53 protein-coding genes (2 of these 53 running past the window's edge) are annotated in these 56,554 nt (G+C 55.3%); 29 read left to right on the top strand and 24 right to left on the bottom strand.

Annotated features, from left to right (window positions below; translation table 11 throughout):
* Both ACR0CR_RS13220 and ACR0CR_RS13225 read left to right on the top strand, forming a co-directional pair.
* Positions 1-5: the final stretch of a hypothetical protein gene (locus ACR0CR_RS13220; protein ID WP_480599767.1), read on the top strand. The gene continues 256 nt to the left of window position 1, outside the view; the window shows 5 of its 261 coding nt (coding positions 257-261); its start codon lies off the left edge, out of view; its stop codon occupies positions 3-5.
* Between the two features lie 175 nt (positions 6-180).
* Complete coding sequence (locus ACR0CR_RS13225) at positions 181-1,122, top strand: hypothetical protein (RefSeq protein WP_480599769.1); 942 nt, start codon at positions 181-183, stop codon at positions 1,120-1,122.
* Positions 1,123-1,390: 268 nt separating this feature from the next.
* Here the strand turns inward: ACR0CR_RS13225 and ACR0CR_RS13230 are convergent, their stop codons facing one another.
* Complete coding sequence (locus ACR0CR_RS13230) at positions 1,391-1,834, bottom strand: hypothetical protein (protein ID WP_480599770.1); 444 nt, start codon at positions 1,832-1,834, stop codon at positions 1,391-1,393.
* A gap of 37 nt (positions 1,835-1,871) precedes the next feature.
* Complete coding sequence (locus ACR0CR_RS13235; protein WP_480599772.1) at positions 1,872-2,240, bottom strand: antibiotic biosynthesis monooxygenase family protein; 369 nt, start codon at positions 2,238-2,240, stop codon at positions 1,872-1,874.
* Positions 2,241-2,343: 103 nt separating this feature from the next.
* On the opposite strand from ACR0CR_RS13235, the gene ACR0CR_RS13240 reads away from it, so the two are divergent.
* Positions 2,344-2,814 carry a MarR family winged helix-turn-helix transcriptional regulator gene (locus ACR0CR_RS13240; protein WP_480599774.1) on the top strand — a complete coding sequence of 157 codons (471 nt, stop codon included), beginning with the start codon at positions 2,344-2,346 and terminating at the stop codon, positions 2,812-2,814.
* A 425-nt stretch (positions 2,815-3,239) separates the two neighbouring features.
* Here the strand turns inward: ACR0CR_RS13240 and ACR0CR_RS13245 are convergent, their stop codons facing one another.
* Genes ACR0CR_RS13245 through ACR0CR_RS13255 form a run of 3 tightly spaced genes read right to left on the bottom strand, consistent with a single transcriptional unit; the run spans position 3,240 to position 6,606 of the window.
* Complete coding sequence (locus ACR0CR_RS13245; RefSeq protein WP_480599775.1) at positions 3,240-4,139, bottom strand: plasmid partitioning protein RepB C-terminal domain-containing protein; 900 nt, start codon at positions 4,137-4,139, stop codon at positions 3,240-3,242.
* On the bottom strand, positions 4,136-5,035 hold the full coding sequence (locus ACR0CR_RS13250; RefSeq protein ID WP_480599777.1) for a plasmid partitioning protein RepB C-terminal domain-containing protein: 900 nt from the start codon (positions 5,033-5,035) through the stop codon (positions 4,136-4,138). Before ACR0CR_RS13250 ends, ACR0CR_RS13245 begins: the two co-directional genes overlap by 4 nt.
* Positions 5,035-6,606, bottom strand: a complete 1,572-nt coding sequence (locus tag ACR0CR_RS13255; protein WP_480599873.1) for a recombinase family protein — start codon at positions 6,604-6,606, stop codon at positions 5,035-5,037. Before ACR0CR_RS13255 ends, ACR0CR_RS13250 begins: the two co-directional genes overlap by 1 nt.
* A 72-nt stretch (positions 6,607-6,678) precedes the next feature.
* Between ACR0CR_RS13255 and ACR0CR_RS13260 the strand changes: the two genes are divergently transcribed.
* Positions 6,679-7,059 carry a hypothetical protein gene (locus tag ACR0CR_RS13260; RefSeq protein ID WP_480599779.1) on the top strand — a complete coding sequence of 127 codons (381 nt, stop codon included), beginning with the start codon at positions 6,679-6,681 and terminating at the stop codon, positions 7,057-7,059.
* Between the two features lie 621 nt (positions 7,060-7,680).
* Entirely contained in the window at positions 7,681-8,091 is a 411-nt protein-coding gene (locus ACR0CR_RS13265; RefSeq protein WP_480599780.1) for a hypothetical protein, read from the top strand.
* Positions 8,092-8,513: 422 nt separating this feature from the next.
* On the opposite strand, the gene ACR0CR_RS13270 is transcribed toward ACR0CR_RS13265, so the two are convergent.
* The 5 genes from ACR0CR_RS13270 to ACR0CR_RS13290 are packed head-to-tail and all read right to left on the bottom strand — an operon-like array spanning position 8,514 to position 12,959.
* Positions 8,514-9,251 carry an SDR family oxidoreductase gene (locus ACR0CR_RS13270; RefSeq protein WP_480599782.1) on the bottom strand — a complete coding sequence of 246 codons (738 nt, stop codon included), beginning with the start codon at positions 9,249-9,251 and terminating at the stop codon, positions 8,514-8,516.
* A 44-nt stretch (positions 9,252-9,295) separates the two neighbouring features.
* A complete protein-coding gene (locus ACR0CR_RS13275) occupies positions 9,296-10,525 on the bottom strand; it encodes an NADH:flavin oxidoreductase/NADH oxidase family protein (RefSeq protein WP_480599783.1) in 1,230 nt (409 codons plus the stop codon).
* 60 nt (positions 10,526-10,585) lie between these two features.
* Positions 10,586-12,049, bottom strand: coding sequence for a coniferyl aldehyde dehydrogenase (locus tag ACR0CR_RS13280; protein ID WP_480599785.1), 1,464 nt, complete (start codon positions 12,047-12,049; stop codon positions 10,586-10,588).
* Between the two features lie 18 nt (positions 12,050-12,067).
* Positions 12,068-12,496 (bottom strand): hypothetical protein, encoded by a 429-nt coding sequence (locus tag ACR0CR_RS13285; RefSeq protein WP_480599787.1) that lies wholly within the window; start codon positions 12,494-12,496, stop codon positions 12,068-12,070.
* Positions 12,497-12,509: 13 nt separating this feature from the next.
* A complete protein-coding gene (locus ACR0CR_RS13290; RefSeq protein ID WP_480599788.1) occupies positions 12,510-12,959 on the bottom strand; it encodes a hypothetical protein in 450 nt (149 codons plus the stop codon).
* Between the two features lie 102 nt (positions 12,960-13,061).
* On the opposite strand from ACR0CR_RS13290, the gene ACR0CR_RS13295 reads away from it, so the two are divergent.
* On the top strand, positions 13,062-14,105 hold the full coding sequence (locus ACR0CR_RS13295) for an AraC family transcriptional regulator (RefSeq protein WP_480599789.1): 1,044 nt from the start codon (positions 13,062-13,064) through the stop codon (positions 14,103-14,105).
* Between the two features lie 11 nt (positions 14,106-14,116).
* Here ACR0CR_RS13295 and ACR0CR_RS13300 read toward each other — a convergent pair whose 3' ends face one another.
* Positions 14,117-15,055 (bottom strand): LysR substrate-binding domain-containing protein, encoded by a 939-nt coding sequence (locus ACR0CR_RS13300; RefSeq protein ID WP_480599791.1) that lies wholly within the window; start codon positions 15,053-15,055, stop codon positions 14,117-14,119.
* A 108-nt stretch (positions 15,056-15,163) separates the two neighbouring features.
* Between ACR0CR_RS13300 and ACR0CR_RS13305 the strand changes: the two genes are divergently transcribed.
* The 6 genes from ACR0CR_RS13305 (at position 15,164) to ACR0CR_RS13330 (ending at position 22,108) form a co-directional block, all read left to right on the top strand.
* On the top strand, positions 15,164-15,880 hold the full coding sequence (locus ACR0CR_RS13305) for a sterol desaturase family protein (protein ID WP_480599792.1): 717 nt from the start codon (positions 15,164-15,166) through the stop codon (positions 15,878-15,880).
* Positions 15,881-15,960: 80 nt separating this feature from the next.
* On the top strand, positions 15,961-16,905 hold the full coding sequence (locus ACR0CR_RS13310) for an alpha/beta hydrolase (protein ID WP_480599794.1): 945 nt from the start codon (positions 15,961-15,963) through the stop codon (positions 16,903-16,905).
* A gap of 114 nt (positions 16,906-17,019) precedes the next feature.
* A complete protein-coding gene (locus tag ACR0CR_RS13315; protein ID WP_480599795.1) occupies positions 17,020-18,639 on the top strand; it encodes a GMC family oxidoreductase in 1,620 nt (539 codons plus the stop codon).
* A gap of 55 nt (positions 18,640-18,694) precedes the next feature.
* A complete protein-coding gene (locus ACR0CR_RS13320; RefSeq protein WP_480599797.1) occupies positions 18,695-20,617 on the top strand; it encodes an acyl-CoA synthetase in 1,923 nt (640 codons plus the stop codon).
* Between the two features lie 87 nt (positions 20,618-20,704).
* Positions 20,705-21,604, top strand: a complete 900-nt coding sequence (locus ACR0CR_RS13325) for a bile acid:sodium symporter family protein (RefSeq protein ID WP_480599799.1) — start codon at positions 20,705-20,707, stop codon at positions 21,602-21,604.
* A gap of 216 nt (positions 21,605-21,820) precedes the next feature.
* A complete protein-coding gene (locus ACR0CR_RS13330; RefSeq protein WP_480599875.1) occupies positions 21,821-22,108 on the top strand; it encodes a nitronate monooxygenase in 288 nt (95 codons plus the stop codon).
* Between the two features lie 457 nt (positions 22,109-22,565).
* Here the strand turns inward: ACR0CR_RS13330 and ACR0CR_RS13335 are convergent, their stop codons facing one another.
* Genes ACR0CR_RS13335 through ACR0CR_RS13345 form a run of 3 tightly spaced genes read right to left on the bottom strand, consistent with a single transcriptional unit; the run spans position 22,566 to position 25,190 of the window.
* Positions 22,566-23,894, bottom strand: coding sequence for an ATP-binding protein (locus ACR0CR_RS13335; RefSeq protein ID WP_480599801.1), 1,329 nt, complete (start codon positions 23,892-23,894; stop codon positions 22,566-22,568).
* Complete coding sequence (locus ACR0CR_RS13340) at positions 23,894-24,553, bottom strand: response regulator transcription factor (RefSeq protein WP_480599803.1); 660 nt, start codon at positions 24,551-24,553, stop codon at positions 23,894-23,896. Before ACR0CR_RS13340 ends, ACR0CR_RS13335 begins: the two co-directional genes overlap by 1 nt.
* A 37-nt stretch (positions 24,554-24,590) precedes the next feature.
* Positions 24,591-25,190 (bottom strand): PepSY domain-containing protein, encoded by a 600-nt coding sequence (locus ACR0CR_RS13345; protein ID WP_480599805.1) that lies wholly within the window; start codon positions 25,188-25,190, stop codon positions 24,591-24,593.
* 194 nt (positions 25,191-25,384) lie between these two features.
* Here ACR0CR_RS13345 and ACR0CR_RS13350 point away from each other — a divergent pair, with 194 nt between their 5' ends.
* Complete coding sequence (locus ACR0CR_RS13350) at positions 25,385-26,476, top strand: hypothetical protein (protein WP_480599807.1); 1,092 nt, start codon at positions 25,385-25,387, stop codon at positions 26,474-26,476.
* Positions 26,477-26,727: 251 nt separating this feature from the next.
* Here the strand turns inward: ACR0CR_RS13350 and ACR0CR_RS13355 are convergent, their stop codons facing one another.
* Both ACR0CR_RS13355 and ACR0CR_RS13360 read right to left on the bottom strand, forming a co-directional pair.
* Complete coding sequence (locus ACR0CR_RS13355) at positions 26,728-26,916, bottom strand: hypothetical protein (protein WP_480599809.1); 189 nt, start codon at positions 26,914-26,916, stop codon at positions 26,728-26,730.
* A 374-nt stretch (positions 26,917-27,290) separates the two neighbouring features.
* Complete coding sequence (locus ACR0CR_RS13360; RefSeq protein WP_480599810.1) at positions 27,291-27,893, bottom strand: TetR family transcriptional regulator C-terminal domain-containing protein; 603 nt, start codon at positions 27,891-27,893, stop codon at positions 27,291-27,293.
* Between the two features lie 230 nt (positions 27,894-28,123).
* Between ACR0CR_RS13360 and ACR0CR_RS13365 the strand changes: the two genes are divergently transcribed.
* The 7 genes from ACR0CR_RS13365 (at position 28,124) to ACR0CR_RS13395 (ending at position 36,928) form a co-directional block, all read left to right on the top strand.
* Positions 28,124-28,987, top strand: a complete 864-nt coding sequence (locus ACR0CR_RS13365) for an ABC transporter permease (RefSeq protein ID WP_480599812.1) — start codon at positions 28,124-28,126, stop codon at positions 28,985-28,987.
* Positions 28,984-29,778 (top strand): ABC transporter permease, encoded by a 795-nt coding sequence (locus tag ACR0CR_RS13370; protein ID WP_480599814.1) that lies wholly within the window; start codon positions 28,984-28,986, stop codon positions 29,776-29,778. Before ACR0CR_RS13365 ends, ACR0CR_RS13370 begins: the two co-directional genes overlap by 4 nt.
* A gap of 20 nt (positions 29,779-29,798) precedes the next feature.
* On the top strand, positions 29,799-30,914 hold the full coding sequence (locus ACR0CR_RS13375) for an ABC transporter ATP-binding protein (protein WP_480599816.1): 1,116 nt from the start codon (positions 29,799-29,801) through the stop codon (positions 30,912-30,914).
* A complete protein-coding gene (locus ACR0CR_RS13380; protein WP_480599818.1) occupies positions 30,911-31,966 on the top strand; it encodes an ABC transporter substrate-binding protein in 1,056 nt (351 codons plus the stop codon). The genes ACR0CR_RS13375 and ACR0CR_RS13380 overlap by 4 nt, the downstream gene beginning before the upstream one ends.
* Positions 31,967-32,059: 93 nt before the next feature.
* On the top strand, positions 32,060-34,126 hold the full coding sequence (locus tag ACR0CR_RS13385) for an oxidoreductase (RefSeq protein ID WP_480599820.1): 2,067 nt from the start codon (positions 32,060-32,062) through the stop codon (positions 34,124-34,126).
* 8 nt (positions 34,127-34,134) lie between these two features.
* Positions 34,135-35,334: an aromatic ring-hydroxylating oxygenase subunit alpha gene (locus ACR0CR_RS13390; protein ID WP_480599822.1), complete on the top strand. Its 1,200-nt coding sequence runs from the start codon at positions 34,135-34,137 to the stop codon at positions 35,332-35,334.
* 25 nt (positions 35,335-35,359) lie between these two features.
* The gene (locus tag ACR0CR_RS13395; RefSeq protein WP_480599824.1) at positions 35,360-36,928 is read left to right on the top strand and encodes a trimethylamine methyltransferase family protein; all 1,569 of its coding nucleotides are present in this window, start codon (positions 35,360-35,362) and stop codon (positions 36,926-36,928) included.
* 36 nt (positions 36,929-36,964) lie between these two features.
* Here the strand turns inward: ACR0CR_RS13395 and ACR0CR_RS13400 are convergent, their stop codons facing one another.
* Positions 36,965-38,359 (bottom strand): aminotransferase, encoded by a 1,395-nt coding sequence (locus ACR0CR_RS13400; RefSeq protein ID WP_480599826.1) that lies wholly within the window; start codon positions 38,357-38,359, stop codon positions 36,965-36,967.
* Between the two features lie 79 nt (positions 38,360-38,438).
* Between ACR0CR_RS13400 and ACR0CR_RS13405 the strand changes: the two genes are divergently transcribed.
* A complete protein-coding gene (locus tag ACR0CR_RS13405) occupies positions 38,439-39,134 on the top strand; it encodes a TetR/AcrR family transcriptional regulator (RefSeq protein WP_480599828.1) in 696 nt (231 codons plus the stop codon).
* Positions 39,135-39,190: 56 nt separating this feature from the next.
* On the opposite strand, the gene ACR0CR_RS13410 is transcribed toward ACR0CR_RS13405, so the two are convergent.
* The 4 genes from ACR0CR_RS13410 to ACR0CR_RS13425 form a co-directional block, all read right to left on the bottom strand.
* Positions 39,191-40,993, bottom strand: a complete 1,803-nt coding sequence (locus tag ACR0CR_RS13410) for a BCCT family transporter (protein WP_480599830.1) — start codon at positions 40,991-40,993, stop codon at positions 39,191-39,193.
* 361 nt (positions 40,994-41,354) lie between these two features.
* Positions 41,355-44,462 (bottom strand): efflux RND transporter permease subunit, encoded by a 3,108-nt coding sequence (locus tag ACR0CR_RS13415; RefSeq protein ID WP_480599832.1) that lies wholly within the window; start codon positions 44,460-44,462, stop codon positions 41,355-41,357.
* An 8-nt stretch (positions 44,463-44,470) separates the two neighbouring features.
* Complete coding sequence (locus tag ACR0CR_RS13420; RefSeq protein WP_480599834.1) at positions 44,471-45,574, bottom strand: efflux RND transporter periplasmic adaptor subunit; 1,104 nt, start codon at positions 45,572-45,574, stop codon at positions 44,471-44,473.
* A 165-nt stretch (positions 45,575-45,739) separates the two neighbouring features.
* Complete coding sequence (locus ACR0CR_RS13425) at positions 45,740-45,988, bottom strand: hypothetical protein (RefSeq protein ID WP_480599836.1); 249 nt, start codon at positions 45,986-45,988, stop codon at positions 45,740-45,742.
* Between the two features lie 516 nt (positions 45,989-46,504).
* Between ACR0CR_RS13425 and ACR0CR_RS13430 the strand changes: the two genes are divergently transcribed.
* Positions 46,505-47,752 carry a glycosyltransferase family 2 protein gene (locus ACR0CR_RS13430; protein ID WP_480599838.1) on the top strand — a complete coding sequence of 416 codons (1,248 nt, stop codon included), beginning with the start codon at positions 46,505-46,507 and terminating at the stop codon, positions 47,750-47,752.
* A 175-nt stretch (positions 47,753-47,927) separates the two neighbouring features.
* On the opposite strand, the gene ACR0CR_RS13435 is transcribed toward ACR0CR_RS13430, so the two are convergent.
* Positions 47,928-49,022, bottom strand: a complete 1,095-nt coding sequence (locus ACR0CR_RS13435) for a Gfo/Idh/MocA family protein (RefSeq protein WP_480599840.1) — start codon at positions 49,020-49,022, stop codon at positions 47,928-47,930.
* A 12-nt stretch (positions 49,023-49,034) separates the two neighbouring features.
* Complete coding sequence (locus tag ACR0CR_RS13440) at positions 49,035-49,745, bottom strand: GntR family transcriptional regulator (RefSeq protein WP_480599842.1); 711 nt, start codon at positions 49,743-49,745, stop codon at positions 49,035-49,037.
* A gap of 107 nt (positions 49,746-49,852) precedes the next feature.
* Here ACR0CR_RS13440 and ACR0CR_RS13445 point away from each other — a divergent pair, with 107 nt between their 5' ends.
* From ACR0CR_RS13445 to ACR0CR_RS13470, 6 genes are read left to right on the top strand one after another with little or no spacing between them, the layout of a single operon-like run.
* A complete protein-coding gene (locus tag ACR0CR_RS13445) occupies positions 49,853-51,007 on the top strand; it encodes an LLM class flavin-dependent oxidoreductase (RefSeq protein WP_480599844.1) in 1,155 nt (384 codons plus the stop codon).
* Complete coding sequence (locus tag ACR0CR_RS13450; protein ID WP_480599846.1) at positions 51,007-51,897, top strand: aldo/keto reductase; 891 nt, start codon at positions 51,007-51,009, stop codon at positions 51,895-51,897. The genes ACR0CR_RS13445 and ACR0CR_RS13450 overlap by 1 nt, the downstream gene beginning before the upstream one ends.
* A complete protein-coding gene (locus tag ACR0CR_RS13455; protein ID WP_480599877.1) occupies positions 51,897-52,412 on the top strand; it encodes a flavin reductase family protein in 516 nt (171 codons plus the stop codon). The genes ACR0CR_RS13450 and ACR0CR_RS13455 overlap by 1 nt, the downstream gene beginning before the upstream one ends.
* 54 nt (positions 52,413-52,466) lie before the next feature.
* Entirely contained in the window at positions 52,467-53,054 is a 588-nt protein-coding gene (locus tag ACR0CR_RS13460) for a TRAP transporter small permease (RefSeq protein WP_480599847.1), read from the top strand.
* Positions 53,055-54,344 (top strand): TRAP transporter large permease, encoded by a 1,290-nt coding sequence (locus tag ACR0CR_RS13465; RefSeq protein ID WP_480599849.1) that lies wholly within the window; start codon positions 53,055-53,057, stop codon positions 54,342-54,344.
* A 25-nt stretch (positions 54,345-54,369) separates the two neighbouring features.
* Positions 54,370-55,431 carry a TRAP transporter substrate-binding protein gene (locus tag ACR0CR_RS13470; RefSeq protein ID WP_480599851.1) on the top strand — a complete coding sequence of 354 codons (1,062 nt, stop codon included), beginning with the start codon at positions 54,370-54,372 and terminating at the stop codon, positions 55,429-55,431.
* A 31-nt stretch (positions 55,432-55,462) separates the two neighbouring features.
* Here the strand turns inward: ACR0CR_RS13470 and ACR0CR_RS13475 are convergent, their stop codons facing one another.
* A complete protein-coding gene (locus ACR0CR_RS13475) occupies positions 55,463-55,933 on the bottom strand; it encodes a tetratricopeptide repeat protein (RefSeq protein ID WP_480599853.1) in 471 nt (156 codons plus the stop codon).
* A gap of 42 nt (positions 55,934-55,975) precedes the next feature.
* On the opposite strand from ACR0CR_RS13475, the gene ACR0CR_RS13480 reads away from it, so the two are divergent.
* On the top strand, positions 55,976-56,554 hold the start of the coding sequence (locus tag ACR0CR_RS13480) for a cytochrome-c peroxidase (protein WP_480599855.1). The gene runs 663 nt beyond the window's last position; the window shows 579 of its 1,242 coding nt (coding positions 1-579); it begins with the start codon at positions 55,976-55,978; its stop codon lies beyond the right edge, outside the window.

Here is a 56,554-nt window from a genome sequence, read left to right on the forward strand (position 1 = left end):
GATAGCTGACCGGCGGTTTGGGTTTTGTGCAGTTGATGTTTCCATAGTCCCATTTTGCAAGGGCGCCAGTCAACAAGCCCTAGCACAAATAATCGGTGGTTTGGTTGCCCAGCAAGCCTGGCTCTGGTTTAGAAGGACAGATAGTCTTTGCCAAAATTGTTAGGTTCCAAAGGTTCAAATATGGCCCGTGTCTACATCCTTTTTTCTGACCACGACGCCCAATTCGGCGACGACCTTCAAGCGGTGCTCTCGGAACATAATCACAGAGTGCAATCTTCGATTTACAAAGAAACAGGCACAAACAACTTCCATGAGGATATATATCAATCAATTTCCCAAGTTGATGTGCTGGTAGTTGTAGCGCCAAAGGATTTTAGCGATTTAAGAGCCACCGAGAACGAATTTAAGAGAGTTAAAGACTATTTTTCTCAGCTTGGACTTCTAGAGATAGTAGAAATACGGCTTATCGAAAACGGTGACATCGAGATTGTTAGCAGTTTCGAGAGAAGAAGGTGCGAAGGCCACGATCTTGATGAAGTTGGAACAGTAATCGGAAATGCGCTCAGATTCAGAACTGATCGCCAGAGACAAAAAAGTGAGCTCAGGCAGGCCGTTGAGGCAAGTGCAGCGGAATTTATCGAAAAGAGCCAAAAGAACTTGAAGGAGCGGGAAACTCGCAATCGGAATTATGCTCACACGTGGTACGTTTTTGCCTGTGTTGTTCTTTTGGTGGGGGTAGCCCTGAGCCTATGGCGGCTTGGGGAAGTCAACAAAGCTCAGTCGAACGTCTACAGCCTGCTGGAAGTTGGTTTGCTCGGCCTAATTTCGATGGGTCTGATAATCGCCATTGCAAAATTCTCATTCACCTTGGGCAAGTCGTACATGGTGGAGTCGTTACGGAATGCCGACCGGAGCCATGCAATATCCTTCGGTGAGTTCTACCTCAAATCGTTTGGCGCAAACAGCGATTGGTCAGAACTCAAAGAAGCATTCCAGCACTGGAACATCGACAGTGGTTCAGTATTCTCGGAACAGCAATCTGCCGATTTTGACCCCAAGTTGATCGAAACGGCATCGGCGCTGGCAAAGGTAATGGTCGATAGTTCCAAGAAGGTGAAGTGACGATGGTTGTTGTCTGGCGGGAAAGGGTTCAGTACTAATTCCAATGAATGGCCGTCACTCAACCAGAGATCGCTTCACATAAAACCGCTTCAACGACGTTCGCGGTTTGTTATGGTTAGCACTTTCAAGCTTTGGTTGTTCTAAGCGACCAGTAGGCCGACATTGTGTTGGGTGAATCTTGATATCCTCTTGGCGCAACAATGCACCAATTCCTCGCCTTCGCTCGAATGTCGGCAATTTCGCTAACACTTGGATTAGAATCGAGCTTTCAGTGTAGGCGCTTAATTTTGCCGGTCATCCTTAAACCATCGCGAATGTTCAATCCCATCATCGCGAGGTTGGCTGCGCCAGCGATCAACTCAATCACCTGAACTGTGTAAAAGGTGCTGTCAAACTCGCCAGCAGCGGCTTTGCCAGCCAGAAACCAGGCGGCTGGTACGAGGATCAGCAAGCCGTTCAACGCAATGACAGGCATTCGGGTTTTCTTGGCTTTCGTCAGCGCATCTTTGCGTTTCCGGCCCATTGCCATGCCCGATCCGCCAGCAATCGCCATTGCCGGGATGAGGATGAACATGCCTTTCAAGATCAATGCCTTGACGGTCGCGACTGCCTCATAGCTCGCAAAGAGTTCGCTAGTGGCTGTTGATGTCCAGAAGAGGAGGATCATCACAAAGCCGATGCTGCCCGCGATGGCGTGAATCTTCGTTTTCATAGCGGTTCCCTCAAATTGGCTTTTGGAAAGGATTACGTCAGGCCGTACAGCAATTCGGCACCGCAACCTTCTCGAACAGATGGGGGACGGTCACAGCGCTCGAGGGATAGTGGCTGAGCTGCTGCTGAAACTCGGGGTTGGAAAACGCGACGCGAAAGTCCGCAACAGACTCCCAAACGGCGTAGTTCAGGTACATGCTGCCATCGCCAATGGCTGTATGCAGTTGAGTGCTGATGTAACCCGGCTGCTTCTTCATCCATTCGGCATCGCTCTTCCAAGCTTCAACCAAGGCGGCTTGGTCATTTGGATCGACTGTGAAGAGGTTGATAAGAACGACGGGTCCAGCGTCGATGTCCAATTGCCGTTCAATGGGAAACTCCGGGTCGAGGGGCTTGAAACTGACCATTTCGGCACTCCTTGCAAGCAACTTCTATTTGGTGTCATGTTGTCATATTTAGGAGGCATCAACCACAATGACAATACGTTGTCAAATAAAATGAGGAGTCGATATGCCCAACGAGCAAAGGACCGAAGAAGGAGAAGCCGTGACAGCCTTGATACTGGATGTGTTTCGGCTGAACGGTCGATTGCAGCTTGCCGGTGATCGCCTTGTATCAGAACTCGGTCTGACAAGTGCTCGATGGCAGATCCTTGGCGCCATCGCCTATTCTGATCGACCGGAATCCGTTGCCTGGCATGCACGGACGATGGGCGTTCATCGGCAGGGCGTACAACGGATCATCAATGAATTGAGCAAAGAAGGCATAGTGGAGTTTCAGCCGAACCCACACCACAAGCGGGCGCACTTGGTCGTCATGACTCGAAAGGGGCAGGAGTTGTACGAAGCCGCGATTGCGAGACAAATCCCATGGGTGAATGAACTGTCGGAGGGCCTGTCGCCAGATGAGATTGCCACTGCGCAAAATGTTATTGGTCGTCTCAAAACACGGCTCGAAGAAGCTTCAATACGACAAGAATAGAGTCCGACCCAAAGCTGATGCAAATACAGATCGCAGCATCAATTGAGACTGACTCATCGCAGTTGGTATCTGCATGCGCTATCAATGCTCGTTATCAAGCGCATTGATTTGCTGGAGCATTTTGACAAGCAGATTAAAGAACCACTGAACCAGATATCGCTTCACATTATGCCGCTTCAACGACGTTCGCAGTTCGTTATGGTGAGGCATTTCAGCCAAAAGTTGTCTGCGCGTGCCTCTGTATCGGGAGACACGCGCAGACCATCGAGAAACCTGCCGGGCGTCTGGCCCGGCATGATGGGCTCCGACGGGGTCGCCGTCCTCCCCATCGCCGCGCTTGATCCGCCCCACCGTGCGGCGTCTCCTGCGGTCCCCGCGCTTGATGGGTCCGGGTCCCCAAAACAATTCCAATCAGCCGTGAAGGTTCAGGATGTGAAGGCCTCGTTTTCCGTGATCTTTTCAAATGTGGGTAAGAATGCGTCATGGTGCAGCGAAAGGTAGCGTGTGATCTGCTCGCTGCGCATCAGTTTCGCGATGAACCCGCGTGTCAGGACCAGATCGAGATGATCCGCACCGTAGCTGTCTTCGACAAGGCGGACCTCGCGTTCCAGATTGGCAGACTCGCGCTCCATCAGCTCCAGCTGTTCGCGCGAAATGCCTTTGATCTTTTTCGGCGTTGCCGCTGACACCAACTGGCGCTCGGGTGTCGCGGCCAGAAGCGATCGGGCATAGTTGATCGTGAACTTATTCATGGCGACCATGAGATGCGCCGCTTCAATCTGGCGGATTGGCTTCATCTTTTTCAGAATCTGAAACCCGGTCAAAGCCACTTGTTTGTCTTTCAGCAGTTCCGCCGCCTCATCGCAGATACCATCCAAAAGCTGGCGTTTTTGCTTCAGGGTCTTGATGTTGACATTAAGCGCGCTCGCCAAACGGGACTCCGGTACGCCAAGAGAGAGGGCTCTCAGGATCATCTTGTGCTCTTGAATGGTAGCGAGACGAGAGATGCGTTTGTTGTAAGTGAAGGCTTCATCGTCCGTGGAGACAAGACATCGCGCATGTGTCTGACCCTGGTCTTTCAAAACCTCGAGGCGCAGATGCCCATCAAGCAAAGTAAATTGACCAGCGTTGTACGGGTCGCGGGACACAACAATAGGTTCAACAAGGCCAATTTCCTGAACTGATGCGGCGATCTGTTTGAACTTGATGCTGGCCTTCTTTTGCGGCGTGAGCACATAGAGCGGCGCGATGTTCTCGAATGAGAGTGTCACCAGCTCCTGTTCAAAAGCAGCTACAACCGTCCGTTCTTTCCTGGTCACTGTCATGCGGACACCTCCTCGGATTGCGCCAACCGGTCTGCAACCTGCTTCGGCAGATTGGTAAGCCCTTCGGCGCGAAGCAAAGTGACGAAGTTTTCGTCAGTCATCAGGGTCTTGAGCGCTTGTGTCAGAAAGAGCAGTTCGCTGCGCGTTGCACTTGCTTTTCTCAGCAACAATTTCTTTTTCTCGACATCGTTTTCATAGGTCTTGAGCAGACTTTCGACCGACAGGCTTTTACGCGGTCGTTCGCCAGTGGGCGCGCGGCCCTTGCCATGCTTCTGGCGCGCCTCAACCAGACGCTTGGCCGCCAGGAGTCTGCCGCCGCGCAGAAGCTTTTTCTCATAAGCTTGCCTCAGAACACGTTGCACGCCGACGTCATCCGCGTCTGCAATGTCAACGGCAACACTGACCGGAATCTTACCGCTCTCCACTGCACGCAGAAGGCGGTGTTCGTGACTTTCCAGAAGTTTAATGACGCCGTGGACATACTTCTTGGACAGCTGAGTCTTGGCGGCGACTTCAGTTTCAGAGTAACCCCTTTCCTTGAGGCGCCCAATGTCTCTGAGCAAGTCCAGCGAATGGTGATGCCTGCGCGCCAGGTTTTCCACCAGGCTCATAACAAGGCAATCTTCGCTGCTGGCATCTATGACGATCGCCGGTATTTCAGATTGGCCAAGAACCTTGAATGCCTCAAGACGGCCTTGGCCGCAGACCAATTCATATGCTGGACCACTTCCGTCCTCAATCTTACGCGCAGCAACCGTTATGGGCCTTTTCAACCCAAGCTCCGCGATGTTTGCGGTAATTTCGTCGAACACCTTTTTGTTCCTGAGCCTCGGGTTAACGACGGTAATTGCATCGACAGGAACAAGAACAGTGTGTCCGACCGGCGCATGGTCCATCACGCTGCCTCCAGTATTGGTGTGCGTGCGGCCATGTCGAAGAAATGAGCCAGGTTATCGAAGCGGAATGCATCAAGGGACAAACCGTTGTGTTCCGCCAAGCGCAGCTTTGATTTGGTCATGTCAAAGGTAGGCAGCAAGTAGTAGTCGAGCGGCGTTCTGTTTGACTGCCCCATCCTGACGACGATGGACAAGTCGGGGAGCTGACCGGTGTTCAAACGAATGTTCCAACGATACGCACCTGCGCCTGTCTGAAGACAGCGCGCAATGACAATTGAAACGGTGAACTCGTCATTGATGATGAGGGTATCTGTATCGGGGTCACGAGCGACATCTCCGCCAACGGCTTCGACTCCGGCGATGATGTCCCGGATGATGTCGGAGTGCAGGCTGCGCAAACGTCTGTTGATCTCAATGTACCGGTAATCTCTGTCAGGCTTGAAGCCGACGAGGCTGTAAGCGCGCAACAGGCTACCAAATCTGTTCTGATAGGCCCCGCTGGATGGAAGCTTTGGCGCTTCATTGATGACAAAGCCCGAGAGATACCCGTTTTCCTCCAAAACCTCCTTAAGCCGATCTAGCATTTCTTCGTCGGACAGCACATGCGAGCGGGCTGCAATAATTGCTCCGGCAGCGTCGAACAGGTTGGCGTCAACGATTGCTTCAAAGGCACCAACAGCGCGAACCCAATTTTCCGGATCGTTCCGAACATGGCGTTTCTTGAGTTTGAAGGAATTGCGGTTCCAGAGATTATTCCCGATGTATTTTTCGTTGGTCAGAATTTGACGCACAACCGCTGGTGACCAATCCCGATCCAGATCGGTTCGAATTCCGCGCTGGTTCAGGTCTGACGCAATCTCAGCTTCAGACCAACCGTCGTTCACAAACCTCAAGAAGATCTGGTTCACTATTGCGATTTCATCGGCAGGACCCGGAACAAGTGTTACCCGGTCGGTCTGAATACTCTTGTGTTCACCTCGCGAAAGAATGGCCTTGGTACGTCCTGCTTCATCAATCAGCATCCGCCGCAACCCGAACCCAGCTGCGCCGCCTTGTCGATAGCCCAACTCGATCAGCCGCTGCTGCCCCGCAAAGACCTTTTGCGAAAGCTCGCGACTGTATTCGCCTGCCATTGCCCGCTTTAAACCTTTGACGACGGTGGACATTGGGCTGCCATCATTCTCGAACTGTTCCGCGCAATACTCGACCGAAATGCCCGCCCGTTTGCAGATATACTCGTAGTAGGCGCTTTCATCCGCGTCCTGGAAGCGCCCCCAACGGCTGACATCGTAAACGAGAACAGTTCCGAATTCGGTCTGGCCAGTTTCGATGTCGTCGATCAATTGCGATAGGCCTGCACGGCCTTGAATTCTCAATCCGCTTTTGCCTGCATCAGAATAGGTTCGGATAATCTTGTAGCCGCGTTCATCGGCATAGCGCTGGATGGCGTCGGCCTGGTTTTCGGTCGAGTAGCGCTGATGCTCTGTCGACATGCGAACGTACTGTGCAGCGTTCCGGCGGTTTTCCCTGTCTGTCTTGTTCTTCGGCCAACTCAATGCTGCGGCTCCCACCACTCAAATTTGCAAACCTGTACGGGAACTCTGCGATTCCTTTCTCAATCCTAATGGGAGAGGTCCGGAAACATGTTTCATAAAAAGGGCAACACGTTTCATCGAAAGTGCGACGAGCGCGTTTCGGCGTCAGAATACAGGGAGGCGATCAGCGACGCTCTTTCTCAAGAACTGGGTGGGGCAGGGCGAGCTACAAAATCAACGATGCGGTGGACTGGAGCAAGTGAACGAACGGCTAAGAACTGGATATCTGGCTCATACGGACCAACAGGCGAAAACTTGATCGCATTGATGAAGCATTCAGACACAGTTTTCGCGGTTGTACTCGAATTGGCGGGACGGAGCGAAGCGATGTCGATAGCACGGCTAAAACTTGTCAGAGAAGAACTGGCCGGAATTTTGAGTAATTTAGATACGATTTGCGCCGATGAGGGCGATCAAAATCCAGAATAGACTCTTTCGGTTGCTCCAACGTGATGGAAAGCCTTTGAGTCGCAAATGGCAAAACCCGTGCGCCCATGAAAAATCGAATGACTCAAAACCAATGGCTTAGCTGTCGTTGAATGGCAAAACTATGTGTCGCCCGACAGCTCAAAACATTGAATAAATTCCCATCAGTGTTTTCCTGCCCCTGATCTGCCACTAAAATCAAATCGCTTGCCGGTTCTGCGGCCCGATACCCGATTGAGTCGGAATGTCGCACCCCACCCCACGGCCTCACCCGGACGCAGCGCAGTTTTGTTTATACCCCATGCTTACCAAGCGCGGGGTATTTGGACTTTTTGACTAGTGTGTCAGACGAAACGAGGGCAGATGTTCTGCGAGGCTATTTGGACGTGTGTAAGATAGCACGGCAAACAGGCAAAGGTGGCGAATTCTGCATCTTACTCAAATGAGGTATGGTTAAGAGCCGAAGTCTACCAATAGCTCTGGACGCAGTGCCCCGGCACGTCCGAACAGACTATTGCCAGACCGAAAATCCGCAGTCCTCGGAAACTAACGCTGAAACATGCCTTCAATTGAAAGCTATTCTTGGTCAATATCGATACCCATGAACGCTCGCGTGGGGACTAGATGATCAATTTGAAACCAACAATTTTACAGATTGAGAAACTCCTCGAAGAAAATACTGAAGCGAGTGTGACTTATGCCGCCCTTGAGTGCCGTCTGGCTATCGAAAGAATTTGCTATGAACGTCTCCGTTTAGCGCATGACTACATTTCACACGATGATCTGAAGAAATGGCAGTCGAGTGATATTGTGAAGACGCTCATTCAAGAGGTTGACGCCAATGCCGCCGAGACCTTTACGTTATCTATCGCGCGGGAACCCATGCCAGAAGGTTCCCCTCCGCCAACTCTCGAGGATTACAAGGCGATGGAGTGGCTTCCCGTCGGCACCCAAGTCGGCTTTGCACCCAACAAACTTAGAAAGCTATGGAACGGACTTACAAAACTCGCGCTGCATGTCAAAACCCCAACCTAGAAAGATGCGACCGTTAAACAATACGGCGACTTTCAAGCGATTGCGTCCAAGGTCAAACAGGCACTCGCGGAAATCAACCGAGTTTCCGAAGGCACATTGGCGCTCCACGAGACCCCCACATGATACCAAGTGCGGCCTCGCCAGCTTCCCAATGTCCCTGCGTTTCGTTCGAGGCTTGCGTAAGATGGTCTGGATGCGCGTAAACTGTCCCAAAGACGCTGACGTCAGACATTCAAAACAAAGAGAAAGGATCAAACAGAAGACCATTGAAACCCGGCGCCTGCTTCACCGCAAATCCGCCGCATAATCAAACCAGCCAGACTCTCTCTTAGCTTAGGCCGCCATCTGTCCCAAAATCCCTGACAACGGACACTACCGAAATCATAGATGAAGTCTACCTGAGCTGTTATGGCCCGCTCCAGTTACCAGGTTTCTTTCCAGGGGCGCAGGTCCAACTCGTGCGTCCATGCCGTCCGGGGCTGTTTGTGCAGCATCACGTAGTTCTGGGCGATGTGTTCGGGATTCAGGATACGGTCATCCTCGCGCAATTGATCCACATCGGGGAAGTTCTCGCGGATGAAGACGCTGTCAATGGCACCGTCGATGACCGTATGGGCAACATGAATGTTCTTGGGTCCCAGTTCGCGCGCCATGGATTGCGCAAGCGCGCGCAGCGCGTGCTTGGCGCCGGAAAAGGCCGAGAAACCGGCATTGCCGCGCATACTGGCCGAGGCTCCGGTGAAAATTATAGTCCCGCGTTCGCGCGGCAGCATTCGCGCGGCAACCTCGTGGCCCATCAGGAACCCGGCAAAGGCGGCCATCTCCCAAACCTTGCGATAAACGCGCGGTGTGGTTTCGGTGATACCAAAGCGCACATTGGCCCCGATGTTGAAGACGGCCACTTCGATTGGGCCGACCTCTTCTTCGATCTTTGCGACCAGGTTGTGCATCTCGGTCTCATCGCGTGCATCGGCGGGATAGGCGCGGGCCTGGTGGCCCTCCGCCCGGATGGATTCCGCAAGTGTTTCGAGGGCGGCCGCGTGGCGATCACGACGAACAACACAAGCAGTTAACCCATCGCGTGCGAATGCTCGGGCGATAGCAGAGCCGGTGTCATCTCCGGCTCCGATAATCAAGCAAGCTCCGTTTGGGTTCTGCATGTGCTGTCCTCCTGATCGGGTGTTCGTCCGCGGTTTTCGTCAGATCACGCGCGGACCTTTTTGACGGCCTTACCGTTTTTCCAAAACCGGTACATTACCCGCAGCGCCGGCCACACGCCGTCCGCCTTTGTCTGCACCTTCTTGCCCTGCGAGATGCGTTCGATCTGCATGGTGTACCAGCTGATCTCCATGATCGCCATGGCGTCGATCTTCTTGATGCCCGAGCGGATCGGCGCAACATGCGACACGTGCTTGGGGTTCTGCAGCACGTGGGTGCCGAACTTGGGATCAACGGCAAAGGGACGCGCCACACCGGCCATGTCCAACGCGCCGGTGGCCAGAGCTTCGCTCATGCCTTCGGAAGACCGGAAGCCGCCGGTCACGACCAGAGGGGTCGAGATCTGGCTTTTGACCTTTTCGGCATATTCAAGGAAATACGCCTCGCGCTTGAGGGTGCTTTCCTTTTTGACTTCCTGCTTGCCCTTGCGGTTCACGGGGTTTTCCCAGCTGCCGCCCGAGATTTCGATCAGGTCGATGCCCAGGCCGTCCAGACGCTTGGCCACTTCGATCGAGTCTTCCTCGGTGAAGCCGCCCTTCTGGAAGTCGGACGAGTTGATCTTGATGCCAACGTTGAAATCGTCGCCTGTGCGGGCGCGTACACGTTTGTAGACTTCTTCGACAAAGCGGAAACGGTTGTCAAAGCTGCCGCCCCATTTGTCTTCGCGGCGGTTGTGATGCGGCGACAGGAACTGGCCGATCAGATAGCCATGCGCGCCGTGCAACTGAACGCCGGTAAATCCTGCCTCTTCCAGACGGGCGGCGGCTTCGGCGAAACGGTTGATGATCTCTTCGATCTCGGCATCAGTCAACTCGCGCGGAGGGGCGAACATATCGTTCGGGATCGGCACGACCGATGGCGCAACCGGCGCGTCGTTGACCATTTTGGGCGACTGCTTGCCCGGGTGGTTCAACTGCGGCCAGATGTGGGTGTTGGTGCGCTTGCCGGTGGCGGCCCATTTGCGCAGCAGGTCCATGTTGGTGTCCAGCAGCGCGTCAACAACCAGCGGTTCGTTCATGTGCTTGCCGTCAACCATCATGTTGCCGGTGATCAGCAGGCTTGCGCCGCTATTGGCCCATGCCTCGTACAGCGATACATGAGCTGGTGTCACTTTACCGTCTGGTGTCGCCAGCGCTTCGTTCATCGAAGCTTTGCAGATCCGGTTGCGCAGAACCGTACCTGATTTCAGCGTCAGGGGATCCCCAAGCGTTGCCATTTGCGTGTTTCCTTGAGTCATTTCGGTCGGTTGAATTTTCTGAGCAGCAACCATTGGGTCTTACTCCTTGATTTTGCGGCGCTTGAAGCGCATCGCCTGAAGCTTTTTCAGGCTGTTGAACATGAAGTTGTCCCAGGGCGGGGCAACAAAGGCGGTGGCGTTGATCCGGCCCTTGCGGACCACGCCCTTGGCCTTCGAGAAATTGCGGAAGCCTTCTTCGCCGTGATAGTGCCCCATCCCCGACGGGCCGATGCCGCCGAACGGGATGTCATCGGCCATCACATGAGACATGGTGTCGTTGATGCAGGCACCACCCGCATGGGTGCGGGCCAGAATGTCGTTGGCGCGGGTCTTGTCCCAGTCGAAATAGTAGAAGGCCAGCGGACGCGGGCGATCGTTGACATAGACCACGGCCTCATCGATCGAGTCGTAAGGGATCACCGGCAGGATCGGGCCAAAGATCTCTTCGCGCAGCACCAGCATCTCATCGGTCGCGCCCAGGATCAGGGTCATCGGCATCTTGCGGGTGTCGTTGAAATGCTCACCTTTGGGGTTGATAGTGATCAGCTCGGCGCCTTTTTCCTCGGCGTCTTTCAGATACCCTTCAAGGCGGGTCTTCTGACGGTCGGTGATAATCGCCGTATAGTCCTGATTGTCGCGCAGGGTCGGATACGCTTTGCTCATCGACTCTGCAAAGGCGGTGCAGAAGGCGTTGACCTTGTCGCGCGGGCACAGGATGTAATCGGGCGACACGCAGACCTGACCGGCGTTGATGCCCTTGCCGAACGCGATCCGGCTGGCGGCTTCTTCGATCGGGAAGTCCTTGTGGATGATGACCGGTGACTTGCCGCCCAGTTCCAGCGTGACGGGCGTCAGGTTGTCGGCGGCGGCCTTCATTACGATCTTGCCGACCTGAGTCGAGCCGGTGAACACCAGATGGTCGAAGGGCAGCTTGGTGAACTCAGTCGCGACCTCGACGCCACCAGTGACAACGGTCACTTCGTCCTCAGAGAAGATGTCCGCGATGATCTCTTTCAACAGATCGCCCGAGGCCGGTGCGAATTCCGACGATTTCAGCATCGCGCGGTTGCCCGCAGCCAGCGCACCAACCAGCGGCGACAGGGCCAGAAAGATCGGAAAGTTCCAAGGCACCACGATACCGACCACGCCCACGGGCTGATACTGCACCTGAATGCTGGCGGGCATCAGGGTCAGCGGCGCGTGACGGCGCTGCGGCTTCATGAATTTGCGCAGGCGCTTGCGGTAGAAGGCAATGCCATCCAGCAGCGGCATGATCTCGGCCAGTTCGGTTTCAGCCGCCGATCGGTTCGAGAAATCCTTGCTGACAGCTGCGATGATACGCGCTTTGTTGTCGATCAGAGCGTTGTGCAGCTTGTCCAGACGCCGCACCCGAGCCGCCCGGTCAGGCATGGGATCAGCCAGATAGGCTTTTTTCTGCGCCAGAAGCAGAGCCTCGAGGTCAGGTGTTTCCGATGAAACGGGTGTCAGATGCGGTGCAGACATTGTCAAACCCTCCGGGATTCAAACGTAATCAGTGACGGGGCCGATCCCCATTGCGGCGTGCGTTGCGTTCTTGCGTTCCAACCAATCGGCTTCGTCGCCGGGGAAAGGCAGAACCATTCCGCCCTCGACCACCCAATTGGATTCGATGCCGATCAGCGTGACCAGAACCTTGCTTTTGTCCAACTGAGCGGCCTCGGAAATACGGGAATGCATTTGCTCGTTGAGTTTTTCATAGAGGCCAGCAGTCCGATCCCCGCCCATGCGAACGTTGCCGTTCACGCCCAGGGTCGTTCCGCGGCGCATGCTGTAGCCGGTCATGAAAACCACGTTCACGAACTCGGACGGCGCGCCGGTCAGGCCACAATGCACGTCAGTGATGACCTGCGCGATGTCAAAGCGGATCTGTTCGGGGAAGGGTTTTTTGGATGCAAGTGTATAAAGCGGCATTTCAATTCCTCCCCTATTGATTGAACTGCGTGATCAGCACGCCGTGGCGCATCTTCGAGATCATTGCGCGCGAGAACAGCTTGAACAGATAAGTGAAGCGTCCCCAGGGCGATAAACGCGTCAGGTTGCCCTTTAGAATATCCCCATAGCGGGACTGATCGAACGCGCCCACGGACACCTGATCAGGGTGCTGACCGGTGATCTTGCGCCAGCATCTGTCAACCTCCAGCATGAAGGCCTCACGGCGCTGCGTTTCGAACCCGTCCGGAACTTCCATCGAGACAGTCGATGAACGCGACCAGCGGCGATCCGTGATCGTGTGCTGCTTGGCGGCGACGTTCCAGATGATCGTCAGCTTGTCTTCGCAGACATGCTCGGCATAAAGCTTGCGCACGACTTCCTCGAGCGCTTTGATCTGCTCGAGTGAGATCTGACCTTCCTGAATGGCAATGAGTGATCGCATGATGTCCTCCTGACCCCTAATTTCGGGTTTTGGGGGGCGAAATGCGATGATGGCAGCGGACATCTTTTTGACATTATCGGCCACGGTTGTTAGCATCTGAAGATGCAAAATGAGTCCCAGAAACGGTCCCCAGGAAGCATCCGCATTCTGTGCGAAGAAGCGCCAAGTTATGGTGTGACTCCGGAACAGTGTCTGGAAGGAACCGGACTTGTGACGTTCGATCTTTATCAGAACGAAGCAACAGTAACTCTTGGGCAGGAAGTTTCAGCAATTGCCAACTTTATCAAATACGCACCGGGGCGTCCGGGCATGGGAATCGAGATCGGACGCAGATATCGTCCCGAAGTGTTTGGAATCTGGGGTTATGCAATACTAAGCAGTCCGACGCTTCGTGCGGGGATGAAAACAGCGATAGATTTTGCGAATTTGTCCTTTCTGATCGCCCGTTTGCGGCTGAATGAGCTAGTAGACCCACCGGTTTTGAACATGGATATCAGCGGCTTGCCGAAGTCGGTTGAGGGCTTTGTTCTGGAACGGCACCTTTCTGTCATCAACAACTTTACGTCGCAGTTTCTTCCAGAGTTTGCTTTGACCAAAGTAACGTTCGAAACAACACTGGTTGACCCCAAGATCGCCGAAGCAATCAAGTCCATGCTGGGTGTCAACGTCAGACTGGGATGCGACAGGAATGCCATTGTGCTGTCCAACAAGCTGTTGGATCTGCCGTTACCTCAGCACAACCCAGCCACGATGGAGAGTTGCCTGCGGCAGTGTCGGAGCCTGTTGAATTTAGAGGACTCTGATATTCCGGAAGTGACGGCTCAAGTCCGCGAAGCGACACTTCTTGAGATGAACAACGATCCAACAATCGTTTCGATAGCGTCAAAACTCGGAACCAGTGAACGCACGTTGCGCCGCCGCTTGGCTCAAGAGGGCACCAGTTTCAGAAAGATCCACACTGAGGCCAAACTGGCAATCGGGCACGAATTGCTCAGCACGGCTGGCCTGGATGTTTCAACCGTCGCTTGGAGAACCGGTTACTCGGAGCCATCCAGCTTTGTAAGGGCCTTTACTAAGAAATACGGGTACTCGCCGGGCAGTTTGAAACATTCGTCGCGCTATGGAGAAAACAAACTGACGGGCTAACTGTGGCAGCGCTAATTGTTGTTTTCGGCAAGCGTTGCCGCAGATCGCGCCAATAAATCCACAAGCCACCTGTGACCCGGATCAGTATTTCGGCTTTTGTGCCAGTACAGGTGCACCTCAATTTCAGGGTAGTCGAATGGAAGGTGATTCGAAGCCAGCGTGCCAGCATCGACCAAGGGCCTGGCCAGTCGGCTCGGAACGACAGCGATCAGGTCGGTTGCTGCAACAACATGAGGGATGGAAACAAAACTGGACATTTGCAAAGCGATGTTGCGAGTTGGTAGCGAATTTCCCAATAAAAATTCCAAAGGCGTAGTTCGCCGACTGTTCTGGCTGCGAACCATACCAAACCTTCGCACCAGCGAAACTTGCGCCAGCGTTTGAAACTCCTCCAGTGACACTCCTTCATTTGCGCATGGATGATCGGTGGCACAAATGAGCGTCAGCGACTCGCGCAACAGCAGCAACGAGTCAAAGTGTTCTTCAGGCATAGGAGTGTAATCTACCGCGTAACCCAATCTTCCGTCTTTAAGACGCACAGGGATTTCGTCCAGGTAATCAGGGTGAACCTTCCACTTTAAGTTGGGCGCCTGCTTCCGAGCTTCGTTCATCAATGCAGGTCCCCAGATGTGTTCTACTGCATGATTCATCGAAACATCGATGGTTCGGGAAAACTTCTCTGCAGAAAACTCCTGGTCTTCGAAACTGCTTCTAATCTGTACAAGCGCGGGGGCAATCTGAGCATGAAGATCATAAGCGCGTTGCGTCGGCTTTAAACCGCGCCCGGTACGTACAAACAATTCGTCATCAAATCCGAGTCTCAATCGTTTGAGAGCGTTGCTGACCGCAGGTTGACTCATGTTTAGACGCTCTGCCGCCTTGGACAAGTGCTGTTCCCGCATCAAAATATCGAAGATTGGCAGCAGATTCAGATCATGATTTCTTAGCATTAACGCTGTTATTCTCCAAATTGATAATATCCTTAAGTAATATAAATTAGAAGCTATATCAAATCTGCATATTCTGACTGGCAACTTTTGGTTAGGGAGGACCCAGTTATGAATGACGAGGCAAGAGAGAAGTTTCGGGCCAAATACCGCGCAGGCGTAAGCCCAAACTACAGCGGTCTGTTGCACCTGTCCGTTGTTGTGATCGGCGCCGGATCTTTGATCTGGTGGGGCGCGACCAGATTGGTGGACTTCAAACTTTACCAACTTTGGTTCGTTGTCGCGACCTATGTCGCCTATAATCTGGGTGAGTGGGCATCTCATAACTATTGGGGGCATCACAAAACAAAGTTGTTCAAGCTGTTCTATCAGCGTCACACAGGCGACCATCATACCTTCTTCGTGGATACGGACATGGAATATCAGATGGTGCTGGATTGGCGCGTCGTGATCTTCCCGATCTATCTGCTCGTTCTGACCACTGTGGCAATTTCAATCCCCGGAGGTCTTGTGTCCTACTTCATCTTTGGGGGCAACTACGGCTATCTGTTCTTCATCACGATGACATCGTGCTATCTGTTGTATGAAGTCCTGCATTTCAGCTACCACCTGCAGCGTGGTTCGGTCACCGAACGCATTTTCCGCCTGATCCCCGGCTGGACGTACCTGCGGCTGTTTCACACTGTGCATCACAATCGTGACCGGATGGTTGAGGGTAACTTCAACATCACTTTGCCTCTGTTCGACTGGATTTTCGGCACGCTTTATTTTGACGCGAATGACCAGCAAAAACCGTCAGGTGGCGGTGTGAACCCGCAGGCTCAGTAACTTAGCGGACATGGTCTTAGGCGGCGGGGTTTGCCTGCCGCCTAAGTGTTATTGACCGTTCGTAACACTCAGGAATTCCAATGCCAAAATCAGACCCACGCCCGTTTGGTCAGAAGGTGGCCATGTGGCTAATCAAAAGTCCAACGGGGCTCAAAATCTCCGCGCGCGGCAGAAAGAAAGCAGCGGAAAAACAGCTTGAAAACGCGGTCAACGAAACGGTCATGATCCCGCGTCGGGACGGAACCGGCGATGTTCGAGTACGGGTCTACAAGCCTGCCAATTGCGAGGGTCCGCTGCCAATTGTCGTGTTCTTCCATGGTGGTGGGTACGCCACAGGCTGGCCGGAACGCCATCATGCCCTGTATCAACGCCTGATGGCGTCGCGCCCCTGCATCATTGTAGCACCGGCGTTCCGGCTTTCGATTGAGGCCCCTTATCCAGCGGGGCATGACGATTGCTACGACACGCTACTCTGGGTACGTGATCATGCCGAGCAATTGGGTGGCGATGCGAACAACCTCATATTGGCCGGGAACAGTTCGGGCGGCGGGTTGGTCCTGTCGACCGCTCTGCGCGCGCGGGATGCGGGAGACGTAAAGATCGCGTTCATGATGCCCTTCTATCCGATGATCGATGACCGCGCATCCAATTGGACTAAGCTGCCAAGGAACAAGATCACGTGGACGCGCGAACACGGGGTATTGGCCTGGCACTTGTTGCTGCGGGAACTGCGAACGCAAAAGCGGTACGACATCCCGACCTACGCTGTTCCAGCGTTGGCTGACGATATCTCGGATTTGCCGCCTGCGCTTGGCTATGTCGGTGATCTGGACATCCTTAGGGCCGAGGCCGAAGCAATGGCCGGTCGGATGAAGCAGGCGGGTTGCCGCGTTACGTTCCGTACATTTGACGGTGTTTTTCACGCCATGGAAGACAGTGCCTCGCAAACGCCGCAAGCTCGCGAAGTCAACCGTTGGGTTTCCGCGGAATTCGCACGCATGGTGGATAGCTACTGCTCGGTGTGAGCGGCAAACCAAGGTCTTACAACAATCGAATGGCCGAAAGTGTCAAACAATTGACCGATGCGACGCTATTGCGAGGGGAGCGCTATAGCCATTTTGGTGGCAGGGAGGCATGCGATGCAGTTTGATTATGTGATAGTGGGTGGCGGCTCAGCGGGATGTGTACTGGCAAACCGTCTCACGGAAAATCCGGATGTTACTGTCTGCTTGTTGGAAGCAGGCGGCGGCGGGGACAGCATTTTGGTCCGCATGCCGGCGGCCGTGGTGGCCATGCTTCCGGGAAAGCCAGCCAAGATCAATAACTGGGTATTTGAAACCGTCGAGCAGCCGGGGCTGAACGGGCGCAAAGGCTATCAGCCGCGTGGCAAGGCCCTGGGCGGGTCCAGCGCGATCAACGCTATGCTCTACGTGCGTGGCCAGCGCGAGGATTACGACGAATGGGCCAATCTGGGCTGCGAAGGTTGGGATTGGGACAGCATTCTTCCCTATTTCAAGAAGTCGGAAAACAATGAGCATGGCGGCGACGATATGCACGGCGGCTCGGGACCGCTGCAGGTCTCGGACCAAAAGGAATCGCGCCCGATTACTCAGGATTTCATCGAAGCCGCAAAGCAGCTCCAAATCCGCGAGCGCAAGGATTTCAATACCGGCGACAATGAGGGCGTTGGATATTATCAGGTCACGCAGTTCCACGACAAAGCCAAGAACGGCGAGCGCTGTTCGGCTGCTGCTGCCTATCTTTTCCCGGTCATGGATCGTCCGAACCTGACCGTGATCACCAAAGCCCATGCCAAGGGTCTGACCTTTGACGGCAAGCGCGCGACAGGTGTGGTCTACAAGGAAAACGGCAAGGGCAAGGATATCGAGGTCAAAGCCTCGCGCGAGGTGTTGTTATGCGGTGGCGCGCTGAAGACCCCGCAGTTGTTGCAGCTGTCCGGTGTCGGCGACCCTGCGGATCTGGAACAGCACGGGATCGAAGTACGACACAACCTTCCGGGCGTTGGCAAGAACCTGCAAGACCACATGGATTTCACCCTGGCTTATAAATCTGCCGACACCGACAATTTCGGTATTGGCTTAGTTGGCGGCATGAAGCTGATGGGGCATATCAACCGCTGGCGCAAAACTGGCGTCTCGATGGCATCCACCTGCTTTGCAGAGGGCGCAGCGTTTCTGAAGACTTCTCCCGATCTGGATCGCCCAGACATCCAGCTGCATTTCACCATCGCCCTGGTCGATGATCACTCGCGGAAGTTGCATTATGGCTATGGCTTTAGCTGCCATGTCTGCAAGTTGCGCCCCGAAAGCCGCGGATGGGTAGCGCTGAACAGCGCCGATCCCTTTGCCATGCCTGCTATCGATCCGGCCTTCTTGGCCGATGACCGCGACCTTGAGACGATGATCAAGGGCGCAAAGCTGACGCGTGAAATTCTTCAGGCCCCTGCCTTGGAGAAATACCGCAAGAAAGAGATGTTCGGAACCGATACAGCCAAAACGGACGCCGATTGGGAAAACCACATCCGGTCGCGCGCCGATACGATCTATCACCCTGTTGGAACCTGCAAAATGGGTGTTGATGATATGGCCGTCGTTGACCCGCAACTCCGAGTGCGCGGGCTGGAGGGGCTGCGCGTTGTCGATGCCTCAATCATGCCGAACCTGATCTCGGGCAATACAAACGCGCCCACCATGATGATTGCCGAAAAAGCTGCCGACATGATCAAGGCAGCAAGCTAACCGAAACCGCAAACCTGCGCGCCACACGCGGCGCGCAGGAACAAGAGGAAAAATGATGAGCACTAATATTGTTCTGAAAAACATGGATGAGATTCTGGCGTTCGAACAGACTCCTCTGCAGGACCGCAACCTGCCCCAGAGCACGTATGAGGCGCTGCAGAAAGGCGCGGCGATTGACCCCGACGCTCCTGCGCTCAGCTTTTTCCTAAGTGCCGCGGCCATGCGGACGCCCTATACGCTGAGCCATGGGCAACTGCTGGGGCGGATCACCCAAACCGCCAACGCGCTGCGCCGGATGGGTCTGGGACGTGATGATGTGGCGGCCTTCATCCTGCCCAACATGCCCGAAACACATTTTGCCATCTGGGGCGGCAGTGCCGCCGGTGGCATTCTGGCGATCAACCCGCTGATGGAAGCGGATCAGATGGCCGATCTGCTGAAAAGCGCGGGCGTCAAGATCCTGATCACGCTGGAACAAACGCCCGGCGTCGATATTTGGGAAAAAGCCAGCGTTGCGGCCAAAGATGTGCCCTCGCTGAAGCATATCCTGCTGGTCAATTTTGCCACCTATATGAAAGGTGATGGCGTGTGGCCCGATGCGAAGCCGTTACCGCCGGTTTCGGTAACAATCGAAGGCCGCGATGACGTCACCCTGACCCGTCTGTTGGACGAGATCGCAGGCGAAAATGCTGAGGGTCTGGATTTCGAAGGCCCTGGCCCCGATGACACTTCAACCATGCTGTGCACAGGCGGTACCACTGGCCTGCCCAAGATCGTACGCCGCACGCATTTCGGCGAAGTCTACAACTCATGGTGCCCCAGCCTCTGTGTCGGTGCCGAGAATGTTGGCCCCGGCACCGCTGCGCTGTGTGGTCTGCCGCTGTTTCACACCAACGCCATGCTGGTGACAGGTCTGTTGCCATGGATGCATGGCGGCCACGTCGTGCTGGCCTCTCCCTCAGGCTATCGCGGCGATGGGGTGATCGCCGGGTTCTGGGACATGGTCGAACATTACGGCATCAGTTCCTATTCCGGCGTGCCCACCATCTACGGCGCGTTGCTGCAGGTTCCACACGCTGGCAAAGACCTCAGTTCTTTGCGCTTCGGTGCTTGCGGGGCCGCGCCGATGCCGGTGGAGTTGTTCAACACCTTCGTCAATGAGACCGGCGTCAAGATCATCGAAGCTTATGGCATGACCGAGGGCGTTCTGGCCTCGTCCATGAACCCGATCATCACGGACAATCCACGCATTGGTTCGATCGGCCTGCGTTTCCCTTATCAGGACATGAAGATCGGCATCCTGAACGACAATGACGAATTCGTTCGTTGGGCCGATGTCGATGAGGCCGGGGTGATCTTCATCACCGGGCCGAACGTGTTCGACGGCTATCTGATCGAAAGCCAGAACAAGGGCATCTGGCTGGAGCAGGACGGCAAGCGCTGGTTCAACACCGGTGATCTGGCCCGGTGCGATGCCGAAGGCTATTTCTGGATGACCGGCCGCAAGAAAGAGCTGATTATCCGCGGTGGCCACAACATCGACCCGAAGATCGTCGAAGAAGCGATGCACAAGCACCCCGCCGTTGCCATGGCTGCCGTGATCGGGCGTCCTAATGCAAAGGTCGGTGAAGTTCCGGTCATGTACTTCCAGAAATCCGCCGGCACCGATGTAGATGAGGCCGCACTGGCCGCCTTTGCACAGGAACATGTCTCGGAACGCGCTGCGGTCCCGAAAGATTTCGTAAGCGTCGACGCATTGCCGGTGACCGCCGTGGGAAAAATCCACAAAGTCACCCTGAACATGATGGAGATCGAGCGTACGATCCGTGAACTGGCCGAGCAGCATTCGGCCGAGATCGGATCGCTGGAGGTCGTCCAAGACTCCAGCCGCGGCATCGTCGCAAAGCTCGCTTTGAACAGCGGCGAAGACGCCATGCGTCACGCCTTGGGTCAGTTCACGTTCACTGTGGATATGTAACGCTCAATCATCAAAATCAGCGGGTCAACCAGGGCGTCGTGGGAGGCGAAAAAGGCGGGCCCGTTTTCCTAAAGAGGGAGGAAAACAATGGACTTCGCAATCAATGTGGTGGTGCCTGCGGCGCAGGCCTTCATCATGTTCTCACTGGGCCTTGGTCTGGAAATCGACGATTTCCGCCGAGTGTTCCGCCGCCGCACCGCTTTCGCCATCGGAGCTTTTTCGCAGATCGTTCTGCTGCCGGTTGCTGCGTTTTGCGTCATCATGACATTCAACCTGCCACCGGTCATGGCTGCCGGTCTTATGCTTCTCAGCTTCTGCCCAGGCGGTGTCAGCAGTAACGTTATCACCAAGCTGTCGCGTGGAGATCTGGCGCTTTCCGTGTCGATGACCGCAGTCACCAGTGTCATGGCCTTTATCACCGTGCCACCACTGGCCACATGGGCAATCTTGCACTTCATGGGCGAAAGCGCACCCGATTTCTCGTTCTTCGAGATTGCAATCTTTACGTTCCTTGTGACGACGTTGCCCGTGATCACCGGCATCATCGTGCGCCACTTCTTCAACAACATGGCGCGCCGGTTGGAACACCCGCTGCAGAACACAGCCGTCATCTTCTGGGCGCTTCTGATCCTGGCGCTGTTCGTGGCCAACCGCGACCTGATCATCACCTACATGCCGACCCTGGGCTATTCGACCATGACCTTGCCACTGGTCCTGATGCTGATCGGACTGGCATTCGGCAAAATCCTGGGCCTGAACAAGACTGAAGGTAAGACGGTCGGGATCGAAACCAGCGTGCAGAACTCGCCGTTGGGTATCACGCTGGCCATTGTGATCACCGGCACCAGCACGTCGCTGGGCGATGTCCCGATGGCGCTGCCTTCGGCGCTCTACTCGATCACCATGTACCTCGTAGTTTTGCCGTTCATGTTTTACTTCCGCTGGAGAAGTCGGGGAGATGCCCTCCAAAGCGTGGCTGCAGAGTAAGCTGCTGACCGACTATTAGGCTATGAACAAGCAAAACCTGATCACTAGAAGCCTGCCCTATATGGGCAGGTTTTTTTGACGCCGCGTTTCCAAAAAACGGGCTTCCAAAGGGTGCTCTCTGTGGTTCATGTAGAAGAGAGTTTACCAAACTAGAGGTTCTTGGAGCCTTGGTATGAAAACTGCAATCACTGAAATGATCGGCATCGAGCATCTGTCATTCAGGGCGGACTGCACTATGTGGGGTTTGCTGATTTGGCCGCTGTTGTGTCCAACGCGGGCGGGTTAGGTACAATCACCGATCTAACTCAGAAGACGCCAGCTGACCTTGCCAACGAAATCGCGCGCTGCAAAGTCACGACTGACAAGCCAATCGCGGTAAATGCCACTTTCCTGCCTACGGTCAATATTCTGGACTACGCGGCATGTGCGACGAAGGGCTCTCAACTGGCCCTAGCCGCAGCATCAACGAATGGCGGCTACCGGTATTGGGCCAGAAATGCTTGACGTTTGGGTCAGAATTGTATGACGGGATTTGTCCATTTGTTGAGGTTTTGGAAGTCGATTGCGTCGGGAATCAATGACGGTCCACTGTACTTGTTGAACGTCACACGAACCTGAACCAAGCGTCATAATTGGACCAGAAACCAGGTAGATCTTCGACCCAAGAAGGCGCCCAAAACTGTTACCAATTCAAAACCGCAATGAGACCCGGGGAGCTGACCAGTTGCCGGAGTTCGAACTTGTTCCCGTTTTTTTGGTATTCGGCTAGCCGTCACTCGCGGCCCAAAGCCGACATAGGCCAAGGCCAACGATAAGGTCAAGCGCGCCGCGCATGCCGACAAGCAAGTCAGAGGAGCGACTTGCGTTGATTGCCTTGTCACCCGCTGCCAGCCGAATATGCGACAACGTTCGCTCTGACCGCTGAATTTGAGCAGGAAATCACGTGGGAATATGGCGTTTTTCAAATGGCGATCAGGATCCTGCAGGCCAATCCACCAAGACGCTCCGAAGTCCCCAATTCCAGATTGCCACCGTAAGCGTTCAGCAGATCGACGGATATCGCCAGCCCCAAACCCGTGCCACCCACCGAGGTGTCAAGCCGTCCGCCAGACCGGAGGACCTTTCGTCTGGCGTCTTGCGGAATTCCGGGGCCGTCATCTTCGACGCTAATCTCGATCCCGTTTTCAAGGCGCCTTGCCGTGATGTTAAACGTTGAACGACACCACTTGAGGGCGTTGTCCAGTAGATTTCCGATCACTTCCTCAATGTCCTGCGGGTCCATCCGGACACGAAGACCGACCTCGCAGTTTGACGTCAGCGTTTTTCCGTTGCGTTGCGCCATTACGGAAAACAATCGGGATAACCGATCGACCGAGTTCGAGATATCCGTTCGTGAATGCGTCAGCTCTCCGGTGTTCGAGGCGCGCATGCGTGCGAGCGACCGGCTAAGCTGGGCATCCATCCGATTGAGAGCCTCTTCTGCGGGCGCGGTATCTGCTCCGGCTTCCAAAAGGTCAGAAAGCTCGTTTCTGAGAATGGCGGCTGGTGTTTTTAGTGCATGCGCCAGATCTGCGGCCTGCCTTCGCGAGCTTGAGACAATTTCGCGGTTCCGGTGCAGCAATTGGTTGAGGTCTTCTACAAGCGGAGAAACCTCATTCGGATAGTCGAGCGGATTCAGGTCGTCTCCTTGATCCCAGCGATGAAACACATCCGCGCGAAGTTTTCTGAGCGGACCAACGATAGCCGACATCAGCAGAAGCGAGCTGGCAACTCCGATCAAACCGACCAATCCAAAGACAGGAAGCAGGTTGTCTCGGGCTTCTCTGCGTTCGCGGATCAGGACGCGCCTGCTTTCGGCGACTGTCACGCCCCATTCGGTGCCATCCTCATAGGTGATTTTCTGAAAAACGCTGCGCACGGCCTCATTGTCTGGACCCGTGGTGTTCCAAACGGTTGCCTCATCACCGATCTGCGACGGCTCTGCAATTGTTTCATCGAAAAGCGAGGCAGAGGTAAAGGTGGCTCCGCCGCTGTCCGTTACCTGCCAATATCTGCCGGAATAGGGCGCACTATAGGCCGCGTCGAACATCAGGTCGCGCAGAACTTCCGGATCGTCTGTTGTCGCGCTGAGGCCAACAACCAGTTGGGTGTGCCGGTCGCGTAGCGCCCCGTCAAACTGTTCCAGTACCCGTGTGTTAATGTACGAGAAAACGACAAGCGTACCCACGCCCACCGACAACGTTGCCGAGGCAAGACCGCCAAGCAAGGCGCGCTGGCGCAGCGAAAGCATCAGGCGGTGTCAATCATGTAGCCGCGCCCCCGTACAGTCGTAATCAGATCGGGCCCCAGCTTTTTGCGTAGGCGCGTTACAAATACGGCAATAGTGTTGGAATCCCTGTCTCCGTCATATTCGTAGATGTGTTCGGACAGTTCGGTCCGCGAAACCATGCGACCGATATTGTGCGCCAGATAGGTCAGAACTGCGATCTCTTGCGCGGTCAGGTCGACAGGTATCCCTTTGACAGTGACCCTGCCGTTGCGCGTATCCAGCGCGACATCGTCCATTTCAATCACGGGATTCATCTGGCCGCTTTGACGCCGCAGAATTGCACGGACCCGCGCAGCGAGTTCCGGCATGTGAAATGGCTTGGTCATATAGTCATCCGCGCCTGCATCGAGGCCGTCGACTCGTTCGCTCCAACCATCTCGGGCGGTCAGGATAAGCACAGGTGTTTTGACGCCAGCGTTGCGCCATTCGCGCAGCACCGAAATCCCATCCCGTTCAGGCAAGCCGATGTCAAGGATGATCATGTCGTAGGGTTCGGTTGCACCCAGATGCAGGGCATCCGTGCCGTTTTGAGCCACGTCCACAACGCGCCCCTCGGCACTCAGTAGTTTTTTGACTTGCTCGCAGAGCTGGGGTTCGTCTTCAGCCAGAAGTATTCGCATATCGAGAGACTACTGTTAAATCGGTGTCGGCTTCACGCTATTTTTTGCCGCCGCCATTGCCACCGCCATTGCCACCGCTGTTGCCGCCGCCATTGCCACCGCCATTGCCGCCGCCATTGCCACCGCCATTGCCGCCGCCGTTGCCACCACCATTACCACCGCCATTACCACCGCTGTTGCCGCCACCGTTACCGTTGCCATTGCCATTGCCGTTGCCATTGCCGTTGCTTCGGCTTCCGCTGTTCCCAGGGCTGGCAGAGGCGCTCTGTCCGTTGTTGTTCTTGGCTTTAGATGCGGTGGAGCGTGCAGCAGCAGAAATCTCTCGCCCGACGCTGGATCCGTTCGAGACGACGGTTCCGGTTTGGGCATTCACGATAACACTGACGATCTTTCCGCCCGGCTTTTTGACCAGGATACGGTAGTAAATCCTGTCTGTTTGGAAGGCACGGGCGTCTACCGGCGTTCCGCCATAAGCTCTCTCCACGCCCTTGATGACGCGCTTTAGCCGGATCGCGCTTCCTGACAATGTCGCTTTGCGTAGTTCGGATTGTTTGAGTTCGCGTGCGTCAGCCGCGGCTTGCCCCCCGAACAAGACAGTCAGCAAAGCAGGAACCAACAAGAAGGATTTGGTTTGCATTGAACCCTCTCACACCTTCGACCGAGACTAGAAGGTTGGACATGAACCGATGATGAACAGGCAGTTATCGCTGCGTTCAAACGTCCTCAAGTTAAATACCGAAATGCCATTGGTGATTCAAAGTCGAATCGATCGGACAGATCACGGCGAAATATATCAGCGCGTCAAACACGCCAAGCCTTGAGGAACATGAAATGAAACAGACGGCCTGTGGACTGCTAAAGACCTCCGCTCTGGCAATCGCCTTGTTGGGTTCAACAGCCATAGTTGCGACTGTAACAACGCCTGATGTTGCCTATGCCAAGGGTGGCAACGGTAACGGCGGCGGCAACGGTAACGGCGGCGGCAACGGCAACGGTGGCGGCAACGGAAATGGCGGTGGCAATGGAAATGGCGCCAACGCAGATGGCGGAGATCGCAGCTCGGTCGGGAACAACGGTCGTGGAAAAAGCTCTGACAAAAGCCGCGGTGGTGCTGGGGCCGGAAAATCCGGGAAGGACAATTCAAAGTCGCAATCCGCCCGGTCTGGTCAGCGAAAAGGTGGCGGGTTCTCACTGAAGGACTTGTTCAGTGGCAAAGCAAAAACGCGTAACAGCGTATCTTCCGCTAAAGGTACTACGACGACGCGCAGCAAGCAAAAAACCAAAATTCAAAAAACCGTTCGTCAGACCGTTGCAGTGGAAGAGTCTAAGCGCCCCGCTGTACGGACCACAGGCAATCGTATTGCCGCACTGCTTGGCGCGCATCCGTCTGAATTGGGCGCATTGAATGCGGCCAATGCAAGCCCGACTGCTTTGGAAAACGCGGCGCCAAATTCGCGCGTTGGTAGAATTGCAGCCTTTCGGGACACAGTGCTGGCCGGGGAAACTTTGCGTGATGAACTGGAAGAACAACTTGCGGCTCTTGACGGGCTGAACCCGCCGGAGCGGACGGTGCAAGAAATCGAGGATGATCTGGCGGGCGCGCTTGACGCCGTTCAGGACAATCGAAATCAAGTCCAAGAACTTGAGCAGGCGTTGGAGGACGCGGGGGGAACAGATCCCGAGATCGAAGCGCAACTTGAAGAGGCCCAGTCCGCTTTGGAGGACTCTATCGCTGACGCCCAGGACCTGAATGACGAGCGGCAGGCTGCCGTTGACTACAATGAAGCCGTTGAGGGGGTCGAAGAGCTTACTGAACGTGTGGAAGAACAAGACTTGGCCGAGCGTCAAGCTTTAGAAGCCGCCGCCAACAAACCGGTCACCGACGCTGTCGAGGAACAAGTCAAATCGCTTCTGGGCTTGTAGACCAACTTTTCTGGAACTGCGACTGGTCCTTGCGCAGTGCTTACCACTCACGAATGGACTAGCGATCGGGCCAGCCACTTCACGAAATCTGAAGCGGCTGGCCCGTACTATTCGAAGTGGCAGAATTGAATCCGAGAATTGATGCGGCGCGACAAAAAGAAATCCCGCCCGAATGGGGCGGGACTCTGGTTGCAATTCCCTTGTTTGGGACGAATATCGAGAATTGCAGGGGGGGATCTGTTGATGTGCCTTCAGACGTTGTCGTGAGCCTCGGCCAGCCGCTTGTTTTTTATGATTTCGGTTAGTGTGTTTTCGATAGGAGGGAAGCGGCCGCTGCTCGATTTCTTCTCGGTTGGCAGATGCTCGTCGGTCATTTTTCCATAGACGCGCAACGCCGCCACCGAGCTACGATCTTCAGTTGCAAAGGCAGTCTTGATCATGCTGTCCCCCTTGTTCTCATCCAATCAACATTCTTATCGATTGGGTCGACTTGTTCACTATGCCGAAACCTGGTTGAACGCACCGAGAATGCACTGTTCACGTTCGGTTAATGTTGCTCTCAAAAAATGACCCAATGAGTCCTTTGGCGTTGTTATCGTGTCTTGATCGTCCACAGTAATGAGCGTCTTTTGCTGAACGGGCTGCCGGGATGAATGCTGAGTTGCGAGGACGAGTTTGGTGGCAGGCAGATCTCTGACCATCGCAAGCCATTGCCTATTCGAACGCATGACGGGGTCAAGGGGCGAAAAAACGCGACAGGAAGGAAAGCAACCTTGGCAACAGCTGCAACGCTGGTGACCGCTTAATCCGGTTCCTATCCAAATAACAAGGCACCGCTCAGGTCAAAGTGCTTTGGGAACATTGCACTCAGAAATCGAAAAACAATTCTCATTGCTTCGTCGCGATCAAATGAATCCGGGTGGAGTAGATAATCAGTCCACATGCCTTCCAGCAGTGCGAGCGTCCCGTGCGTAGCGTCCCGTGCCACCTGGTTAGAGTGTTCGATTTCGGATTCTTTCGCAATTCGGGCGAAAGCATTGAAAACCAGATTGCGAAGCTTGGCATCGCGGGTATCAGAAAACGCAGCGATTGCAGCTCTGTTTCGGGCCTCGCCTCGAAACGCGTACCAAATGGAAACGTTTTTTTTATTGAGAATGGCTTCGCTCAGGTCGCCCCGAACAATCATTTCAATATGTTCCTGCCCGGTTTGCCCGGTCGTGTCCAGCAAGTCATAGATGCGATTGTAATACTGTTGTGACGAATAACGGGCGGCTTCGTCAACCAAGTTGTCCTTGCCGCCAAAATGAAGGTGAATCATACCGCGGGACAACTCGGCGCGTTGAATGATTTCGCTGACCGAGGTTTCGGAAATCCCTTTTTCTGCGACCGAGTCGAGTACGGCCTCGATCAGGGACAAGCGATTTCGTTCGCGTATTTCTTGTCGTCTTCCAGTCATTTTGATCGGGCAGTTCGGTTTGATTTCAGCCTTTTGTGGTGCCTTTTACTGGTATTTGTGAAACCAGCCAGCCTTGATTGAGAAAATATCAGTTGACACAGCCAGTCTGAAAATTCCAGATTTAAATGGACGATTGTCCATTTTGTGATGAAGGTCGTCGCGCCACCGCAAGCGAAGTTCAACAGGGAAGCATGGCAGGAGTCATACGAAGTGAAACGGGCAAAGGCCTGGCACTGAGCGCGCCTGCGACGCTCTATGTAGGCCTGCTTGTGGCCGTACCTCTTTGTATTCTTGTCGCCTACAGCTTTTGGACCCAGACCTATGTCGAGATTGATCGAAACCTGACATGGGCGAACTACCAAGAGGCGTTCACCGACCCTTTGGTTCGGCACTTGATGATCCGGTCGGTGGCGATCGCGGGGGCAGTGACACTGGCAACAGTATGTCTGGCTTATCCGATGGCCTATTTCATCGCATTTCGAACCCAGAAAAAGACCCTCTGGCTATTGCTGATCACCATACCATTTTGGAGCAGCTACCTTCTGCGGGTGTTCAGTTGGAAGCTGATCCTGGGATTTAACGGTGTACTGAATTCGGCTTTGATCTCACTAGGGCTGATACAGGAGCCGCTGACATTTCTGCTTTATAACGAGTTTGCCGTAGTTCTTACGCTTGCCCATGCGTGGGCACCGTTTGCAATCCTGCCGATTTACGTGTCTCTGCAAAAGATTGATCGTAGCCTGCTGGAGGCCGCAACCGACCTTGGCTGCAGCAAGTTAGAACGGTTTGTGCGTGTGACACTGCCCCTTACGGTGCCGGGGATCATTGCGGCCTGCCTGATTATCTTCATCCCAACGGTGGGCGACTACGTCACCCCGGCCTTGGTCGGTGGATCGCAGGGCAAAATGGTGGCGAACTTGATCCAAGTGCAATTTGGTGCCGCTAATAACTGGCCGTTAGGTGCAACCTTGTCTCTGCTTGCCATGCTTTCGGTCGGCTGCGTGGCTATCCTGTTCGTGGTGGTCGTCACCGCATTAGGCCGGAGGATCAGATGACCAAGGCGTTTCGTATCCAGTGGTTGCTGGTTTACGCGGTTGCCTATCTGGTTTTTCTTTACTTGCCGGTTGCGTTGTTGCCGCTGTTTTCATTCAACGACGGAACAATTGTGGCCTTTCCTTTAAAGGGATTCACTTTGAAGTGGTACGCGCAATTGGGGCAGCAGGACACGCTGCTACAAGCTATGGTGAATTCGCTGATCGTTGGCAGCGTAACGGCGCTGATGGCAACATCACTGGGTTTGTTTGCGGCGCGCGCTTATGTTCGGTATCAGTTCACGGGGCGCGAGTTGTCCGAAGGGCTGGTCATGCTTCCGCTTGTCATTCCCGGCATCATCGTTGCCAGTTCGATGCTGGTTTTGTTCATCAGCATTGGTCTGAAACCATCGCTGACCACTGTGATCCTCGGGCATGTGTTCGTGGCGCTGCCTTTTTCCGTGTCGATCATGAAATCTGCATTTGACGATTTCGACCACTCTTTGGAGGAGGCCGCCTTCGACCTTGGTGAAAGCGTTGTGGGGACGTTTCGGCGCGTTACTCTGCCAATCATCGCACCGGGCATCATCGCCAGCCTTTTGGTCACGTTTACCGTGTCTTTTGACGAATTCGTCCTGGCCTTTTTCCTGTCTGGGAACAGCCCCACATTGCCGGTTTATATCTGGAGCCAGATCCGTTTCCCGGCAAAACTGCCCAACACGCTTGCGCTGGGGTCGCTGCTATTAATGTCTTCGGTCCTGCTGCTGTTGATAGCCGAATATTTCCGCCGCCGTTCCGTCCAATCGTCAGATTGAATCTAAAGGAAGCGAACAAGATGAGCGAACAGAACATCATCGAAATACTGGGCGTCGAAAAACGCTTTGTTTCCTTTGTGGCAGTTTCCGATCTGAACCTGGCCTTGAAAGAAGGTGAGTTTTTCTCGCTGCTTGGCCCTTCAGGCTGTGGAAAGACGACGGCCTTGCGCATCATTGCGGGTTTCCAGGATCACGAAGAAGGTGAGGTCCGGATCGATGGCAGAACGATGGGCGAGGTGCCTGCCAACAAGCGGCCTACCAACATGGTGTTCCAAAGCTATGCGATCTTTCCGCATCTGAATGTGGGCGACAACGTCGGCTTCGGCTTGCGCAAGACAAAGCTTTCGCGGAAGGAAATCAAGGAACGCATTGCCGAAGCGCTTGAGATGGTTGAGCTCGGCGGCCTGCAGGATCGCAAGGCCAATGAGTTGTCGGGCGGACAACGGCAACGCGTAGCGCTCGCTCGCGCGCTGGTGATGCGGCCCAAGGTGTTGTTGCTGGATGAGCCTCTGTCCGCCCTGGACAAGAACCTGCGTGAAGCGATGCAATTGGAAATGCGCCGCTTGCAGCAGAAGCTCGGAATTACTTTCGTCATGGTCACGCATGACCAGTACGAGGCCATGACCATGTCTGACCGGATCGGTGTCATGTTCGCGGGGCAGCTCAAGCAGGTGGACAGACCAGAGGTCCTGTATTCCCAACCGTGCAACCGGGAGGTGGCCTCTTTCATTGGCGGAATGAACTTTCTGAGTGCCGAAGTGACGGCTGAGGCCGCTGAATCGCTGGAAGTAAATATTCAGGGGTTTGGCCAGATGACAATCGGGGTCAACCCCAACGTTCAAGTGCATGACAAAAACTTGTTGGTTGGCGTTCGACCGGAGCAATTGGAGATCAGTGCGGAAAAACCTGATGGTCATGACGCTCTGGTGCAAGGCGAAGTGTCGGACGTCGCCTTTTATGGTGAAAGCGTCCACTATTATGTGCGCATTGACGGACTACACGAAAGCATCGCCGTCGCAGTGCCAAACCACTTTCACACAGTTGATCACAGCCGCGGCGATACCGTCTGGCTTGGCGTTCAAAGCGCATCGGTGATTGATCTGGGCAAACGAGAATCTTTGGGAGGAGACAAATGAGGAAAACAGCATCAATTACGGCAGCAGTCGTTGCCACTTTTACCGCCGGCCAAGTTCTAGCAAATGCCGCTGATCTGACCGTTTTTGATTGGTCCGGGTATGAGGATCAGGGGTTCTATGGCGACTATGTCGAAAAGTACGGCGGCGCGCCAAGCTACACCTATTTTGGCAGCGTGGAAGAAGCGTTCACCAAGCTTCAGTCTGGGTTTGAAGCCGATTTGGCACACCCCTGCACGGACGCTCTGAGAAAATGGGTGGCGGCGGACATGATCAAGCCGATCGACACCAGCAAGCTGGAGAATTGGGATAAGCTAATGCCCAAGATCAAAGAGGTCGATGGCATCACGATCGACGGGATAACCTACATGGTGCCGTTTGAATGGGGCAATACCGGCCTGATCTACCGTACCGATTTGATTTCAGCGGATGATGTTTCGCTGCAGTTGCTGATGGATCCCGCATATCAGGGTAAGGTTGCTATTCCGGATGCCGCCTCCAGCGCATTTGCCATGGCGGCACTGGCAACTGGTGCCTCCAGCTATACCGATATGAGCGACGAGGAATTCCAAAAAGCGGCAGACTACCTGCGTACGATTCATCCGAATGTGCGCTTTTATTGGTCTGACGCTGGCCAACTTGATCAGGCAATTGCCAGTGGCGAGGTCACGCTGGGTTGGGGCTGGAACCAATCGGAACTGAACCTGATCTGGAACGAAACGCCAGCGGTCATGATGCGTGATGTGGACAAAGGCATAGCCACGTGGGTCTGCGGCTACGTGCATCTGAAATCGGCCAAACAGTCGGATGAGCAAGTCTATGACATGCTGAACGCGCTCAGCTCTGCTGCCAGCGGCAAGTACATCATCGAAAGCTGGGGATACGCTCACGCCAACGAAGACGCTTTCGCTCAGGCGGACCCGGAACTGATTGAAACATATGGGTTCTCGGACGTGGACAGCTTTTTCGAAGGAAGCCTCTTCTTTGACGCGGTTAACCCTGAATTGGAGGCCAAGATGTTGAAGGAGTTCGAGCGTATCAAAGCTGGCTTCTAGACGAACCTTGAAGACACAGCCGGGAATGGTCGGGATGCAATAACCCTTCCATTCTCACGAAACTATTTCCGATCAATTGGAGGAAGCGCGGCAATGTCAGGCGCTGACGGATATTCTGTTCTCTTCGAACCGGTTCAAATTGGGCCAGTGAGGGCTCGAAACCGGTTTTATCAAGTGCCCCATTGCAATGGCATGGGGCACCTGCGGCCGCGAGCCGAAGCCGCCATGCGGGCAATGAAGGCCGAGGGGGGGTGGGCTGTCGTATCCAATCAAGAGACAGAGATTCACCCGACTTCTGACCTGTCTCCTTATGCCGAAAACCGGCTGTGGGACGAGCGGGATATCCCGGCGCTGCGCCTAATGACCGATGCGGTACACGGCAAGGGCTCATTGGCGGCAATAGAATTGGCGCATAACGGCCACCATGCGCAAAATCACCTGAGCCGGGCACCCTTGCTGGCCCCGTCTGAACTTGCCCTGCAAACCGCGTATCCCAAGCAGGCAAGGGCGATGGACAAGGCTGACATTCGCGACTTCCGCAGGTGGCACCGCGCAGCGGCGCGTCGCTCGCGCGAGGCGGGATTTGACATTGTCTATGTTTATGCCGGGCATCATATGACCCTGCCGCATCATTTTCTGCTGCCACAGTTCAATGACCGGTCGGATGAATACGGAGGTTCGTTGGAAAACAGGGTGCGCCTGACCCGTGAACTGCTGGAAGAAACCCGGGAAGAGGTTGGCGATGATTGCGCCATTGCCCTAAGGTTCGCGGTCGACGAAATGCTGGGATCAGACGGGATGCAAGCGCAGGAAGAAGGTCGGGCCGTAGTAGAATTGCTGGCCGAACTGCCAGATCTTTGGGATGTGAACGTCGCGGATTGGAGCAACGATTCTGCGACGACACGCTTTGAACCCCAAGACGGCTTTCAAACGTCTTACATCGAATTCGTCAAACAGGTGACGTCAAAGCCCGTTGTGGGTGTCGGGCGTCTGACTTCTCCGGATTTGATGGTGTCACTGGTCAAGAAAGGCATTCTGGATTTTGTTGGCGCGGCGCGACCATCCATTGCTGACCCCTTTCTGCCCAACAAAATAAAGGACGGTCGTATCGAAGCAATCCGCGAATGTATAGGCTGTAATATCTGTGTATCCTCCGATGCGCTGGGCGTTCCCATTCGGTGTACGCAGAACCCGACTATGGGCGAAGAGTGGCGTCGAAACTGGCACCCCGAGATCATTGAACATCGGGGAAAAGAGGAAGCCGCGCTTGTTGTAGGAAGCGGTCCTGCTGGGCTCGAATGCGCCATGCAACTGGCGCGCCGGGGCTACGAAGTCACACTGGCTGAAGCGCGGCAAGAGCTTGGCGGGCGGGTGTTGCAAGAAGCTGGCCTGACCGGACTTTCCGCCTGGAAGCGCGTGACAGATCACCGAATCCACGACTTGCAGCAACGCGGGAATGTGCAATTGTTCACCGACAGTCGTTTGTCGGCAAGTGAGGTTGTCGAGCTGGGTATCCCGAACGTCTTTGTTGCAACCGGCGCAAAATGGCGGCGAGACGGGCGCGGGAAATCCGCGTTTCGCGGTGTATCAATAGGTTCGGGTTCTCAGGTATTTACTCCGGATGACATCATGACCGGAACTGCACCGCACGATGGTCCGATTGTGGTCTACGATGATGATCAAGCCTATCTCGGGGGGGCTTTGGCGGATCATTTGGCTCGGGCCGGACGAAAGGTTGTCTTTGTGACACCAGCCTCAATAGTTTCGCCGTTTACCGAATTGACGTTGGAGCAGACTAAAGTGCAACGCAGTTTGCTGGAAAAAGGCGTGCAACTGAAACTGTCCCAGACCTTGGCCAACATCGTGCCCGGTCAGGCAACACTACAGTGCGTCTACACGGGGCGAGAGCAGTCCATTGAATGCCGCTCTGTCGTGCTGGTGACGCAGCGAATGAGACAAACCGCCCTCTATGATGAGTTGCGGGGTCTGGCCGACAGTCCGCTGAATACGTTGGAATTGGTCGGTGATGCCGCCAACCCCGGTTTGATCGCCGACGCCGTGTATTCCGGTCATATGGCGGCCCGGAATTTCGAACGTGACGCGGATGACATCGACTGTGACATTTTCCGAAGGGAAATCGTTTCCCTTGAATCTGTATGAGGTGCGCTATGCCGACAGATGACCTGCAACTAATGCACGACTTAATGAAGGTACAGCGGGAAGGGTTTGCCTTGCCGCGTCACTTCTATACGTCTCAGGCAGTATACGAGAACGATATCAGCACGTTCTGGAACCGCAACTGGATTTGGGTCGGTCACGTCAGTCAAGTTGCTGAACCAGGTGACTACTTCCTGTTCGATTATGGGCCCGAGTCCATCATTGTCGTTCGGGATCGCGAGGGCGCAGTGCGCGCGCATCTGAACGTGTGCCGTCACCGAGGATCGCGTGTTTGCGTTGAAAAGAAGGGAAAGGCGCGCAATTTCATCTGCCCCTATCACGCGTGGACTTTTGACCTGAATGGCAAGCTACGAAACGGTCGGTCGATGGGTCCGGATTTCGATCCGAGCCAATACGGGTTATTTCCGGCTCAGGTTAAGATCTTCCAAGGTCTGATTTTTGTCTGCGCAGCACAAGACGCCCCGCCGCTGGATGCTGCGTTAGAGAGGTTGGCGCCTCTTTCACAGCCGTTCGACTTTGTAAACCTGAAGGTTGCACACGAAGCCTCGTATCCGGTTCCCGCGAACTGGAAACTGGCCTTGGAGAATTATCTGGAATGCTATCACTGCGCCCCGTCTCACAAGGACTATTCCCGCAGTCACTCGTTGAAAGATCCGGCCCAAGTTCTGGAATTCAGCGGAGCACTTCATGAACGTATGGAAAAAGTCGGAATTCCCTTGGTTGAGTTGGACCAGACCGGAGAAAACGCGACCGCGCCGGGTACAGATGTCTACTGGCGGCGCTACCCGCTGTTTCCGGGTTACCTGACCGGCAGTGAAGATGGCAAACCCTTGGCCCCGCCTTTGGGTAAACTGAAAGGCCACGATGGCGGCGCCACCGATCTGGGGATCGGGACGCTGAACTATTTCCTCGTGTATGCAGATCACTTGGTTGGGTATCGGTTCGTCCCGCGCGCCTTGCAGGAAACGGATATTCAGATCGCCTGGTATGTGCGCGGCGATGCGCAGGAAGGTCGTGACTATGATAAGGACGCGTTGACTTGGCTTTGGCATGTCACGTCGCTCGATGACGAACGGATCATCCGTCACAATCAGGAGGGCGTGAACTCTCACCATTTTGTGCCGGGGCCGTTGTCCCAGATGGAGTGGAGTCTTCCAGGCTTCTATCGCAATTACTTCAGCATGATCTGACAGGCGCAGAATTCGGAGAAATACGATGGCAGAGTTAACGCAACGCAGATCAAGACGGCGCGGGGGCGGACGTGAAGCGCGCGCAGCCGTGCGTACCGGCAACTCCGCCTCGAAGGCGATCTGGCCAGGCATCCCGGGTGGGCGATATAGACCGCTGTCAGACGCCGATATGGCACGCATTCACGAGGCCGCGCTTCGCATTTTGGAGCGGACGGGGGTGGGGGACGCCACCCAAGAAGTTCTCGATCTTGTTCTCCCTAGAGGGGCAACAGTGAACGGGCATGGCAGACTGTGTTTTCCTCGCGCTTTGATGGAAGATCTTTTGGCTAAAGCTGCAAGTGAGTTCTATGTCCACGCGCGCGGCTCGCGAGCCGGCAAGGACGACATGCACTGCACCAAAGACAAGGTGTATTATGCAAACTCCGGCACGGCAGTAACCACATTCGATGCGGAAACGCGCAGTTACCGACCTTCGACGCTTAAGGACATTTACGATTTTACCCGTTTGGTCGACCGGCTCGACAATATCCATATGACCGGCGACACGGTTCTGGCGACGGATGTCCCTCAGGATTATGAGCATGACATGAGCATGCTTTACGCCATTCTGGCGGGTAGCGAAAAGCCATCTTGTCTGACGTTCCGTACCCGAGAACATATTAAGGACGCGATCCATCTGTTCGATCTGGCGTCGGGTGGGGAAGGGAAGTTCCTCGAGAAACCATCGGTCATCTTTGGAGGCTGCCCCATCGTTTCACCGCTAAGATTCGGGCGGGAGAATCTGGAAATCCTGATAGATACAGCGAAAATGGGGCTGGTGTGTGATCTGGCCGTTCCACCACAGGCTGGCGCCACGTCTCCTGCACCGTTGGCCGGGACACTGGCGCAAGCTGTCGCCGAGACTTTGTCATGTGTCGCGATCGCAAACCTGATCAACCCGGGCACTCCGGTTGTGTTTGCGGCATGGCCGTTCATCACCGACTTGCGCACCGGTTCGTTTACAGGCGGCAGCGGTGAGCAAGCTTTGATATCAGCCGCGGCCATCCAGATGGGTAATTTCTACAACCTGCCGACCAGCGTCGGGTGCGGAATGACAGACTCCAAGATCCCCGACGCGCAGTATGGTTTGGAAAAAGCGCTGACCTTTGCGTTGGCGGCCCACGCCGGTGCCAACCGGCTCTGCGAATTTGGCGGGATGGTAGGCAGTCTGATGGGCTGTAGTTTTGAGTCAATGGTCATCGACAACGAAGCAGCGGGCATGATCTCGCGAACCCTTCGCGGCATTGAGGTGAGCGACGACTCGCTTTCAGTTGACGTCATCCATGAATGTGCAATCGACCCGGGTCATTTCCTCGGAAACGCACAAACCTTGCAATTTATGGAAACCGAGTATGTGTACCCAACCCTGTTGGACCGGGAACTGACGGATACCTGGGAGAAAGCCGGTCGCCAGGACATGTTCGAACGAAGCCGGTCTGTTGTGGACGACATTCTGTCCAATCACTATCCGAACTACTTTGGCAGCAAGGCGGACGAAGAGGTTCGGTCCAAGTTCCCGATCAAATTACCCCGTGAGGCGATGCGCGCAGGGTAAGCGCTGCTGATGGTGGTGCAGGCTTCGCGGTTGTGCCTATGGTCTGAAAACGCCTTGGCGCGTCAGGTCGTCAGTTGCCAGCCGGATTCCTTTTTCAAGGATGTCGAACATCTCGTTCAACTCGCCCTCCGTGATGATCAGTGGAGGGGAGAAGACACACATGTTGATGATTGGCCGCAAGATCAGCCCGTTTTCCTGGCAATGGTGATCAATCATCGCACCAACGGACTTATCCAAATCCAACAGATTGCAGGCATCGGCGTCCGCGATGCACTCAACGCAACCAACCAGCCCCATACCACGGGCATCGCCGACCAGTGGCAAGTCGGCCAGAGCCTGCAGGCGCTCTTCAAACAACGGAGTGATCGCGCGGACATGTTCCAGAATGCCGTCGCGCTCTATGATTTCGATGGTCTTCAAGCCAGCCGCTGCACTCACTGGATGGCCCGAATAGGTGAAGCCGTTTGAAAAAGTGGCGTTCTGCCCGTTGTCTCCGCTGACATCTGCAATCAGCCGATCAGAGATGATGCAGGCCCCCATAGGTACATACCCAGACGTCATGCCTTTGGCGCATGTGATGATATCAGGTTGAATTCCAAAGACGTCTTCGGATGCAAACCAATGCCCGAGCCGCCCAAATCCGGTTACGACCTCGTCTGAAATATACAGGACATCGTATGTCCGGCAGATTTCCAGACACCGCTTATGATACCCGTGCGGAGGCACAATAACGCCACCAGAGCACAAGATCGGTTCGGCGATGAAAGCCGCGACCTTGTCTGGTCCGGTCTGCAGGATCGTGTTTTCAAGATCCGCTATTTTTTCATCCAAGAAGTCGCCGACCGTCTGACCTGAACGACGTGTATACGGGTTCACATTCGGTAAGAAGCGCGTCAGGTGGCTTGCGTGATCCAACCACCCCCTGTCACGTTCCTTTCCAGACACCGAAGCGGCCAGATACGTCGAGCCGTGGTAAGCTTTTTGGCGTGAGATCACGATTTTCTTTTCAGGTTTTCCCATCAAGTTATTGCGGAACTGCACAAACCGCAGCGCACTGTCCACGGCCGTTGAACCGCCAGTTGTGAAGAACATATGGTTCAGGTCACCTGGTGTTCTCTTGGCTATCTCATATGACAACCGGGCCGGAGCCGAGCTTGCATTATTGAAAGGCGAAAAATACGCCATCTCTTTCGCCTGCTGGGCCATTGCATCAGCGATCTCGGCGTTTCCATAACCCAATTGTACGCACCACATTCCGGCAGGCCCGTCTATCAGGCGCTTTCCGTCTTCTGTCACCACATGAACGCCAGATCCACTTTCGGCAAAGGTCCGTTCATTTTTGCCCAGACATGCCATGCCTTCCCACGGATGCAGGAAGTGCTGGTTGTCCCAATTGCGTATGGATTGAAAGTCGGAGTTCGAAAAGGTCATAGAGCACCGTGATGTAACACACATCACAAAATGAACGTACATTCATTCACTGTCAATCCTTGAACTTCCGCTCTGAAAGATGCGAAATGACCGGGAAAATGCGCCCCAGCGAAGGACAGTCAAAATTACTCTCGATTCCGATCCGCCAGCCAATGCCCGGGAACTCAGCAGGTTGCAGAACCGAAATCAGCTTATCCAGGCGGCTGCAAATGCTATCCATAAGTTCGGAATTCGTGGAACGACCACGGCAAGAATTCAAGAGTTGTCGGGATTGTCGCGAGGCATGATGAATCTGCACTTTGGTTCCAAGGAAATGCTGCTGCTTGCGGTAGCTGAGGAACTGTCAGCCCGCTATGCAGGGCAGTGGAAGGCAATATCGAACGATCCAGAGTTGAGCCCTGCCGAAAAGCTGATTTCCATCGTAAAAGCGGATTTTGACCCATTTGTCCTCAATGCGAGGGACGTGGCGATATGGTTTTCGTTTAGGGCCGAAGCGCTCTCGAACCCAAGAATATTTCCCTTCATCGACTCACGAGACAAAAGTTTCCGAGCGGTGATTTTGGAACTGCTGGAGCAAATAAAGAGCGACGGTGAATACAAGGACGTAGACGCCAAACTTGCGGCAGACGCGTTGATTGCATTGCTGGAAGGGCTCTGGACTGACTTCCATTTGCACTCAGATAACTTCAATCCCGGCGAGGCTTTGAAGGTCTGTTTGTATGTTCTGCGGTCAATGTTTCCGGATCATTTCGGCCACCAGTTGATTCACAGGTGAACGCAACCGGAAGCGACAGGGAATAACCTCGGGCCGTCACGAGCCGTGGCCCCCTACTATTGGGTTTCCTGGTTCAAACGACGCAAATCGTTAATCATTGCTTTGGCCAAAGAGATGCACATAAGCAATAAAACGACGCTGAACGGGAGCGCACCGATGATCATCGAATTGGTCAATGCCTCCAACCCGCCGCCGCCCGCGATCAGCAGGGTGCCAATGACAAGCGTCAGCAGAGCGCCCCAGATGATGCGATGAACCAAGCCGGTGTCTTCGGACCCACCGGACATGATCGTGTTCATTACAAGGATGCCAGAGTCGGCGGATGTAACAAGGAATGTCATGGTTAGAATTACACACATGACACTTACCACCGCGAGCAAATGACCCGAAAGCATTTCCCCCAAAGTAACGAACAGCGTTGCAGTTGTTGATGCGGCCAGGATGGAACCATTGGCCTCGCCATTCAATTCCAGATCGATGGCGGCCCCACCGAGTATGGCCATCCAGGCGAAACAAACGAGGGAAGGGGCTACGACCGCTCCAAGAATAAACTCACGCACGGTTCGCCCTCTGGAGATACGAGCTAGGAAAAGGCCGACAAAAGGCGAAAATGCGATCCACCATGCCCAATAGAAAGTAGTCCATCCGGCCTGCCATCCGAACAATCTACCTGGTGTTCCGGCGTCATAAGCTGCAGTCTTGGTTGCGTCGGAAAGACCGGCGGTATTGTTGCTCAAACCCTCAAGAAAGGTTGCCTTGGTTCCCCACGGATCGGTCGCGCCCGCGAAGAGCTCTGCGACGAAAGGGGCCGCCTCTGCAGGCAATACGGATGCAAACTCGACTTCGGAAATCGGTCGAAACGCTTGGAAACTCAGGGGGACAAAGTTCTTAATATAGTCAACCAGCGCCGTAGCATAGGTCGTCGCCGCAAATGCGAATGAGCCATAGACAATGAATACCGCCAGCAAAACGAGTGAAAAAAGAAGATTGATATTTGACAAATATTTGACGCCACGCCCTACGCCAGAGACGGCTGAAAGTGTCGACATCATCATGACAACCACCAACGCTGTGATCAGGCCAGCGGTCGATGGAACCATCGCGGTTGCCCCATTCTCCACAAGCCAGCTCGCACCGGTAATCAGAAACGCCCCATCCACCAGTTGAGAAACGCCATAACCGATTGTTACCGCCACGCCGAGTATCGTCGCCACGACGCCGAGAATATCGATTACATGGCCTGCCACACCGTTTGAGTATTCACCAAGCACCGGGGTCAGCGCCGTGCGGATTGTCAGCGGCATGCCTCTGGTGAAAGCGTAGTAGGCAAGGCTGAGGCCGGTGACTACATAAATTGCCCAAGCGTGAAATCCGGTGTGCAAAAACGTATACCGGTAGGCGCCTTCAATTGCGTCATCGCTTTTGGGTGTAACTTTCCCTGAGACAGTCAATGGGTTGGTTTCCCACAGGCCAAGTGGTTCAGCGGTTGCATAGACCATGAGACCCACGCCCAAACCCGCCCCAAACATCATTGAAAACCAAGAAAAGTTCGAAAACTCGGGCATCTCACCTTCCGCACCAAGCCGCATTCGACCGGTTGCGGGGATGAGCGCGACCAGAATAAGGAAGAATACAAACAAGCCAACCGAAAGGTTGTAGAAGGTGTTGAATTCGGCCAACAAACCTGACTTCAATGATCGCAATGTATCGTTTGCGGACAATGGCCACACCAGCGCCCAAAGCACCAGCAGCGAAACCGAAATCTTGCTCACAAGAGCAATGGGCAGGTTATATCCTTTATAAAACCCAGCTCGTTGTGTTTCTATTTTGAGGTCTGTGAAGGGGTCCTCAAGCGTCATGTTATCCCGGTCTTACATAGATTGACTGCTCTGCACGCCGCGCTGCTGCCCGCTAGCTTTCGCAAGAACGTCTGCGATGTCTTTAACATCCAAAGAATAGACCTGAACTGCAACGTTTTTCCACTGCGCTGATTTTGAGGCGTAGAAATAACAAATAAAGTTTCGCAATGTTGGTTGGCCGGGTTTTGCACGGAACAAAATCGGAGTTTGAGTTCTTCCAGAACACACTCGATGCCCACGAGTTGACAGGCGTCAAAAAGTGGCGCGCCGTCGGTATCCTGAATAGCCCCACCGGAGTGGTCCAAATATGATGAGGGCCAGAGCAATTTTGGCAGACCAGTATTCTATAGTTCAAAAGCGGCTATTGGAAACGCAGATACTCCCTAAGCGATTGAAACGCTGCGTACAGCACCGGGATCATCAAAAGGCCCAAGGTGCTGTCGACGATCATACCAACAAGCACCGGATACCCGATAGACACACGCGCAGCGGCCCCGGCACCGCTGGACAACACCAAAGGCAATACGCCGACAATAAAGCACAGCCCCGTCATTGTGACTGGGCGAAACCGAATTTCTGCCGCCTTTAGGGCGGCATCGCGGATGCTTGCCCCGGATTGTCTTTGCTGATTGGCGAACTCGACAACCATGATGGCCTTCTTCGCTGCTAGGCCGATCAGCAACACCATGCCGATCTGAGCAAAGATGTTGCTGGTGAGGAAAGGAAAACACCAAATGGGAATGAGGGCGCCGAGCAGAGCAAAGACGGCTGAGGTAATGATCGAAAGCGGCAAGATCCAGCTTTCATACAGGACCGCCAGAAACAGATAGGCCAAAATCAGAGCGGACAGCATGATGTAAGGCACCATAACCTGAGATTTAACTTCCTGCTGCGTCACGCCTGACCATTCGATCCGAAAGCCATCGGGCAGTGTTTTGTCCGCGATCTCTTGCATGGCTTTGATGCCCGCGCCGGAACTGGCACCTTCGGCCAATTGCGCACTGACCGATGCAGCCGTGAACAGATTGTACCGAGGGATCGAATCCGGGGCGAGCACCGGCTCGCTGCTCAGAAAGTTTCTCAACGGCAACGACTCACCTGAACTGTTTTTGACGTAGATGCTGTCAACGTCATTCAGTGTTTGCCGGAATTGTGCATCGGCCGAGATCACGACCCAGTAGACCCGCTCGGACAGGATAAAATTGTCGACAAAGAAAGTGCTTAAATTGGCCTGAAGCGCCGTAAAGATGTCCGAGACGCTCACGCCAAGCGCTTCCGCGCGATCCCGGTCGACTGATAGGCGATACTGCGGGGTCTGACCCGAGAAGCTGCCATGCGCGCGGACGAACTCTGGTGCCGCGTTCAGGGCCGTGACGAAGGCATTCATCACTGAATCCAATTGCGCCCCATCGCCTTTTTCAAGATCCAAAAGTTCGACCGAAATACCACCCGTCGACCCGAGACCATGGATAGTAGGGAACGGAAACACATAGCTTTCTGCCTGGGGCAAAGTCGCCAGCTTTTGGTCCAGATCCCGCATGATCGCATCCCAATGCAGTTCGGGGCTTTCGCGTTCATCCCAGGGCTTCAGCGTGACAATCGCCATTCCGGCGTTTGAACGGCTGCCTGCCAGCATACTGGCGCCGGAAACAGTGGTTACGGTATCCACTCCGCGGGTCTTTTCGATCGTCTCACCTGCCTTGGACATGAACGCCTGTGTGCGCTGAAGCGATGCCCCATCAGGCAGCGTCATAGCCGCGAGCAAGACGCCGTTGTCCTCTTGTGGAATCAAACCGGTTGGTACGCTTTTGAAGAGATACACGGTGGCTCCAACACAGGCGGCGAAAACAAGTAGCGAGACTGCGATGTACCGCAACATCAGCGACACAAGCCGCATATACTGCCGTCTGATCCATGCGACAGCTGCGGGCACAAAACCCAAAGGACCAATCGGTTTCATACCAGATTTTAGAACCATGGCGCAAAGCACCGGAGCCAAGGTCAGCGCATTCACGGCAGACAGCACGAATGCAAAAATGATCGTCGCTGCGAACTGGTAGTAGATCGTTCCGGTCACGCCAGGAAAAAAGCACACCGGCACAAAGACTGCCGCCAGCACAAAGGTTGTCGCGATGATCGGTCGGTTGACCTGTGACATCGCTTTGAGCGTGGCCGAGCGCGGGTCGAGGCCTTCTTCGTTCAGAATACGTTCCGCGTTCTCGATAATGATGATCGCGTCATCGACCACAAGCGTGATCGCAAGCACCAATGCAAACAGGGTGATCATGTTGGCGCTGAACCCAATCGCATAGATCAGCGCGACAGCGCCCAATAGCGAAACCGGAATCGCAATTGCGGGCACAACAGTCGCTCGGAAACTGGCCAGAAACAGGAACGTTACCGCGATCACCAATCCGGCGGTAAGTGCCAAGGTTTTCAGGATGTCTTCGATAGAAACACGAACAGCGTCTGTCACGTCATAGGTGATCTCATACGCGACACCTTGGGGAAACTTCTTTGAAAGTTCACTCAAAAGGGTATGGATGCTGTCTGAAATCTCCAAAGCGTTGGCGGTGCTTTCCTGATGCACGGCAATGGCCGCTGTGTCCTTTCCGTTCAATTGCGACGACCCGGCATAAGTCGCCGAGCCAAGCTCAATCCGTGCCACATCTTCCAGTCGGGTGACCGATCCGTCATCGCCTGTGGATAGTATGATCCGCCCGAATTCTTCGGCATCCCGCAACAGGCCCTCGGCCCGCAGTTTGAACTGAAAATCTGTACGGGCGTCGCCAAATGGTGGGCCTCCGACTTGTCCGGCAGCAGCGACGACGTTTTGGCTTTCTATCGCATCGGCAATCTCTGACGCGGTTATATTCAGCGCGGCCATGCGAACCGGGTTGATCCAGATCCGCATGCTGTATTCCAACTGGCCGAACTGTGAGACCGCACCAACCCCTTGCAAACGCTGTAGGGGATCATGCAGGAAGTCAGCCGCATAATTGCTGAGAAACAACTCGTCTCGTGACCCGTCAGGCGAGGTAAGGTTGATCACAAGGATCATGTTGCCGGATTGTTTGGTAACCTCGATCCCTTGTTGTTGGACAACCGATGGCAGTGCCGCGCTGGCAAGGGCTATGCGGTTTTGCACCTCAACCGCTGCAACATTTGGGTCCGTCCCCAAGTCGAAAGAAACACTCAGGTCATAGCTGCCGTCATTCGCGCTTTTGGACTTCATGTATATCATGCCGTTGATCCCGTTCACGCGTTCCTCGATGGGCGTGGCAACGGATTCCTGGATGACTTGCGCATCAGCGCCGGGATATTTTGCCGACACATAGATCTGCGGAGGCGTGATGTTCGGATATTCCGAGATCGGCATCAGCCTTACACACACTGCACCAAAAAGAACCATCAAGATCGCGATAACGGCGGCGAAATGCGGTCGGTTGATGAAATAGTGAGAGATCAAGCCAAGCCCTAACTCTGGCTGTCGACCGGATTAACGACCAACCCGTCATGAATTTTCTGCAGCCCCTGCACCACGACCCGGTCACCTTCCTTCAGCCCGGAATTGACCTGAGTTCGGGTGGCAGTCTGAGTGCCTATTTCGATGTCCGTACGGTGAACCGTGTTTTTGTCATCAACGGAGAAGACGAAATAGCCCTGCTTGTCGAATTGCACCGCATTGCGTGGCACAGTCAAAACCTTGGGGTCATCCGAGCCGCTGAGAGCGACGACAACAAACTGACCGGGAATGAGAATGCCATCCGGATTGGCGAATGTGGCCCTTAGCTCGATTGTGTCAGTGTCCTGACTGACGCTGTCACCTACATAAATGACGTTGCCTTCGGTTCCGTAGATTTCACCATCGGCCAAAGTAATCTGTGTCGCCAGCTTAACGCCTTGGGCGGAAATAGACCCGTTTCGACGTTCGCGCAGCAAAACGGGCTCGCTAACAAAAAAGCTGACCAGAATGGGGTCAATGCTGGTGACCGTCGCCAGAACACCACCGTCAGAGTCGACGATGTTGCCCGCATCGACCGAGGACAATCCGATCCGACCGTCCAGGGGACTGGCGATTTCCGTGTTATCCAGATCTATCTGCGCGATCTTCAGAACGGCCTTAGCCTCATCGACCGAGGCCTGGCCTTCGTCAAAAGTCGCCTTAGCAGTGTCCAGAACGGATTGGGGAACGTCGCCCTTGTCAAACAGTGTCTGCTGCCGACCGAGCTCAGTCTTGGCGCTTTGCGCGCTGGCCTGGGCGCTTTTCAACGCGGCCTGAGCGCGTTCGACACTTGCCGCATATTTCCGTTTCTCGATGCGGAACAGCACGTCGCCTTTTTTGACATAGCCGCCTTCGGTAAAGTTGACCTCTTGCAGAACACCTTCCACGCGGGCCTCAAGGGCGACGCTTTGATCGGCGACCACGCGGCCAACAAGCTCTTCCCGCTTTTGCACCTCTTGCATTGTTGCCGGAGCGACAACCACACTGGGTTTATTTGACTCATCAGACTGCGCGGCCACGGTTCCCGCCAAACCAATGGCGAACAGAGTGCAGAGAAACCGGGGCGCTGTCTTCATTCTGTGTTCGCTTATCCGCAATTGCCTGGGTGCAAGAGCACTATTCATGGCTCTTATTGGCATCGCAACGTAAAATTTGGTTTGGCTTGTCGGCCGGAGTGGACGCAGTCGTTCGAGGCGCAACGCTTAGGGAAATCCGCCCATCCGCCCTGTATGCACGCCACGTCAGGACCAGCTGTCGATAAATATGACCACGTTACCCAACGATGGAATCTCATCACCTTGGATCACATCATAGCTGTACGAGCTCGTTCCGCCATTGATCTCCGACGCCGAGATTTCGATGATCAGCACATGAGATTTGCCATCGGCATCACCGGGCAAGGCCGCGTTTGGCGGACCAATTCCGATTTTGAGACGATCAAATGGGGACAGCCGGTTTTGCGTTCCACGCTCTTGCCACAGAGGTACCAAGATGAGAGAGATCAGAGTCTGTGGACTGAGGTTATGTTTGGCGGTGGTCGCCCGGAAATTCCGGGCAGGGCAGTGCCATGGGCGCGACAGATTCTGGAAACAAATTGAAGGTGCCGGGCAGTTGCAGACATTGGGCGTACAGCCTCTTTCAATGGCACCGTGAATTCCTGAGACCACCCAACCAACATAAATCAACGGTAAAACGACTGCGACACCAATACGCCTGCTGGCCTGCCACGTTCGGCGATCAGCGCAGGCTCTCATTCATGTCTCGAAATCGACCATTTTGCGCCGCGGGCGGCCGGTCTACACCAGACAAAGTTTGCTGCTGAGAACGATGTTAAAGCATTGAATCTATTTTTCTAAATTCTAGGTGATTAGTGTCCCGGACCCCATGAGCCATCCAAACGCGCTATGACCCACCAATCGTCAGAAAGCGGTCACGATTTGGACACTATTTTCCGCTTTATCTGGCATTGTTGAATTTCATATCCGCTATTGGGAGCGTTGGGGACTATGGTGACAGGCAATAACTCGGTCGCGATCGTGATGCCCTGTCTGAATGAGGCTGCGACGATTTCGTCCTGTGTTACAAGGGCTCAAACAGCCTTGCGGATATTGGCCGACCGGTATCAATGCGCCGGCGAGGTCATCGTTGCCGATAACGGCAGCACGGATGGTAGCCAGGCCCTTGCCGAAAAGGCCGGAGCCCGTGTGGTGAACGTGTCCGAACGCGGCTACGGGGCTGCATTGATCGGCGGATTCGCAGCCAGTGATGCTACATTTCTGGTAATGGGGGACAGCGATTGTTCCTACGATTTCGTCGAGGCGGTTCCGATGGTCGAACGCCTGATGGAGGGCGCCGACCTGTGTATGGGAAACAGGTTCCGCGGTGAGATCAAGTCGGGTGCGATGCCTTGGAAAAATCGGTACATCGGCAATCCCGCCTTGTCCGGCATCCTCCGTATCCTGTTTCGCACCGGCATCGGTGATGCCCATTGCGGCATTCGCGCCATCAGACGAGAGGCGTTGGATGGGCTCAATCTGTCCTCGACCGGGATGGAATTCGCGTCCGAAATGTTGCTGAAATCCGTATTGCGGAAACTGAATATCGTTGAAGTGCCGGTGACCCTTTCACCGGATGGACGCGGCCGGGCACCGCATCTGAATCCGTGGCGGGATGGGCTGAGGCATCTGACCTACATGTTCCTGCTCAGCCCGACATGGTTGTTTCTTGTGCCCGCGCTGTTGCTCTTCGTAGCCGGTTTTGCCATTACCGCATTGCTGCAGGTTGGTGGGGATCAGGAATTGGTCTGGATCGGCGGGATCAGAATTGGCGATCACTGGGCTGTCGCAGCCAGTGCGGCCATGGTTCTGGCATCCCAAACCGTTGTACTCTGGCTTGCCGCGTTGATGTGCAGCTATCGCGACGGGCTGCGGACGCCGACCGAGCGCGCCCGTCACTTGCTAGGCTATTCACGCCTGCAGTATTGGATACTTGCTGGTCTGCTTCTGACGGTAGGAGGCCTAAGCTGGGCCGCCTGGGTTACCACGGGCTGGATCGCATCGGATTTTGCTGCATTGAACGAAATGCGTACATTGATTGCCGCTTTCACCATGGTCGTGATTGGGGTCCAGACGTTCTTCTCGGGCTTCCTGCTCTCCATGATCGCAGGCAACCGGTCACGCCACGCGGCGGTCTTGCCCAAACTCGAAGGCAAGCCCGTTGATGCGGATCTGCCGGCGCTGAACCAACCGGTGTGATCAGTCCCGCGTCAGCGGCTGTTTGTTAGCGGTTGGCTGTTGTCATTCATCGCTGAATCAGGGCTCAACATCGGTTGATCGAACCCAAGAGTGACGTGATCGCCCCTGAGGTTCAGGAGATTGGGTGAATGGCCCTGAGTGGTAGGTTCGGGTTCAGACTGTTGGGGCTGCCCGGCTATAACTCGATCACTCTTTGCTCTTTCGCCGACATCTGCGCCGCCAAGCCCATCCGAACGGCCCATACGCCATCACTTAGCGAAACATCCGGCGTGTCGCGATGTCCGCGCAGCAGGTCCAGAAAGCCTTGATGCTGAAAATAGGTCGAGCCGTTGTGATCTCCGGCCGCCAGCAATTGAGGATCAACCGGAATATCGCGGGTGACCGGCCCCTTGGGATCACGCGGGCTGATTGCCAGTTGCGGGACCGGTGCGGCACCCAGATGCGCGGGCCAAAAGCGTCCTGGTCCGGGGATCATTGCCTCGATCTTGGCCTTGGGGCCGATGGCGCTGATCTCTTCCTGATACCGCGAGCCTTCGGCGAACATGCATAATTCCAGCATCGCACGCGCGCCGGACGCGAATTCTGCGATGACATAGCCATTGTCCAAAATGTCCGGCGTCTCGCCATCATATGTCTCATCCAGATGATTGACCGACTGACTGCCGATTGCAGTCATGCGCACGGGGTCGGACTTTAGGATAAGCCGCATCAGGTCAAAGAAATGGCAGCATTTCTCGACGAAGGTGCCGCCGGTTTGGCTGTTGAAGCGGTTCCAGTTGCCGACTTTCTCCAAGAATGGAAAACGGTGTTCGCGAATGGAAAGCATCTTGATGCCGCCGGTCGTTTCTTGCGCCTCTGCGATAAGGGCGGCGATAGGCGGCATATAGCGGTATTCCATCGCGACCCAGATCGGATGCGGATAGGTCTTTTCCAGTTCAACAAGCCGCTCGGCGTCGGCCGGATCGGTAAACAGCGGTTTCTCGACCAGCAAGGGCAGGGGCCTGGTTGCTGCGATTTCCATCACCTGTTCAACGTGCAGATGGTTGGGGCTGGCGATCACGATGCAATCCAGATCTTCCACCGCCAGAAGGGCCTGAATGCTGGGCACAACCTCGGCCTCCGGCGCAATCTCGGCGGCCTTTTTAGCCATCCCCGGGTCGGGCTCAACGATGGCGGCAACGCGCGTGCCATCCAGCAGTGCGATGTTGTGCAGGTGCTCTTGCCCCATCATACCGCATCCGATCAGCCCGTAGTTGATGGTCCGGGTCATGCGTTCTTCCTTTTACTTCAGACGTTGGACATAGGTCGCCCGATCCGGGTCGAACCAGGTTTTTGAAAACTCAACCGGTTCTGGTCCTTCCGACCAGCTGAACCGTTCGATATAGCCAGCCGTTTCCCCGGCGGGTTTTGTGAACCCATCGGGCGTCCAAGCAGGCAGGGCGCGAACCGAAACGCGATCCTCGGCGCGTGTGATCCAGAACCCCAACTGCTGCTGGTAGTAGCGATATAGCGAGTCGGACAGCAGCGCCTGATGTATCTTTCCAGCCGATTCGTCCAACCAGATTTCCTCGACCGCGATGATTGTGTCATTCAAATAGCGCATCCGACGGACACGCGAGCCTTGGGTCGATGTTCCAAAATCGGGCAGGTCGTCAGGCTTGCCAAGCTGGTCAACAGACAGGATATCCGCGCGCGGCAGCCCGCCACCTTCGGGCAGTTCCAACCGAAACATCGCGTAGACGCTGTTCTGCGTGCCGGTTTCGCGGATGTAGTTGCCCGAACCCTGAATACGCTCAAGCATGCCTTTTTTCTCAAGCTCTGCGAGCGATTTTCGCAGTGTCCCAACCGAGACATTGAGGTTGGCAGCCATGTCCCGTTCGGGTGGCAGCCTCTCACCATCAATCAACCGCCCGGCGGCAATGTCGCGGATCAGAAGTTCCGCGATCTGAACATAGATCGGAAGGGCGTTTGGGTTGCGGTGGGTCGTCGTCATCCGGAGGCGCTTCACTGAATCGCGGAAAAAATTGATACACTATTGATCTACATCAAAGCGATTGCTACGCAAGAGGAAAGTCAAAAGATGCACGGAGAACGAATCAAATGACCATCGTCCCCATCACATCCCCCGATCTGGATGCGGCCGAGGTTTCGTGGTTCGCGGCGCTGTGCTCGGACGACTATCAGTTTCTGGGCGTGCCAGATGGCGACCTGCGGTCGAGCTGGGATCACTGTTCCGGGATCGTGAAAGAGGCCGAAGCGCAGGGGTTCCGCAACATCCTCTGCCCCTCTTCCTATCAGGTCGGTCAAGACACGCTGAGTTTTGTCGCTGGCTGCGCGCCGATCACCGACAAGATTAACCTGCTGGCCGCAGTGCGCTGCGGTGAGATGCAGCCGATCATGCTGGCCCGCACCATCGCGACGCTCGATCACATGTTGAAGGGGCGGCTGACAGTGAACATCATCTCCTCCGACTTCCCCGGAGAGAAAGACGACAGCGCGTTCCGCTATCAACGCTCGCGCGAGGTGGTGGAGATTCTGAAGCAAGCGTGGACGCAGGACGAAATCAACCACGCGGGCGAGGTTTATAACTTCTCGGGTCTAACCACTGATCCAGCCAAGCCTTATCAGACCGGCGGACCGTTGCTGTATTTCGGAGGCTATTCTCCGTCAGCGCTGGACCTGTGTGGCGAGCATTGCGACGTCTACCTGATGTGGCCGGAGACTAAGGATCAACTGGCCGAGCGGATGAAAGCCGTTCATGCGGTGGCCGAAAATTACAACCGCACGCTGGATTACGGCCTTCGTGTGCACATGATCGTTCGCGATACTGAAGCCGAGGCGCAGGAATACGCAGATTACATCGTCTCGAAACTTGACGACGAATATGGCCGTGCAATTCGCGAGCGGGCGCTGGACTCGACCTCTTTGGGCGTCGCGCACCAAGCCAAAAACCGCGATCTGGCGGATGAGTATGGATACGTGGAACCGGGCCTCTGGACGGGCGTAGGTCGCGCGCGGTCGGGATGCGGGGCGGCATTGGTCGGTTCGACCGATCAAGTCATGACCAAGATCGAGGAATATCAAAAGATGGGCATCCGCGCCTTCATCTTCTCGGGCTACCCTCACATGGATGAGGCCAAGCATTTTGGTACCCGCGTCATGCCAAACCTGAAAACCTGCTCGCTGCCCGAAGAATACGGTCGCGTGCCTGCAGATACCCCGGCAACGCCGCTGGGCAACGGAGTTCGTCGTTAATGCAACGTGTGAAACTATCTGACACGCTGGAGCTCAGCCGCCTTGTCTACGGCATGTGGCGGATCGGGGATGACGACGACACATCGGTCGGGCATGTCGAAGCCAAGATTCAGGCCTGTCTGGATCAGGGCATCACAAGTTTCGATCAGGCTGACATCTACGGTGACTACGGCGCCGAAGCGATCATGGGCGCGGCCCTTCGCGCTAATCCAGCTTTGCGGCATCAGATGGAGATCGTGACTAAATGCGACATCGTCGCACCGATCGGGCGGTATGCCGAGGCGCGCGGTAAATACTACGATACGTCACGCGCGCACATTCTGAAATCCGTCGATACGTCCCTGTCTGAAATGGCGATCAACCACATCGACCTTTTGCTGATCCATCGCCCGGATCCGTTCATGGACCACAATGAGACCGGGTCTGCCTTGGATGAGGTCGTTGCAAGCGGCAAAGTGCGCGCGGTTGGCGTGTCGAACTTCCGGCCCTGGGATTGGGAGTTGCTGCAATCTGCAATGAAAACCCCTCTGGTCACCAACCAGATCGAGGTTTCTCTGAGCGAGATCGGCCCCTTCAGCAATGGCGATCTGGCCTTTCACCAACGGCATGGCCACCGCGTGATGGCTTGGTCGCCACTGGGCGGTGGCTCGGTGATGGCGACGGACTCGAAAATTGGGGCCATTGCGGATGAAATCGCCGCGGATTGCGGTGTCGACCGCGCCGCCGTGGCCATCGCGTTTTTGCTGGCCCACCCGGCAGGCATCCTGCCGGTGATTGGTACAAACAATCTGGGGCGCATCCGCAGCATTTCCGACGCCCTGAACGTCAAGCTGGATCGAGAAACCTGGTTCCGCCTATATACGGCGGCGCTGGGACATGAGGTGCCATGATGAACGCAATCTCTCGTGATTTAACCCGCACTTTCATTCCGCACAAAGATGACACGCGCACCTTACGCGACGCCTTTGGCCGCTTTGCAACCGGTGTAACCATTGTCACTTGTGACAGCGACGATGGCCCGATCTGCATCACCGCCAACAGTTTTTCGTCACTGTCGCTGGACCCAGCCCTTGTGATGTGGGCCGGAGATCGCAACTCGCGCCGTTTCCCATATTTTCACAAAGCGCGGCACTTCAGCGTTCATGTCTTGTCATCTGACCAGGCCGAACTCTGTTTTGGCTGTTCCCAGAATGCCCATGCTCTGCAGGAGATCGCGCATGAGCGGTGTGAGAACGGCACGCCGCTGCTGCCGGATTGTCTGGCGCGGTTTGAATGCGAACAACATGCGTATCACGACGCAGGAGATCACGTTATCGTGGTCGGAAAAGTCTTGAAGGTCAGCATGGCGGACGGAGACGCGCTGACCTTCTATGCCGGGAAACTCGGCCAATTCGCGCAGCACTAAGCGCGATTTGACGACCGCGGGGCCAAACCTGCGGCTGAGCAAGGGAGGATCCGCATGAGCGGACTGGCAACGGTGCTTGCGCCGATTGCATTCGTGAACGAAACCGTGCTGCGTTTTGGCCGCGCGGTTGGCGTCGTTGCGATTGCATTGATGGTAATCGCAATCCTGATTCAGGTGTTCTTCCGATATGTTCTCGGTAATGCCCTTCCTTGGCCGGATGAGGCTGCGCGGTTTTGCATGCTCTGGATGACGGGCTTGATGGCACCGACGGCGTTCCGTCGCGGTGGGTTCGTGGCCATCGACATGGTCCCCATGATGCTGCCGAAGGCGCTGGGCCAATTGTTGATGCTGTTTCTACTGTTCGTTTCGTTGGCCGTCCTGCTTGTCGCGGTGAACATCGGCTGGTCCGAGGTCACCGGATTTGGCGGCAAGTTCGCAACAGCGGCTTTGTATATTCCGACCTCCTTTGGTTTTGATGAATGGTACCGCGTTCCGCGTAGCTGGATGATGGCCTCGCTGCTGGTTGGGGTCGTTTTGCTGATCTCTGTCAATGTTGAACTAATCCTGCGCTCTATCGTCAAACTACTTGGCGGCGGTGATCTTCTACCGGAAATCGCAGATGCACCGGTGGGGGCTGAATAGATGCTGATTTGGTTCCTGCCCACATTCCTTGTGTTCCTGATGATCGGCCTGCCGGTCTTTTTCGCGCTGCTGGCCGCGCCCGGTATTTTGCTGTGGCTGAACGGGCAAACGAACGACATCACACTGCTGTACCGGAACGTCTACAACGGCATGGACAGCTTTCCGCTGATGGCAATCCCCTTCTTCATGCTGGCCGGAGAGTTGATGAATCGCGGCGGCATCACAATCCGTCTGGTCGAGTTCTCTCAGGCGCTGATGGGCCATTTCCGCGGCGGTCTGGCCCATGTGAACGTGTTGAGCTCCATCCTGTTTGCCGGGCTCTCGGGGTCAGCGGTTGCCGACACGTCGGCGCTGGGTTCTATGCTGATCCCGGCGATGGAAAAACAGGGCTATACCCGCAAATTCGCCGCAGCGATCACGGCGGCCAGCTCGGTGATCGGGCCGATCATTCCGCCATCGGGCATTATGATCATTTACGCCTATGTGATGGGCGAAAGCGTGGCCGCGCTGTTCCTTGCAGGTATCGTTCCGGGTGTCATGGTCGGCGTCGGCCTGATGCTGATGATCAAGTTCATGGCCGACAAATACGACTTCCCCGTCGCCAGTCGAAAGTACACATGGGGCGAGCGTCGTCAGGCCAGCCTGAAAGCGTTCTTTCCGCTGCTGACACCCGTCATCATTTTGGGCGGTATTCTGGGCGGCATCTTCACCCCGACCGAAGCCGCCGCCGTCGCAGTGGGCTATGCCTTCATCATCGGCTTTTTCGTTCTGCGCACGCTGACGATCAAAGAAGTGCCCGAGATTCTCAGCAACGCCGGTCTGACCTCGGCCGTGGTTCTTTTGCTGGTGGGCGCGGCGATGGCGTTCAAGACGGTGGTCAGCCTCAGCCACGCGCCAGAACAACTGGCATCGCTGATCCTCAGCCTGTCGGAAAACCCGCTGATCCTGCTGTTCCTGATCAACCTGCTGCTGTTCGTCGTTGGCATGTTCCTGGACGCAGGCCCCGCGATCATCATTCTTGGCCCGATCCTTGGCCCGATCTTCACCAGCCTCGGCGTGGACCCGATCCACTTTGCCATTATCATGAGCGTCAATCTGACTGTCGGTCTGGCAACGCCGCCGATGGGGCTGGTCCTTTTCGTGGCCGCCGCAGTTTCGCGCGAAAAGGTCGAAACCATTGCCAAGGCGATCCTGCCGTTCCTGGCTGTCGAAATCATAGTGATCTTCCTGATCACCTATGTCCCCGCACTATCCATGACGATCCCGAGGATAACGGGATTTGCAAACTGAACTGAGTATCACAGGGAGGAAACGAATGCTCAGAAGATTTATGAAAACCGCTGCGGTGGCCACCTCGTTGGTGGCCGCGTCCGCTCTGGCTGCAACGGCTGCTGATTACACTTTGCGCGCCACAGCGAACTCGAACGAAAACGACGAGGACTATGACGGTCTGATCGTCTTCAAAAACTATGTCGAGGCCGCCTCGAACGGCGCCATCGAGGTCGAGCTGTTCATCGGCACGCAGCTGTGTTCGAACGGGGCCGAGTGTCTGCAAGGCGTGGCCGACGGCACCATCGACATCTATATCTCTACCTCCGGTGGCGCGTCGGGCATCTTCCCTTATGTGCAGGTTCTGGACCTGCCTTATCTGATGGCGGATGACCGTATTGCCGAGCATGTCCTGTCGGGCGACTTCACCCGCAAGGTCCGTGACATGGCGCTGGAAGATTCCGGCGGCGCAATCCGTCTGATGACCATCGGCAACACCGGCGGCTGGCGCAACTTTGCCAACACGCAGCGCCGGATTGCCGAGCCTGCCGATATGGAAGGTCTGAAAATCCGCACCGTGGTTGCCGACCTGCCGCAGGAACTGGTTAAGGCGCTTGGAGCCTCTCCGACCCCGATCCCGTGGCCCGAGCTGTTCACAAGCTTCCAGACCGGCGTGGTTGAGGGCTCAAAGAACGGCATCACCGACATCATGGGCATGAAATTCCCGGATGCGGGTCTGCAATATGTCACTCTGGACGGCCACGCCTATATGGGGGCGCTGTGGTGGATGAACAACGCCAAGTTCCAGGAGATGCCCGAGGACATGCGCCGCGTGGTTGTCGACGGGTTCTATGCGCTGCAGCAGGCGACCTTTGCCTCGCCCAAGCGCAAGTCGATCCAGGCCTACGAAGATTTCGTCGCCGGTGGCGGTGATCTCTATGTGCCTACTCCAGAACAGAAAGCCGCGTTCAAGGAGGCCGCGACCCCTGTCTATGAGTGGTTCCAGACCAATGTGGGCCGTGGGGACGAGGTGTTCACCGCGCTGACCGAGGCCGTCGCTGCGGCCGAGGCAGACGTGAATACGTCGCGCGATGCAGACCTGAACTAAGCGAACGGGGTCGGGCCTTGGGGCCCGGCCCTTAGCGAAACGGGTACATCCACCCTTTGTAGTCATTGACCAGAACATGCGCCCTTTCGATCTGCTCCGGCGACATTTTCTTGACCACTTCTTCCAGGCTGATCGCCGCGTCGGGGTCGCCGCCGATGGCGCTGAGCGTGTACCACATATAGGCCCGTACCAGATCGGGCGCGGGCATGCCCAAGCCCAGCTCATAATACCAGCCGACGCCGGATTGCGCGCCCGGATGCCCTTTCATCGAGGCGCGCAGATACCAGTCAAACGCGCGTTCATAATCCTGCTCGACGCCCAGCCCAAGGCCGTACATCACACCGATCAACTCCTCGGCTTCGGCATTGCCGGACCGCGCCGCGGGCAACAGTTCTTCGCGCGCCGCTTCGAACTCTCCGGCCTCCATCATGTCGCGCGCCTGTTCCAGTTCGGCCAGCGCCGGTGTGGCAAGGCAACAAAGGGCAAATACAAGCTGGCGCATTGGGTTTTCTTCCTTTTCGTCGGAGCGGCGACGGCACAGGAGTTGCCGCGTCCGCTGACCGATGATGACTTCATTCCCTTTGATATGGAACAGGCCGCCGTCGGTCATCAACTGTTTTACGACCCGATCCTGTCGGGCAATCAGAACATCTCCTGCGCCCATTGCCACCACCCCGATTTCGGCACCTCTGACGGGTTGTCACTTGGCATCGGCGAGGGTGGGCAAGGGCTTGGGCCGGAGCGAACGCCGGGGGTTGGTGCCAACAAGATCCGCAAACGCATCCCCCGCAATTCGCCCGGGCTTTGGAATCTGGGCGCGCGGGACATCCACACGGTTTTTCACGACGGGCGGCTGAGTATTTCGGACGTCTATGGCAACGGTTTCAACTCACCCGCGCAGGAATGGTTGCCCGAGGGTCTGAATTCCTTGCTGGCCGCGCAGGCGCTGTTCCCGCTGACGTCGCAGTTCGAAATGGCAGGAAATGTCGGCGAAAATCAGGTGACCGGAGCGGTTGCTGACCGGATTGATCTGGGTTGGCCGATCCTTGCCAAACGCGTGCGCACCGATCCGCGCTACGGCCCGGCCATGGTCGCCGCCTTTGATGAGGTTGAAACAACCGAA

The organism is Ruegeria sp. AM2 (assembly GCF_056540685.1).

What these genes read in the sequence shown, in the direction of transcription:
- ACR0CR_RS13225 (WP_480599769.1), top strand. Translation starts at nt 181, where the DNA reads ATGGCCCGTGTCTACATCCTTTTTTCTGACCACGACGCCCAATTCGGC.
- ACR0CR_RS13230 (WP_480599770.1), bottom strand. Translation starts at nt 1,834, where the DNA reads ATGAAAACGAAGATTCACGCCATCGCGGGCAGCATCGGCTTTGTGATG.
- ACR0CR_RS13235 (WP_480599772.1), bottom strand. Translation starts at nt 2,240, where the DNA reads ATGGTCAGTTTCAAGCCCCTCGACCCGGAGTTTCCCATTGAACGGCAA.
- ACR0CR_RS13240 (WP_480599774.1), top strand. Translation starts at nt 2,344, where the DNA reads ATGCCCAACGAGCAAAGGACCGAAGAAGGAGAAGCCGTGACAGCCTTG.
- ACR0CR_RS13245 (WP_480599775.1), bottom strand. Translation starts at nt 4,139, where the DNA reads ATGACAGTGACCAGGAAAGAACGGACGGTTGTAGCTGCTTTTGAACAG.
- ACR0CR_RS13250 (WP_480599777.1), bottom strand. Translation starts at nt 5,035, where the DNA reads ATGGACCATGCGCCGGTCGGACACACTGTTCTTGTTCCTGTCGATGCA.
- ACR0CR_RS13260 (WP_480599779.1), top strand. Translation starts at nt 6,679, where the DNA reads ATGTTTCATAAAAAGGGCAACACGTTTCATCGAAAGTGCGACGAGCGC.
- ACR0CR_RS13265 (WP_480599780.1), top strand. Translation starts at nt 7,681, where the DNA reads ATGATCAATTTGAAACCAACAATTTTACAGATTGAGAAACTCCTCGAA.
- ACR0CR_RS13270 (WP_480599782.1), bottom strand. Translation starts at nt 9,251, where the DNA reads ATGCAGAACCCAAACGGAGCTTGCTTGATTATCGGAGCCGGAGATGAC.
- ACR0CR_RS13275 (WP_480599783.1), bottom strand. Translation starts at nt 10,525, where the DNA reads ATGGCAACGCTTGGGGATCCCCTGACGCTGAAATCAGGTACGGTTCTG.
- ACR0CR_RS13280 (WP_480599785.1), bottom strand. Translation starts at nt 12,049, where the DNA reads ATGTCTGCACCGCATCTGACACCCGTTTCATCGGAAACACCTGACCTC.
- ACR0CR_RS13285 (WP_480599787.1), bottom strand. Translation starts at nt 12,496, where the DNA reads ATGCCGCTTTATACACTTGCATCCAAAAAACCCTTCCCCGAACAGATC.
- ACR0CR_RS13290 (WP_480599788.1), bottom strand. Translation starts at nt 12,959, where the DNA reads ATGCGATCACTCATTGCCATTCAGGAAGGTCAGATCTCACTCGAGCAG.
- ACR0CR_RS13295 (WP_480599789.1), top strand. Translation starts at nt 13,062, where the DNA reads ATGCAAAATGAGTCCCAGAAACGGTCCCCAGGAAGCATCCGCATTCTG.
- ACR0CR_RS13300 (WP_480599791.1), bottom strand. Translation starts at nt 15,055, where the DNA reads ATGCTAAGAAATCATGATCTGAATCTGCTGCCAATCTTCGATATTTTG.
- ACR0CR_RS13305 (WP_480599792.1), top strand. Translation starts at nt 15,164, where the DNA reads ATGAATGACGAGGCAAGAGAGAAGTTTCGGGCCAAATACCGCGCAGGC.
- ACR0CR_RS13310 (WP_480599794.1), top strand. Translation starts at nt 15,961, where the DNA reads ATGCCAAAATCAGACCCACGCCCGTTTGGTCAGAAGGTGGCCATGTGG.
- ACR0CR_RS13315 (WP_480599795.1), top strand. Translation starts at nt 17,020, where the DNA reads ATGCAGTTTGATTATGTGATAGTGGGTGGCGGCTCAGCGGGATGTGTA.
- ACR0CR_RS13320 (WP_480599797.1), top strand. Translation starts at nt 18,695, where the DNA reads ATGAGCACTAATATTGTTCTGAAAAACATGGATGAGATTCTGGCGTTC.
- ACR0CR_RS13325 (WP_480599799.1), top strand. Translation starts at nt 20,705, where the DNA reads ATGGACTTCGCAATCAATGTGGTGGTGCCTGCGGCGCAGGCCTTCATC.
- ACR0CR_RS13335 (WP_480599801.1), bottom strand. Translation starts at nt 23,894, where the DNA reads ATGCTTTCGCTGCGCCAGCGCGCCTTGCTTGGCGGTCTTGCCTCGGCA.
- ACR0CR_RS13340 (WP_480599803.1), bottom strand. Translation starts at nt 24,553, where the DNA reads ATGCGAATACTTCTGGCTGAAGACGAACCCCAGCTCTGCGAGCAAGTC.
- ACR0CR_RS13345 (WP_480599805.1), bottom strand. Translation starts at nt 25,190, where the DNA reads ATGCAAACCAAATCCTTCTTGTTGGTTCCTGCTTTGCTGACTGTCTTG.
- ACR0CR_RS13350 (WP_480599807.1), top strand. Translation starts at nt 25,385, where the DNA reads ATGAAACAGACGGCCTGTGGACTGCTAAAGACCTCCGCTCTGGCAATC.
- ACR0CR_RS13355 (WP_480599809.1), bottom strand. Translation starts at nt 26,916, where the DNA reads ATGATCAAGACTGCCTTTGCAACTGAAGATCGTAGCTCGGTGGCGGCG.
- ACR0CR_RS13365 (WP_480599812.1), top strand. Translation starts at nt 28,124, where the DNA reads ATGGCAGGAGTCATACGAAGTGAAACGGGCAAAGGCCTGGCACTGAGC.
- ACR0CR_RS13370 (WP_480599814.1), top strand. Translation starts at nt 28,984, where the DNA reads ATGACCAAGGCGTTTCGTATCCAGTGGTTGCTGGTTTACGCGGTTGCC.
- ACR0CR_RS13375 (WP_480599816.1), top strand. Translation starts at nt 29,799, where the DNA reads ATGAGCGAACAGAACATCATCGAAATACTGGGCGTCGAAAAACGCTTT.
- ACR0CR_RS13380 (WP_480599818.1), top strand. Translation starts at nt 30,911, where the DNA reads ATGAGGAAAACAGCATCAATTACGGCAGCAGTCGTTGCCACTTTTACC.
- ACR0CR_RS13385 (WP_480599820.1), top strand. Translation starts at nt 32,060, where the DNA reads ATGTCAGGCGCTGACGGATATTCTGTTCTCTTCGAACCGGTTCAAATT.
- ACR0CR_RS13390 (WP_480599822.1), top strand. Translation starts at nt 34,135, where the DNA reads ATGCCGACAGATGACCTGCAACTAATGCACGACTTAATGAAGGTACAG.
- ACR0CR_RS13395 (WP_480599824.1), top strand. Translation starts at nt 35,360, where the DNA reads ATGGCAGAGTTAACGCAACGCAGATCAAGACGGCGCGGGGGCGGACGT.
- ACR0CR_RS13400 (WP_480599826.1), bottom strand. Translation starts at nt 38,359, where the DNA reads ATGACCTTTTCGAACTCCGACTTTCAATCCATACGCAATTGGGACAAC.
- ACR0CR_RS13405 (WP_480599828.1), top strand. Translation starts at nt 38,439, where the DNA reads ATGCGAAATGACCGGGAAAATGCGCCCCAGCGAAGGACAGTCAAAATT.
- ACR0CR_RS13410 (WP_480599830.1), bottom strand. Translation starts at nt 40,993, where the DNA reads ATGACGCTTGAGGACCCCTTCACAGACCTCAAAATAGAAACACAACGA.
- ACR0CR_RS13420 (WP_480599834.1), bottom strand. Translation starts at nt 45,574, where the DNA reads ATGAAGACAGCGCCCCGGTTTCTCTGCACTCTGTTCGCCATTGGTTTG.
- ACR0CR_RS13430 (WP_480599838.1), top strand. Translation starts at nt 46,505, where the DNA reads ATGGTGACAGGCAATAACTCGGTCGCGATCGTGATGCCCTGTCTGAAT.
- ACR0CR_RS13435 (WP_480599840.1), bottom strand. Translation starts at nt 49,022, where the DNA reads ATGACCCGGACCATCAACTACGGGCTGATCGGATGCGGTATGATGGGG.
- ACR0CR_RS13440 (WP_480599842.1), bottom strand. Translation starts at nt 49,745, where the DNA reads ATGACGACGACCCACCGCAACCCAAACGCCCTTCCGATCTATGTTCAG.
- ACR0CR_RS13445 (WP_480599844.1), top strand. Translation starts at nt 49,853, where the DNA reads ATGACCATCGTCCCCATCACATCCCCCGATCTGGATGCGGCCGAGGTT.
- ACR0CR_RS13450 (WP_480599846.1), top strand. Translation starts at nt 51,007, where the DNA reads ATGCAACGTGTGAAACTATCTGACACGCTGGAGCTCAGCCGCCTTGTC.
- ACR0CR_RS13455 (WP_480599877.1), top strand. Translation starts at nt 51,897, where the DNA reads ATGAACGCAATCTCTCGTGATTTAACCCGCACTTTCATTCCGCACAAA.
- ACR0CR_RS13460 (WP_480599847.1), top strand. Translation starts at nt 52,467, where the DNA reads ATGAGCGGACTGGCAACGGTGCTTGCGCCGATTGCATTCGTGAACGAA.
- ACR0CR_RS13465 (WP_480599849.1), top strand. Translation starts at nt 53,055, where the DNA reads ATGCTGATTTGGTTCCTGCCCACATTCCTTGTGTTCCTGATGATCGGC.
- ACR0CR_RS13470 (WP_480599851.1), top strand. Translation starts at nt 54,370, where the DNA reads ATGCTCAGAAGATTTATGAAAACCGCTGCGGTGGCCACCTCGTTGGTG.
- ACR0CR_RS13475 (WP_480599853.1), bottom strand. Translation starts at nt 55,933, where the DNA reads ATGCGCCAGCTTGTATTTGCCCTTTGTTGCCTTGCCACACCGGCGCTG.